This window comes from Desulfobacter postgatei 2ac9, from assembly GCF_000233695.2.
GTDB classification, from domain to species: domain Bacteria; phylum Desulfobacterota; class Desulfobacteria; order Desulfobacterales; family Desulfobacteraceae; genus Desulfobacter; species Desulfobacter postgatei.
In genome coordinates this window covers 1,968,560-2,026,230 of record NZ_CM001488.1, presented here as the reverse complement: position 1 = coordinate 2,026,230, position 57,671 = coordinate 1,968,560, and the positions used below count along the sequence as shown (strand labels likewise).

Below are 57,671 nucleotides of genomic sequence, written 5' to 3'. Positions count from 1 at the left end.
CAATTACCATTGCGGCTGTAGCCGGCGCACAGATCAGTGAAGCCATCATCCCTGCAAAAGAGCTTTTCCAGCATCACCCCTTCAGTTTTTTTACGGGAGATATCCTGGGCAGCATCGGGCTGGCCCTGTTCACCGCGTTGATCTCCGTGATCTTTACATGGACGCTCAGAAAAGTCGGTGCTTTGGCCAAACGAACACCTGTATCTCCCTGGCTTCGGGCCATGATCGGCGGCTGCACAGTGGGTACCATAGGAATTTTCATGCCCATGGTTCTGGGTGAGGGGTATCATCCGATCATGGAAATGGTGAGCGGCACTTTTCCCATGACATTCTGGCTGGTATTCATCGGTCTTTTTCTGAAGATATTTGTCACATCCATGACCCTTGGCTGGGGAGGTTCCGGCGGTATTTTTGCGCCCTGCCTGGTTATTGGCAGCCTTACCGGGGTAGTGTTTCACAAAGCCATGATCTTTGTTTTCCCCAATGCCGCAGTAACCTCAGAAGGCGCTTATGCCCTTTTAGGTATGACCGGTATCATGGCCGGGGTTATGCAGGCGCCATTGACCAGTATCTTTCTGATTGCAGAAATTACCGGCGGCTACGAGGCCGTTTTGCTCTTGCTGCTGGTTTCTTCCATTTCCTCTACATTAAGCTATATTATTGAACCTTCTTCCTTTTATTTTAAAGACCTTATTGAACGCGGAGAATTCATGCGGCCCGGAACGGACGCAAGAATTTTGTCCGATTTAAGTTTAAACGAAATTATAGACACCAACTACACGCCTGTATCGGAAAATATGGTTTTCAGAGCATTTATCGATATAATCCGCAATTCAGACCGCGACCATTACCCGGTTATATCAGATGAGACCGGCAACTACATGGGCATGGTCCGCGTGTCAAGTATCAGGAAATATGCCCTGGATCCGGCCTTTTATGACATGATCTTTCTTAACCAGATCATGGATAGGGATATGGTGACGGCATCCTTTGACGATAATCTCCATGATGTGCTCGAATTCATGGAGACCTTTAACATTGACCACATCCCGGTGGTGGATCACCACAGATTTTCCGGGATGATTTCCAAAGCACGAATCCTTGATCTGTACCGCAGGGAACTGATCATGCAGACCAATATACAATGACTCCCTGTTCATGCGCCCAAGGAGACTTCCAATGAATTATAAACTGCTTCATATTTTCAGGAATACCCCTTTGGCAGGGAACCCTTTTAATTTGTAAGGATATCAAATGAAATATATGTGGTGGACAGTTCAGGTGTTATGCATTTTAATCTCCCTTTTTTTCTTAGTTTTCGGTGTAGACCTTATCCGGGGCGCTTATGGTTTAAATGATCCGTTCAGCTTTATCATGACCTTTTTTGCCGCAAGTTTTATCATCCTGATCAGTCTGACCTTAGCCCTGGTGTTCATGATTAAAATGATCCGGGTGTACCGCCATCTCAGACCATCCCAGGCCCAGGAGGAGTAATTCTGATGACGGTTTTAGTATCTGTAAAAGAACTGTGCAAAGCATATGGTGACGACACCTTATTCACAGGGTTAAGCTTTGATGTAAAACCCGGAGAAAAACTTGGCCTGATCGGGATGAACGGGTCCGGCAAGTCCACCCTTTTAAAAATAATCTGCGGTCTGAGCAACCCGGACGAAGGCGAACTCAGTGTCCAGCCCGGCCAATGCGTGGTCTATCTTGCGCAGGAAGATGAATTTGACCCGGAACTTTCCATTGAGCAGGTTTTGTTCAACACTCTGGCATCCCTGGATCTGCAGGAAAAAGAGCGCCACCGGAGGGTGAACAGGGCCTTGGGGTTAGGTGGTTTTACCGATGCCGCCATAAAAACAAAAGCGCTGTCAGGCGGCTGGCGCAAGCGCCTTGCCATCACCCGGGCCTTTTGCCTGGAACCGAATCTGCTGTTGCTGGATGAGCCCACCAATCACCTGGACATTGCCGGAATTTTATGGCTTGAGCAGATGCTCTTAACCGCGCGGTTTTCTTTTGTGGCAGTCTCCCATGACCGGGCATTTCTTGAAACCGTCTGCTCCCATACCATGGAAATTGCGCGGTACTACCAGGGCGGGGTTTTCAAAATCCAGGGCAACTATCACACATTTGAACAGGAACGCGATAAATACCTGGAAGCCCAGGCAAAAAAGCAGTCCTCCCTGGCATCAAAAATGCGCAGGGAGGACCAGTGGCTGCGCCAGGGAGCCAAAGCCAGAACCACCAAGGCCAAATACAGGATCGACCAGGCAGAGGAACTGCGCAAAGAACTGTCCGAAGTCAAGACCAGAAACCGCCAGACCGCCCGGATGGATATCGATTTTTCCGGAACGGGGCGACAGACCAGAAAACTGCTCAGGGTGCATAACCTTACCAAAAGCTTTGGGGGCAAACTGCTGTTTTCAGGCATCACCTTTGAACTGGGGCCGGGTTTCTGCCTTGGCATTGTCGGGGACAACGGTTCGGGCAAATCCACCTTCCTCTCCCTGATCGAACAAAGCATGGCGCCGGACCAGGGAACTGTAAAATGGGCGGAAAACCTTAAAACAGCCGTCTACCACCAGGAACGCACCTATCTGGACCCGGAAATGACCCTGCGGGATGCCCTGAATCCGGCTGGCGGAGATTCAATAAATTACAAAGGCCGCCCCATTCATGTGGTCTCCTGGGCCAAACGATTTCTTTTCATGCCTGACCAGCTGGACATGCCTGTGGGACGGCTTTCCGGCGGAGAAAAGGCAAGAATCGTCCTGGCTGAAATTATGCGGCAACCCTGTGACCTGCTGCTTTTGGACGAACCCACCAATGATCTTGACATCCTCTCCCTGGAAGTGTTGGAGACCTCCATCAAAGAGTTTGAAGGGGCAGTGATCATCGTCTCCCATGACAGGTATCTCATGGACCGGGTATGTCATCGCATGCTCTACCTTGACAATAGTGAAACGCCCAAGTTTTACAAGGATTTCGGCCAGATTCTCAAGGCCAGGACTGCGCTGGACAAACCCGAGAAGCCTGTGGAGGAAAAAACTAAAAAGGAGATAACCAAACCGGCCCCGGCCAAAAAGTTGTTATTTTCCTTTAAAGACAAATATGAACTGGAACATATAGAAGAAAAGATTCTGGACGCAGAACAGCGGGTTGAGGATCTTTCCGAACAGGTCCAGCATCCTGACGTCATCCAGAGCCCGGCCCTTCTAGCAGAGACCTGCCAGAAACTTGAGCAGGCCCAGGCCCTGGTCCAATCCCTTTATTCACGCTGGGAGGAGTTAGAAGAAAAAAAAGCGGCGGCTGATAAAAATTAGAGAATTCCCTTGTGCTGTAGATACATCACCACCTTTACGAGCAGCGGAATAACCAGAAAAAGGGTGAATATTCTCACCAGATGAAAAAATGCCACAAAAGATCCGTTATGATTTTCGGATTGGGCTAAAATGGCCATGCCCGTCATTCCCCCCGGAGAAAAGCCGAACAGGGCCGTACCAAAATCGACCAGCCCAATCTTGTTGGCTATAAATGCCATGCACACGGCCACCGTCAACAGAACAATGGTGCTCAAAATTGCCATGGGCATTATTTTGACCCCCAGAGTCAGAAGAGACCGGTCAACGGAGACCCCAAGGGTGATGCCCAAAATGATCTGTATGCCGGTGCGCACAGATGACGGCAAAAAAATCCCCTTGGGTAAAAACAGAACCGTAATCCCAGAGAACAGCATGGCCCCGACAACGGCACCGCCAGGCACATTAAAGCGTTGTGCCAAAAGCCCCCCGACAGTCCCCAACACAATAACCAGCAAATATCTTTCCATACCCTTTTATCCTGCTAAAATCGAACATCAAAATTTTTCGTAACTAACGTAACTCACCCGATCATATAAACGCGTGTCTGCACCATGACCATTTTTACGCAATAATTCAATAAACATGTTTACCTCTCTATAATATCATTGCGGATGGTAATCACTTCGGCCTTCCGCAGGATCGTGCCGTCCCGGGTATTGAGATAGCCTTTTTTAACGATCTCAACTAAGGAGCCGTCTTCCCGGCCGGGGTCCGCCCTTGTCTCAAGCACCTTGCATTGCGCCATGACCGCTTTTCCGTCCTGAAAGGCTATGGGGGCGACCCCTGCGGATTGAAACAACCTTAAAAGCTTTTTGTGGATGGCGCAGATATTTTTCCCAAGCATTCTTGCCGGTTTGTCCAGGCTCTCTTTTTTTAATTCAAGATTATCTTCAATTGATTCAAAGGCATCCATGATCTCAAGAAGGCCCGTAAAAAACGCGTTTTCCCGTTTTTGCCGATCCTCGGCCTGCACAGCAAGTTCCAGTTTCAAACCGGCGATTTGCTGCTGGAAATCAATGAGTTTCTTTTTTAGCTGTTCTTTTTCACTGCCCATGGTGGCCGTCAAAGATTCCAAGGCAAGGGGCACCAAATCCATCATCCCCTTCGGTGTTGTCGTAAGCGGTTAAAATTTCATCCAACTCCCGTTCCAACCGTTTTTTGGCGTCCTCAAAATCAAAAAAATGGATAAATGTCCAGCAGGCCCTGGAAACCGGGTCAAGCAATTTTTTCTGGGCCTGGGCAATGGTTTTGGCGTCATGGCGTCTTTGCCGCATCCCCAAGGCAGCCGCCTGGATGATCTCTTTGTTTGAGGCATCTTTGTCAATGCCCAGCACAGCATAGGGGTTCATCTGTTTTCAATCTCCCAGCAGGTGAATTTTCATTTCAAGGGTGTCAATAATGGGATGGAGCGGGTCAACCGCCATGCAGGAATTGCGCAGATCATTCAATTCCGCTATGTGGTAATGTTTTTCCAGTCCACTCTCTTCGATCTGTTCCATCATCTGTTCGATAAACTCAAAAAATTTGTCCCGGAGTTCAGGGAAAGGGGATTTTGTGGCGAGTGCCACAGCCTTACCCATCTTTCTCTTATTCATGGCACTGTAAAGGGCATCCATTTCCAGGACAATCGCGATCTGCTCCTTGAGATGGATGACATATTCATTACCCGGATCTACATCAAGGGCTTTTTCAAGGGCAACAAGGCACTGTTTATTGTTTATTTTTCCCCTGTTAAACTTCTCAAGGGCTGCCTGGCCCATAAAAAAGGAATATGCTTCGGATATCGGCCCGGAGGGCCTCAGCTTATATAAAAAACCCAATAGCGATTCATATTCAAACAGGTGCCGGCCATCATATTGCATCATTTGCTGTGAAAATTTTTTTTCAACACCAGGCACGGTTTCAAATAGACCGGCTGCTGAGTCAAAGTAGTCGAGAAAATTCTTTTCACCATTTTCCAGGACAAATTTTCCATATTCAAAGCGGATAAGCCCCCGGGCATAATTTGTGAACTCATCAGTCGAATCTGCGGCATCCATTGATTCAAGACGGTTAAACGCCTCCTTGGCACTGACGGTTTTCAATGCATAAAAACTTTCCCCGATCCGGGAATAACAGGCACCGGTCGAAAGGTAATGCTCCTCATCCCTGAAATAATCCCTGTTCTCCCGAATCATTGCCAGAACGGCGTCAGAAAGGCCGTAGCGTTTTGAAAAACAGGGGGTGCTGATCCATGGAACAGAATGGCTTTCCTGCAGGTCCCCGGAGATGGCCAAAAGATCGGCCATCAGTGCCTTGTCCATATCAAAATGCGTTGCGACGGCACCGTTTAAATCGTCAGACCCGGCCATGGTGTTGATTCTATTTTCAGCCATACGAATCAAACGTTGCCGAACCTTGTCCAGTTTTCCCGGGTCATCCCCCACAGCCTTGGCCAGGTCGCTTGAATAAACGGCTGTCAGCCAATAATCAGCCATAGGTCGGGTATATTCTGCCTGTGTTTCAGCCAGATGGTAGTATGTGAGGGCACTTAAAACGATTATGGCGGGATCTTGCTTGAAAATCATAGACTCCAAAAGGGTTGCCACCGCGCCATAATCGCCTGTTTCCCACAGGGGCCTGGCCAGGGAGAGCCGGCAGTAATCCGAAAGCACCCCAAGCCCTTTGACCAATCGGTCATTGCCATGGACAGACTTGCCGTTCAAAAGCCTGCCCGCATCTGCCAATATCCCGTTGATATCAGACCCGGCATTCATGGACGCGTTAAGCTGTTCAACGGCAAAATCCAGGACCTGATGCTGTTGCGAAACAAAGGCCGCATCACCGGAATCAATCATCTCCCACTGGCCCAGGGCGTCTATATATCTGCCCTGCTTTGCCAGGGCATAACCAAAATGATAGTGTGCCGCATCATCCAGGCTGTTCAACGACGTGAACAGTTCAATGGCCTGATCAAACATGTTTCCTTTTACAAGGCAGACTGCACTGTCGGACAGGTAGGTTTCCTTCTTGTGAATTTGCCCAAGTGTTGCATAAAGATCGGCTGCGGCCTGATAATCCTTATTCCTGACTGCGGTTTCGGCCCTGGCAACCATTTCACCACCCAAAAGGCTTTGTTCAAGGTCACGAATCTTATCCCTAAGCCAGGCTTCGTGTAACAGCGCTTCGGCCTCCTTGAAACAGGAGAGAGCACCGGATAGATCATTTCTGCTTTCTGCTTTCTGCCCTTTTTTTACCCATTCTTCGCCCTTAAGGCCCTGGGTGTGTTTAAGACATATGGCCAGTTTCTCTTCTATTTCCGGGCTGTTATCTTTATGCTTTGCTTTTTTGAATTCTTTTTCCGCCAACAGGTAATTTCCTGTTTCAAACAGTTTTTCCGCCCGTTTCAAAATAACGTCGATTGAGTTTCGTTTTTTAGCCATGGTTACTCCAGATATATCCCGATGGTCATCCCCGGCTTAAAGGGGATCTCTTTAACAAGGCAGTCGGTTCCATGTGAACAGTATTGCCTGATGACGGAACCGCGGGTATCCCCGGGCCTGATTTTATATTTCCAATACCGTTTTCCATTTACGGTTCCGGTGATCTCCCCGTAAACCTGCAAAACAGCCTTTTTGTCACAAAGGTAGCGCAGGCGATCCCTGCTGCTGATGTCATATATTGCCAGATCCGGATTATGTTCCATCAAAACCGGGTAAAATCTGCCTGAACCGTAAAGGGCACGGGATATTCCCCAAAGGGTGTCTGAATCCTTTGCCTGGTATTGCCTGAAACAGACCGGGGGGGACGGTGGTGGAGAGACCTCCGGCAGAACCGGCCCGGTTTCCGGACAGTCGGCTGTTTGGGAGATCCCGGTGCTTAACATCTCCTGCATTTTTTTAATCGTTTCCAGTGCTCCTGCGGATGCCTGCCGCAATTCCCGGACCGATTGGCCGGTTTCCCGGATCACGGCGCGGTCATCCGCCGCCATTGCCGCCATTTTTGTAATGCTTGACTGCATTTGTTTCACCCTCCCGGCCATAATACCGAACCGGTTGATGGCATATCCGAAACCCAGCACCAGCAAAACCAGAAGCAAGGCGGCCGGCCACATAATACCCGGAATCCGGTATTTTTTCCCACCAGGGGGTTGGGTAGTATTTTGTTCTGAAGCCTGCGGCAGAACCGCAGCCGCCTCGGCCGGGATCTCGGAAAGGGCCTCCAGAAGCCGGAAACAGACCAGGTCCGCATCACATTGGGGGCAGGTGTCACGATCTTCCGGAATGTTGGTAAAATGGCATACCGGACAGGTGACCGTAACAGTCATTTACCTGACAACACCTTTTTGAACGATACCGGTTTTGCTGTCGTATTTGCGGATGATGTCGAAGGCTTCGGGCATAATTTTATCCACAGTCTTGGTTACCAGTTCGATATTTGTGTTGCTCACCGCTTTCATGAGGGTTGCGATTGCATTATAAAAAGACGCAGCCTTTTTGGGATCATGGATTTCACACAGTTCGCCTGCTTTGCTTATATCCATCAGCATATTGATTAAGGGGAATGTTTCAAGAAACTCGTCCAGATCGACAAAAGCGGCAAGGTTCTCTTCATAGGTGCCTATCCGGTTCATTGTTTTCAGGTACGCAATCTTTTTTACCAGTTGTAAACGCTGCTTATCAGTCAAAACCCATGGAAATTCCTCAAGTACACTTTTGGCGTAATAAATCATCGAATAGCAGAGTATATTCTCTTCAAACAGCTTTTTTGCCTTGTCGATCTTCATCTTTGCCAGGGTGTAAACCCTGTCGATAACCTCTCCGGTGGTTGGATCGAGAACATTGTGGATATCCTTTACGATATCCGCACTTCTGACGGTCAACTCCTCCACGGCATAAGTATCGGATTCATCTGCATTGGCTTTATCAATCATGGTTTCAAGTTCCATAAACAGCTTTTCGTCTGCCTTGCCCCTGGACAGGGTTTTACTTAAGCCAACGTCCGGAAGCTGTGTCAAAGCACCTGAAACCTCGACAATATTGTTTTCATCTATTTTCAACTTCACCGAGATACTGAAAGGCGTATCAGATTCCTTGTCATCCGAGTTGGACCGGTACTCCCTGATGTCCTCCTCATCAATGCTCAGCCAGAAGTCGCCAATGGATTCCTCTGCTTCATTGACAATATTGAAAAATTTCATATGAATCAATTGCTGATAGGCGTCCACAAGCCTGAAGACTTCCTCCTGTTCGCAGGGCAAAGGGGTATTTTTTTCGACAAACAGGTATTTGTCTCCATTGTCAAGGGCAACATAGTAGTCATGGGCTGCAGCATGAACAATGTTGAATACACCCTGGTCTATAGTATGCCGTTCAAGGTCAAATCCACAATGGCTGCAAATGGTGTCCGACTGCCCGACAATGCCCCCGCACCCCTGACACTCGTAATTATCGGCAAGGCGGTGGCTTAAAATCGCGGCGCCCTCGGCAACAGCCAGCATGGGCCGGTCATGGAGCATCACTTTTTCCTTGCCGAACATATCTTCCATTGCCTTGATAATGCATGGAATTTTTGAACTGCCGCCCACCATCAACACATTGTCGATAAGATCCGGCGAGAAATAAATATCATCAAGCAGCTTTTTAACCAGGGTCAGGGTGTTTTCCACCTCAGGCCGGATCAACGCTTCGAAGGTTTCCCGGGTCAGCGTAACATCCACATCCAAAAGGTCGCCGTCGGCATCCTTGAGCAGGCCCAAAAGTTCGATATAGACTTCCGGCTCATGGCTAAGCTTGATTTTTGCCTGTTCAACAGCAGCTTTGAGTTCTCCCAGGAAACGGTTTTTCACACCGGGATCCTGCCCAGCTATCATTGCGGCAATATCATCAATTTCATATTCACGGGCGGTTTCCTGTAAAACATACTCTTCCAGTTTCCGGTCAATATCCTCTCCGCCGAGCCACATATTACCGCCTTTGCCCTGCTCTATAAATTGCCCGCCACTGATCGTAAGAACAGAGAGGTCAAAGGTGCCGCCACCAAAATCAAATACCAGAATCGTCCTGGCATCATCCTCATTCACCTGGTCCACCCCAAAGGAAATTGCCGCCGCTGTAGGCTCGGAAAGCAGCCGTTGAACTTTAATGCCGGCCAGGGCCGCCGCCGTTCTTGTGGCATGTTTCTGTTTATCGTTGAAATAGGCAGGCACTGTTATCACGGCATATTCCACCTTATCCCCAAGATTTTTTTCCGCATCCTTTCGAATTTTTTCAAGAATCTTGGATGAAATTTCTTCAGGGGAATATTCCTTATCACCGATACGGATCACCAGGCTGTTATCAGTACCCTTGGACTGGCTGGCGATCATGAAGGCGTGTCTTGGGTCTTTAATAAGCTTTTGAACTTCCGGGTTGGTGATACTTCTGCCCATTAACCGCTTCACCGCCGTTATGGTGCTGGCCGGCTCCTGTTTGATCCATTCCAGGGCATGCTTTCCCACAACAAATTCAGGCTGATTCCGTATTCCTGTAAGCCGGTTCAGTATGCCAATTTTATTTTGTTTTATGCATACACACGATGGGGTTATGGGGTCACCCTCACTGTTGGGTATTATTTCAACATGCACCTTTTTAATACCGGATGCCGAGTTGGTGGTTCCTAAATCTATTCCAATGGATTTTGACATAATATCTTCTGTTTTTAGGGTTTAAAGTAGGTGCTGACTATTAACAAAACAGGATAAAATTTTCAATAATTTTCACGGCCCAGGCCGGGAAGTTTTATCCCGCCCGCATGTCATAAATGAATGATTTCCATATGGGTGTCGGCAATCATGGCAAGTCCCAGTTCGTCAGCCATATTAAACACCTTGTCTATTTTGGCGTTGATTGTGCTTGCATCGTTTCCCACCAGCGCGAATCCGATTTCAGCCCAGTCATGGCTGTCGTTGAGTGCGGTTTCCGCCACGCTGATGTTAAACCGGTTCTGCAATCTTGAAATCATTGATTTAACAATGGAACGTTTGGCTTTAAGAGAGTGGACGTCAAAAAGCCTGAGTTTGATTTGCCCTGTTCCAACAACCATATTTAAAATGCCTTTCGTTTTTCTCTGCGCAATAACTGTTTACAGACGCAAATTTTTGGCCTGCCGGTACAATAAACACGTCTTCGGATACAAAACTATATTTTATCTGCGTAAATTCGTTATATAAAGAAAAATTTTTTTCATTATATGCTACAAAGGGTTCTATGAAAGTTGTGAGTCCTGAGTAGTGAGTAGTGAGATTTAAACCAAGCTGTCTTTCTCACTACTCACATCTTTCATTTATTCAATGCGGCCTGACACCGATAACATCCGAATGGATCTCTTTTTTATGAAAGGTTGAATATGACGTATGACGTAATTATCGTGGGCGGCGGCCCCGCAGGGTTGTTTGCGGCCTATCATCTGGTGGAACATGCCAGCCTCAAGGTCCTGCTCATTGAACGGGGTGAACGGCCGCAAAAACGCAAATGCCCCATCAGCAAAGTCCAGAAATGTGCCCAGTGCGATCCGTGCAATATTCTGTCCGGCATTGGGGGCGCCGGCCTGTACTCGGACGGAAAACTGAATTTCATTCCAAGGCTTGGCAAAACCGATCTCACCCAGTTCATGCCCATGTCCCAGGCCCAGGCCCTGATTAATGAAACCGAAGAGATTTTTACCCGCTTTAAGATGGATGCCAAGGTATTTCCCACCAACATGGATGAGGCCAGTATCATCCGCAAGGAAGCCAAACGATTCGGCATCAATCTTCTGCTTATCCGGCAAAAGCATCTGGGCAGTGACAATCTTCCGGGCTACATCACAGAGATGGCCGATTACATAGAGTCCAAAGGCCTTGAGATACGCACCGGTGAGAATGTAACAGATATCATTGAAAAAGATGGGGTTATCCAGGGGGTGGTAGCTGACAAGGGAGACTATCATGCCCGCAACGTAATTCTGGCACCGGGACGGATCGGGGCCAACTGGATGTCATCCCTGGCGCTTAAACATGGCATTGAATTGAGCCAGCGGGGCATAGAGGTCGGTGTCCGGGTGGAGGTACACAACGATATCATGGATGATCTGTGCAACGTGATCTATGACCCGACTTTTTTTATCCGCACCCACACCTATGATGACCTGACCCGGACATTCTGCACCAACCAGGGCGGATTTGTGGCGTTGGAAAATTACCAGGATTTTGTCTGCGTTAACGGGCATGCCTATTCAAATAAAAAATCGAGCAACACCAATTTTGCTTTTCTGTCAAAGGTGGTACTCACGGAACCGGTCACGGACAACCAGGCCTACGGGGAATCCATCGGGCGTCTGGCGAGCATCATCGGCGGAGGCAAACCCATTCTCCAGCGATTCGGGGATCTGAAACGGGGCAGACGATCCACCTGGAACCGGATCAACAAAAGCTATATTGAACCCACCATGACTAATGTGGTGTGCGGGGACATTGCCATGGCGCTGCCCGAGCGGATACTGTCCAATCTAATCGAGGGACTGGAGACCTTAAACCTGGTGGTCCCCGGGGTATCCAATGATGAAACCCTGCTCTATGCCCCGGAGATCAAATTCTTTGCCACCCAGATTAAAACCACCCCGCACTTGGAAACCAGAATCAAGGGCATGTACGTGGCCGGAGACGGTCCGGGGGTGGCCGGCAACATCGTATCCGCAGCGGCCACCGGACTGATTCCGGCAAAAAAAATCATTTCATCACAATAGGGGCAGGATAATAAATCGCGCAGGCATCATCGGATTCCCAGGCCATGACCCTGGAGACAACGATTTTTTCATCCACATTTTTGTCCAGGTATGTCTGGACCTTGTCTGCAATATAGATGGCAATACGCTCGGATGTGGGCTGTGTATCTGCAAAAGCAGGCAGTTCGTTTAAAAATTTGTGGTCCAGTTCCCCGTCTACAACCGAGCGGACCGCCCGTTTGATATCCCCGAAATCGGCCAACACCCCGGCGTCGTTCAATTGATCGCCCTTGACATATACCTCCACCTGCCAGTTATGTCCGTGCAGATTCTCACATTTCCGGCCCACCATGGCAAGCTGGTGCGCCCCGGCAAACCGGGTTTTAACCTTTAGTTCAAACATAGCCCCCCATCCGGTTGTTTTTCCATCACAAATTTTTAAACAAATTTTTCAGCTTGTTTGATATTTTATTTGCATCAAGTTTGTCAAACTCTTCGAGCAGCGTCTTTTGTTTCTGGTTCAGTTTGGTAGGTGTTTTGACGATCACCTTGATAATCTGGTCTCCTCTCCGGCCGGTTCTCAAAGAGGCAATACCCTCCCCTTTAAACTGGAAAGACTCTCCATACTGGGTTCCGGCGGGGATTGTCAGTTTCTTTTCTCCCACCAGCGTAGGTACGTTAATTTCAGCACCAAGTGCGGCCTGGATAAAAGAGATATCAATGGCGCAGATAATATCGGTTCTGTCCCGCTGAAAAAACTTGTGGGGTTTGACATTAATCACCACATAAAGATCACCTGAAGGACCGTTAGGCGTGCTGGACGCCTCTCCTTCTCCGGTAAGCCGCAACTTTGACCCCACATCCACACCGGCAGGGATTTTGACCTGAACCTTACGGTTGATTTCCATACGGCCGCCGCCCCGGCATTTGGGACAGGGATTGGGGATAATTGTCCCCCTGCCTTTGCAATAGGGACAGGTTGTTTTGACTTTGAAAAAACCCTGGCTCTGAATATACTGCCCCGTGCCCCGGCATTGGGCGCAGGTTTCCGCAGAGGAGCCGGGTGCGGCACCGGACCCGTTGCACTCGTCACAGGTTTCCCGCTTTGGTATGGAAATGGTTTTTTCCGTACCAAAGGCAGCCTCCATAAAATCAATGGTCATGTCATAGCGCAGATCAGATCCCCGCCTGGCCCGGCTGCCGCCACGCCCGCCGCCAAAACCAAAGAAATCTTCAAAAATATCCCCGAAACTTGAAAAAATGTCCTCAAATCCGCTGGGACCTGAATGGCCGGCACCTTGAAGGCCCTGGTGGCCAAACTGGTCATAAATCCGGCGTTTGCCGTCGTCGTTCAAAACTTCATAGGCTTCGGAGGCTTCTTTAAATTTGTCTTCAGCCTCTTTATTATCCGGATTCTTGTCCGGATGATATTTGATCGCAAGCTTTCTGTAGGCTTTTTTCAGCGTGGTTTTATCTGCATCCCGGCTTACCGCAAGGATTTCATAGTAATCTCGTTTTTCGCTCATATCAGTGCCCGATAGTGCTTTAGTTCATTTATAATTGTGTTTAACCCGGTTATATGATAGCTTCCAAACTTGCTTTGACTAAAATAAATGATTTAAAATAACTCAGATTCTAAAGTTGTCAACGATGAACCAAGAACTGGATTTTGTCAAAGAAATGTTTGACAAAATTGCACCCAAATATGATTTTTTAAACCGACTGCTCAGCATGCGCCAGGATGTTTACTGGCGAAGGGAGATGGTCAAGGCTGCACAATTAAAATCAGGTGCTGCAGTGTTGGATGCAGCCTGCGGGACATGTGATGTGGGCCTTGAAGTCAGCCGGTTTCTCAAAGGCCGGACATCTATTACCGGACTGGATTTTTCCTTTGGCATGCTGGCCCTTGGCAAAAGAAAACTGAGCGGCCCCAGGGGGCGAGCCATTTGCCTTGTCAACGGCGATGCGTTGAACCTGCCTGTAAAAAATCAGCAGTTTGACGCAGGTTTCATGGCCTTTGGCATCCGCAATATCATGAACCGCACCGGGGCCATGAAAGAATTTTACCGCACCCTGAAACCGGGAGGCAGAATCATCATCCTGGAATTGACCACACCTCAAAAGGGACTAATGCGAAGGCTTTACCTGTTGTACTTTCAAAAAATATTGCCCATAATCGGCTCTTTTTTTTCAAAACACGGCAATGCTTACGCGTATCTGCCTGAGTCCGTATTGAAATTCCCCGATCCTGTCTCCTTTGCAAATCAGATGAAAGCAGCAGGCTTTAAGGATATCCGGTTCAAGGAGATGACCCTGGGCATTGTCACTCTATTTGTCGGTATCAAACTGTAACCTGCTATTATTACAGTCCGTCTTGACAATAATCCAAGCATACTTTATAAACGGTCTTCAAAAAAAAATTGAAAAAAATTTAGAAATGAAAAAATTTCTTTTAAATACAGTTGAAGGCCGGGTCCTTGTGGCCGGTTTTGTGTTGACCGCCCTGTTCCTTATTTATGTTATCGTTGGCACGGCCCAGGGTTCACCGGGTGCCAAGGTTGCTTTGGTAGTGTTCATTACCCACTGTGTGGGCAGCCGGGCCGGAGCCATCGGCCTTTGCATCCTTAACGGCGTTGACCCTGTTACCACCATTGCCTTAAATTTTTATCTGGAATGTCTGATTGTCTGCTATACCTATGCAAGCTTTGCTTTAAGCACCAACGGTATATTCAGAGCGGCCTGGATCAAAAGAGCCATGCGCATGCTCAAGGAAAAGGCTGAGGACAAAAAAGAAAAAATAGCGCGCTGGGGTTGGATCGGAATATTTACTTTTGTGATGGCCCCCCTGCCCGTCACAGGCCCTGTCGTGGGCACCATCATCGGCTATATGCTCAGGATGCATCTGTTCAGCAACTTCAGTGCGGCGGGCCTGGGCACCCTGACAGCCATCGTGGCCTGGTGCTATGGTTTTGATGTTCTGGAACACCGGTTTGCAATGCTTCAGTATGTTTTTGTCGCCATCTGTGTACTCATCATCATCCCTTACCTGAAGCCATTGAAAAAATTCATTGATTCCCTGCGCCATGAACGTGATGAATAAGGCGCCGGATCCCCAACGGCTTAAACATTGGGACGTTGAAATGGAGAACCTGTTTGAAAATGTTCCTGACAACTTGCCGACTGAACAGTTCACGGATTTGCTTAAAGGGGAAAACATTCGGATCGAACGTATTGTGTCTTTGGGCCACACCTCACCTGAATCCGGGTGGTATAGCCAAGATGAGAACGAATGGGTGCTTGTATTAAAAGGTTCAGGTACAATTTTGTTCGAAAACGAGGGGGAACGCGTGTTAAATAAAGGGGACTATCTTAACATTCCGGCTCACACAAAACATAAGGTCACGCGAACAGACCCAGATAGCATAACAATCTGGTTAGCTGTTTTTTATTAGAACCACAGCGTCTTATCCCGATTAAAAAAGTTCCATAACTCTTCATCCGCATTTTTTTTGAGTCTGCACGCATCACTTCATTTTTTCATTTTTAGCGAATCCCTAATCTGCCATATGTGTTGAATCAGTTTTAAAATGACTGCAAAAATTACAGGCAGCCCTGAACCTGACCAACCACTTCTGCCACCATTTTTTCAAGAACCTGATAAGGTTTTGCTCCCACAAGCCTTCTGTCTTTCATAAAAAAGGTGGGGGCAGCCACAAGTTCAAGTTGCCTGGCCTTTGCCCAGTCACGGTCCACAGCATCGGCATAGGATCTTAACGCAATGATTTTTTCTGCCTGTGCCACATCCAGACCGGCGAAGGCCACTAAATCCAGGATAACCGCTTTGTCAGCCAGGTTCCTGCCATCCACAAAATAGGCCTTGAAAGCGGCATTGTGAAACTGATGAGCCCGACCGCGCGCCTGGGCCCAGAGGCCGACCTCCTGGGCCAGACGGGAATTATAAACCATTTTGCCCTCCCCGAAGGGCAGGTCAAAGCTTTGTGCCGTGGATTTAAGACTGGCGGTCACCTGTTCCGGGGTCACCAGCAGGCCTTTTTTTTCTAACAGGCGCGCCATGGGCAATCCTTGTTCAGGCACATCCGGCTGCAGCGGATAGGCCCGCCACTTTACTTCGATATCGTACGTCTTCCTTAATTTATCAATACTCCCGGTACTGAAGTAGCACCAGGGTCAGATATAGTCTGAAAAGATTTCAAGTTTACATGGATGCTGATTTTGATGATTTTCCGGGATCCCTAAAGAATCACTGTGCGCCATAAGTTTTACCGCATTTTACTTTGATTTTAGTTGTGATGCCCACATTGTGGCCAGATTTGATTTATACCATACTAAAGATAAAGGCAAACATATGCTAACAATTTATCGGGGTAATTTAAAACAAATATATAATAATCCTAAGCAAAAAGAACCAGGCTGGTGGCCATAACAATCATGCCGGCCACCACCCCATACATAGCGATATGATGTTCCCCATAATTTTCTGCTGTAGGCAGCAGTTCATCCAGGGAAATAAAGACCATAATTCCAGCCACCATGGCAAACAGGAATCCGAACACGTAATCATTCATGTACCTGAAAATCAAAAAATATCCGACCAAAGCCCCGACAGGCTCTGAAAGTCCGGAAAGAAATGAAAGACAAAATGCTTTTTTTCTACTGCCTGTGGCATAATAAAGTGGTACGGATACGGCAATCCCCTCAGGGATGTTATGGATGGCGACAGCCACGGCAATGCTCACACCCAGAGTCGGGTCCTGCAGACCGCCAACAAACGTGGCAAGCCCTTCGGGAAAGTTGTGGATGGCTATGGCGATGGCTGAAAAAATCCCCATGCGTTCCAGGTTTCTTCTCTTCGCTTCCTCAGCAGCAGCCCCTGACATTTCTTCAATTTCCCGCACCTCATGAGGATTCTCAAATGAAGGAACCAGCTTATCAATAATTGCGATCAACAATATGCCGCAAAAAAAAGCGAATGTGGTTATCAAATAGCCTTTACTGTCTCCTGCCGCAGTGCTCAAACTATCCCGAGCCTTAACAAAGATCTCGATCATGGAGACATAGATCATTACCCCCGCCGAAAACCCCAGAGAAGCAGTAAGAAAACGAACATTTGTTGTCCGGGTAAAAAAAGCCAGCGCACTTCCGATACCGGTGGAAAGCCCGGCAAAAAGCGTCAGACTTAATGCAAAAAGAATTGAACTGGTGTCATATGTCATTTAAAATCTCCGGATAATAGATTAGGAATCAGATCTGTAAAGCCACACATTGATGCAAAATGCATCAAACTTGGAAAAAACGGTCGTGGGTGTTAATGGACGTCCCAGAATCAAAGGCAATTCTGATATAACCGCCATGGGCTGACCCTGACATATCCACTGATAGGCATAGCCCAAAACAAAGCTTGAAAGATCTAAATAACTTACCCAGACTTTCTTAGAAATTCTAAGAGTTTTATTAATCTTAGCCTGAGAAAGCCAATACCAGATCGGACCTCTTATGAACAACACACAGACATTTCAATCGCAGCTGCGTCCCTTACTTTTTCTGACTGCTATATTTTTTTTGAACTTTAGCATTCGTATTATCATATCCCCACTTTTACCTACTATTCTACAGGACATGTCCCTGACAGGGGACCAAGCAGGCTCACTTTTTTTGGTCTCTGCCTCGGGATATTTTATTACCCTGATCTGCTCAGGATTTATCTCAGAAAGACTGCTGCATAAAAAAACCATTGGTCTGTCTGCAATCGTGACCGGTTTTTTCTTTATCATAACAGGCTTATGTAACAGTCTGACCATGATGCGGGCCGGTATATTTATCACCGGCATGGGCGCGGGTCTGTATCTACCCAGTGGAATTGCCTTGCTCACGGCTTCGACAAGTTCGCAGAACTGGGGCAAAGCCATCGGAGTTCATGAATTGGCACCGAATTTAAGTTTTCTATTGTCACCGATTATCTGCGAAGCACTGTTATTGTTCATGTCTTGGCGCAGTATTCTGATGCTGACCGGAATGGTATCAGTGGTGCTTGGCATAAATTTTTTAAAATTCAGCAAAGCAGTGGATTTTCCGGGCCAAGCCCCTATGTTGAGAGCCATTGTCCCACTGTTATTCATCCGTTCTTTCTGGATTATGATCGTGCTGTTCACGATGGGAGTAATCAGTTCCTTAGGGGTCTATGCCATGCTTCCTTTGTATCTGGTAAACGAGCATGGAATGCCACAGCCCGAAGCCAATACATTGATTGCCTTGTCCAGAATTCTTACCCTGCCCGTACCTTTTGCCGTTGGCTGGATATCTGACCGATATGGAATAAAAAAAACCTTGAGTACAGCTCTTATCTTAAGCGGACTCTCCACCCTGGGTATCGGATTATTGTCCGGGACAGGACTTAAGACCGTGATTTTTCTGCAGCCACTTTTATCAGTCTCTTTTTTCCCTCCGGCATTTTCAGCGCTCTCGAGTATCGGAGCCAAAGAAACCCGGAATATCATAGTTTCGTTCACTGTCCCGGCAGCATTTCTCATGGGTGCCGGCGGTGCCCCGGCTCTGATGGGATTTCTTGCAGATCGTGGATTCTTTTCTATGGGGTTCACAGCTGCCGGTATTGCCATCTTAATGTTTGCATTCCTGCCGATTTTTTTAAAATTTAATGATTTTCAAAACCATAACTCTGTATTTTAAAAAAAACAATGTATTGCCGTCAGCAGAAGCCTTGATGCCGTGGGAGGTCTCCTCAGTGATGAGGAGACCCTATCCCGATTAAAAAAATTATTTTATATTGATAGACCAGATAACCAGATAGGCACATGGCCGCTATTAGATTAAGGCTGAGTAGAAAACGTTGGATACAACACCAGCTAATAACACTAAAGTTGGCGTTATTAAAAACGATTTTTGGGTGGATAATTTGTAAATGTCTTGCATGGAACTATTTATCAAGAAAAATGTTGTACTGAGACAAAAAATCCCTATTGCAGACAGTAACTCAAAGTTGCTTAATCCAAATATTTTTATACAGAAAAATAAAACCGCCAAAGGAAGTGTAGATACTCCAGTTGTATATATACATGTTGAAATTTGTTCTTTTTCTTGGCTTATGAGTTTCATTATCAGAAAAAAACATACAAAAACAGATGCAGATGGAATCAATGAAAAGAACAATAACTTAAAGTAAGATCCTGCCACCCCCCCCATATATTCGCCAACCACTTGCGATTCAGAAACAATACTATGTCCTAATAAAAAACATGATATCGAAAATATGACAACCAATACAATTCCTGCTCGTAAAGCATTTGATTGCCCAAGGTTTTTGATCGCCTCAGATTGACCTCCAATTGGGTCGCGACTCAGTATTTTTAATGCTTTAATTGCCTGACCTGTCGCTTCTTTGGTTTGGGCAAAAACTTTTTGCCCCATTTCTTTCCCTTTAGAAATAATTTCATTTTGCTGTTTTTCGTTTTGCATAATAATCCCCTTTTTTATGTTACCAGTGAATTAGTATAGAATGAGCCAATATAGTTATAGAAGGATTCTGTCTATTGTTTTGGGTGGAACGGTTTAGAGCAAAAATCCAACTGAATTGGAGAATATACTGACCGCTGCTTAGAAGGCAAGAAAGAATTTAAATTCCCGGATTTTGATTTTTACAGGCATTACTTCCGCCTGGCGAACGTGAAAATGAAACGGAGGAGTGGTTTGTCCCTTAGCTTATCAGCATTTATTGCGTTTATTCCCATTGCCCTGGTATTAATCTTTATGGTTGGCTTAAGATGGCCCGCCACCCGTGCCATGCCCCTGGCATGGCTGGTCTGCGCCCTGATCGGGGCAACCCTTTGGAAGATGCCGGCAGGCCTTGTGGCCGCCTCCACCCTGAGCGGGTTCGGTAGCGCCGTCAACGTGCTGATCATCGTGTTCGGTGCCATTCTCATCCTATACACCCTGAGGGAGAGCGGGGCCATGGAGACCATCTCCTACGGTTTTACCACCATCTCACCGGACCGCCGGATCCAAACCATCATCATAGCGTTCCTGTTCGGTGCCTTTATTGAGGGATCTGCCGGTTTCGGTACGCCTGCGGCCATTGCCGCACCGTTGCTGCTGGGATTGCGATTTCCCGCCCTGGCTGCGGTGTGTGCCTGCCTGATGCTCAACTCCATTCCCGTCACCTTCGGGGCCGTGGGCACCCCCATCTGGTTTGGGCTTAAAAATCTCAAGCCGGTGGTGGACGCCGCTGTCGGCCAGGGTGCACCCGTGGCCTCCTTTGACGCCTTCATGCACCAGGTGGGTGTTTATTCCGCCCGGATTCATGCCGTGGCCGCCATCCTGCTCCCCCTGTTTGTGGTCTGTTTTCTCACCCGGTTTTTCGGTAAAAACAAATCCTGGGCCGAGGGGTTAGGTGTCTGGAAATTTGCCGTATTTGCCGGGCTGTGCTATGCAGTTCCCTATCTGTTCACGGCTATCCTTTCTGCCCTTTGAGGGATGGGTTACATCCTTTGTGATCTCCTTTCCCAAAATTCTGGGTTGGGAAACCGTCAACTTTGCCATGAAGCCGTTTTACCTGCCCGGCGTGCTTCCCTTTATGCTGGTGGCGATACTGACCATATTCATACACCGAATCCCCGGACGCAAGGTGGCTCTGGCCTGGAAGGATACCGTAAAGGATTAGCCGGTCGGTACTGATGGATTGTACCGATAGTCAAGCGCCTCAGGCGTTGCCGGAGGCGCTTGACTACCTGCGGCTGTTTTATGCCATCTATAATCTGAATAAATCCTAAGATTCATCCCCCCCTCCAGGGGTGTATCGGGTTGAATATTCCCGAGCACATCATAATTCCAATAGTAAATCAATGCAGGCGTTAAATTTGCCCCCATCTGCCAGCGGCTCGACGAACAATCGGCACGAATGGTTTTAACCACCCTTTTACAAAATGTCTCCAGTGTTTCATCTTCCTGGGTGACCAATGCCCGGGGTGTGTCGCAGACGGTGCTTTTTCCGTCCAAAGCCAGGGTGGTCGGGGCCATGCCCTTAATCTCAATCACATCGCCGGGGTGCACCCCCTGCTTTACCAAAAACCGGTTACTGAATTTCAGCGCTTTCACACTGGTCCCAAAAATGTCAGCAATGCCGGACAGGTCATTGTGGGTCTGGACAACATAATGAATGGTTTTTGGCAGCCCTTTGACTTCTGTGCTGCCGGACGGATCCGGTTTCGGGTTTTTCGCCCAATCAGGATAGGTTCTGATCATTTCAGCCGTCAAAGAGGAATACCCTATTTTTGTCATCAGCACATACCCGTTGCTGCTGGCATACGGATAAATTGAGGCTGCATGTTCAAGGTCCGGATTCAGTTTATACAGGGTTGGAATCATCTTTTTCAGGGATTTAACCGGCGTTTGGGCCTGAAGTGTTTTAGACTCAAACCCAGGAACCGAAAGCATGACCAATCTGTTTTGCTTAAGATAGCGGTATATCAATGACGCAGCCAGACACTGGGGGACATACTCCCTGGAAAAAGGCCCCAAAAGACTGTTTTTGAAAATCGGTCCAAATTGCCTTCCCGGATCGTCACCGCAATTGAGTAAGACATCCGTGACCATTCTGGTACCGTGGTGGTAACTGGCCAGGCTTAATACCGTGCTGCCAAACACCCTGCGGTTGTCCCGCAGGTATTTGGCACAGGCCTCAGCTGATTTTTGATAATCCTTTCGCTCATCCAGTCCATTCTCCCCTATTTTCAAGCCGTAATGAACGGCGGTGGTGTCAAGAAACTGAAACATTCCCAAGGCTCCGGCATTGGACAGTGCACCCGGATTAAAACCGCTTTCGACAAACGGCAGGGCAAAGGCAACATCTTCGGCAATACTGTATTTCTTAAATATTTTCTTTATGTCATACAGGTATTTTTCGCTTCGCCGGATGATATTGTTTGATTTATCCACATTCTGAACTGCGTAATATTTGATAAAATAGCTGACGTGCCGGACCAGCGCATCATCGACGTCAAATGCGGTTTCCCCCCAGTCAGCCATCATTTCCGTCAACTGGTTTTCAACCGTGTTAAGATCAAATGCAACCGGTTTTAAATTCAGATTCACACGATTTTGCGCCATGGCCGCACTGCTCTGGAACATGGTGAAACAGATCAGTATCAAAAAAACACTGCCTGATTTTTTGTTTATCTGTTTAAAAAAAAGAGAGGATGATTTCATAAAAAACTTAAGATATATTTGGATTCACAACTTGCGTTATTGCACATACCACTAAACCAATAAACTATCCTGTCGTTCGCGTTCGCGTAAATGCTTTCTCAAAAAGGGCCATTTTTAATATTCTATATAATTTAAAATACAAAGTCCATATACCTTTTTTTGTAAACAGGCTTTTCTCAATGATTTCAAATTATATCAAAAAAAGTGCCGCGAATTCAGGAGAAATTATGGGCATTTAAAAATTGGTCGTGCCGGATATTTCTTTTTGTTTCAAGGGCAAAATAAAGGGATCTCAGCCCCAGAACGGCAAATACATTGGAGGTGAATACAATGATATGTAAAATCGATATAATGTCTAATTTTGATGAAGAGCAACTGTTGAGTACATATATGTTTATGATATTCGTGTTTAACAGGTCTTTGGCCCAGTGGACTTAAACGTTAAAAATAGATGACAAAATCTGCTTTGTCTCAAGCAAGGCCCTTGAAATATTACTGCGTTTGTGTCCAAGCTGGATGCGGACAGATGTTTTTTTGACAAACTTTGCATCCACTGTTTTTTTGAGAACAGATTCAATATCAGTCAAGGTCCGGTTCATATGATCGGGGGAAAACTCCAGAACCAGTACATCCGGGGTGACATCCAGACGCTTGACCCCGGCCTTGATGGCAAAAATCCTAAGCATAATCTTCAGCAGCATATTTTCAGCAGATTTCGGCAGTTCTCCATACCGGTCCACCAGCTCTTTTTTCATCTCCGCAATGTCTGATACCTGGGTCAACCTTGACAGTCTTCGGTAAATGGTCAGACGCTGCTCCACCGATTCGATGTAATCGTCTGGGAACCCCGAGGACATGGATGCGTTGATTTCAGGTTCCAGGGGCTCGGGGAGATGCTCGCCCTTCATATCTTTGACTGCGTTGTCCAAAAGTTTGAGAAACATATCATAACCCACGGCGGCAATATGACCGGACTGGGAGGCGCCCAGGGCGGTACCGGCCCCGCGAATCTGAAGATCCTTCATGGCAATCTGGAAGCCGGACCCAAGATCCCGGTGTTCCATCAGTGCTGCCAAACGCTTTCTGGCATCCTTGGTGAGCCGGGACTCATCTTCAATAAACAAATATGCGTAGGCCTGCTCGTCCCCCCGGCCGATACGGCCGCGCAGCTGGTAGATCTGGGACAGGCCGAAACGCTCTGCCTTATCAATAATCATGGTGTTGGCACTGGGTATGTCCAGACCCGATTCAATGATGGTGGTGCAGACCAGCACGTTGATCTGCTGACGAATAAACTGTTCCATCACCTTCTCAAGTTCGGTTTCGGACAATCTGCCGTGGGCCACACCGATCTTTGCATCCGGAATCAGTTTTTGTATGTTTTCGGCCGTTTTGAATATGGTTTTTATGTTGTTGTGAACAAAAAAGACCTGACCCTTTCTATCCAACTCTTTGATAACAGCCTCCCGGACCAAGGGCTCTTCATATTTGGTGATGTATGAAATGATGGGCCGGCGGTCTGCGGGCGGGGTGGTAATCACGGAAATATCGCGCATACCGGTCAAGGACATGTGCAGGGTTCTTGGGATGGGCGTTGCAGACAAAGCCAGAACATCCACCGCAGCCCGTTTCTCTTTCAATTTTTCCTTATGCTTGACCCCGAATCGCTGCTCCTCGTCAATGATTAAAAGCCCCAGGGATTTAAAGACCACATCCTTTTGCAAAAGTCTGTGGGTGCCAATAACAATATCCACTGTGCCGCCGGCGGTTCTTTTTAAAATATCGGTCTGTTCCTTTCGTGTTCGGAAACGGGACAGACATTCGATGATGACCGGATAATTATTGAAACGGTCCCGGAACGTATTGAGGTGCTGTTCGGCCAGAATGGTGGTGGGAACCACCAACGCCACCTGTTTGCCGTCGTTCACCGCCTTGAATGCCGCCCGGATGGCCACTTCGGTTTTTCCGTAGCCCACATCCCCGCACACCAGCCGGTCCATGGGCGTATCCTTTTCCATATCCAGGTGGACATCGTCTATGGCACGCAGTTGATCCCTTGTCTCTTCATAGGGGAAGCCTGCTTCAAAATCATTGTAGTAGTTATCCGGACGGCTGAATGAAAATCCTTTGGCCACCTTACGCCGGGCATACAGATCAAGCAGATCCGCCGCCATTTTTTCAACTTCGGCCCTTGCCTTTGCCTTGGAATTTGTCCAGGATTTGGATCCTATTTTATCAAGCACAGGGGTGTATCCGTCCACCCCGATATATTTGCCGATGACCTCCATTCTGTCCACGGGAACGTAGAGCTTATCATCATCCTGATAAACCACCAGAATAAAATCCTGGGTGATGCCGGATACGGTAAGGCTGAAAAGGCCCTCGTACCGACCTACCCCGTGTTCTAAATGAACCACAAAATCACCGTTTTTAAGCTCTTCCGGGGCAATGAACTCCGCTTTTAAATCGCGTTTTCCCGACACTCTGCGCCGAATGCGTTTTCTGCCGAAAATCTCATCTTCGGTCACAATACTAAAATTTTCCAGATCCGGGACAAAGCCGCAACTCAAAGCGCCCACGGTAAAATAAATGCCGGGCTTCGTGTCAAAAAGAGAGCTAAAATCCCTGCAAAATTGCGGCTCTATACCGTAAGGCGTAAGAAGTGCAGTCAACCGTCTCGCCTGGGCATCCTGGCTGAGTACAAACAAAATATATTTAACATCCCGCTGCTGTTGCTCAATCCATTCCACCAGAGGGGTTAAAGGCGTGGCATCCTTTGTCCTGTTGCGCAAGGATTCCGACAGCGCCCGGTTATCTGAACACTTCAGGGAAAGAATGTCTGCCTTGCTTTTGTCCTGTTCAAGCACGAGCGCTTTAAAACAAAGGGTTTTGGATGCAAAGATTTTTTCTTCTACACTCTGCCAGTCCGGGCAAATTGATTCCGGTGGCAGGCTTAATCGTTTTTCATCAGCCAGGGCATTAAAATTAAGCCTTAACCCGTCATGGAAATCCTTTGCCTTTTCGGGCAACACATCGGCATCATCCAGGATAAAAAAAGTATTTTCCGGCAGATAGTCGAACAAGGTAGCCAGGGAATCATATACAATGGGAAGCATGGATTCGATGCCGTCAAAGCGCCCTTTGTCCCGGATCTGGTTGACGTACTCCCGGATTCTGTCCTGGGTAAGTCCGGCCTTGTTTCCGGCCCCGCGCAAGCGGGCCTGGACATGGGGCAGACTTTGTTTTGTGATCACGGCCTCCGTGGCCGGGATAATAATGGTTTCGACAAGTTCCTTTGTGCCGCGCTGGGTATAAGGAGAAAAATGGCGTATGGATTCCACAAAATCCCCAAAAAATTCCAGGCGCACCGGCTGTTTCAGCCCCGGGGAAAATATATCGACAATACCGCCCCTGACCGCATATTCCCCGGGATCCTCAACAAGGGTGGCCCGGGTATATCCGCTTGCTTCAAGATTTTCCAGCAACCCGTTCCTGTCAATCTCTTCATTGGCCATGACCAGTTCAAAACTGTTTGTCATAACCTCCGGGGGCATCAGAAAAGATAAAAGCGGCTCAAGATACGTCACCAGGAGAAATCTGTCCCGGAATCTCTCGCTGATGCTGAACAGGGCGGCAACTCTTGAGGCGGATGTATCTTTATGAAATGAAATGTTTTTGGCTCCCGGATAATGGCTGCCGGGGAAAAAAATGATACGCTGCCGGTCGGTCGACATAAAGAATTGAAGATCTGAAATAAATGCCGCCGCTTTTTTTGCATCCGGCAAAACAACAACCAAAGGCTGGTTCAAACGGGGAAAGAGCTGGGCAATCATCCATGCTTTCGGAGCATAGCTATCATTCATGGCAAGCATGGTATGCTTGCTTTTTTTCAACGAATTTAAAATGGCATCAATCATTTAAAGTACCTGGGAATTTTTTAAAACAAAGCTGAGAATCTATCATCCAGATACCAAGTGTGCAAGTTCTAAACTTTTTTCCCCTCATTATTTTCTGGGATGAAATTCATGATGCATTTTAATCAGGTACTCCCGTGAAATATGGGTATAAATCTGGGTGGTTGAGATATCTGAATGGCCAAGCATGGTCTGAACAGACCGCAGGTCCGCCCCGCCTTCTATCAGGTGGGTGGCAAAGGAGTGGCGCAGGGTATGGGGGGAAATGGGCCGGACAATGCCGGCAACAAGCGCATATTTTTTTATAATTTTCCAGAATGCCTGGCGGGTCATGGGCTGCCCTGCCCTTGCAACAAACAGAAAGTCACTTGACAGTTGCTTTAATGCCATGGGACGTCCCTGGTCCAGCCAAAGCCTTGCAGCATCTTTAGCCTTTGAACCAATGGGTACAATTCTCTCTTTAGCGCCTTTGCCCATGACCCTGACAAGACCTGCGTCCAGATTTACGTCAACCACCTTCAAAAATACAAGTTCTGAGACCCGAAGCCCGGCCCCGTACATGATCTCCATCATGGCAAGATTTCTTTGTTCTTTGGGTGTTGTGGGCTCACAGGCGTTCAAAAGCGCCTCCACCTCATTGACCGAGATGACACCGGGCAGATGCCGGCCGGTTTTGGGAATATCAATATCTTTTAAGGGATTGGCAGTTATCAGTTTCTCTGCTGCCAGGTATTTATAAAACCCCCTGATGGAAACCAGGTACCTGGCCCGGGATTTGGCTGACAGGCCCTGGCGGGTCAAGTAAACCAGCCATCCAAGAATGGCTGTGGTGTCGGCATCTCTAATCTCCTCTATCCCGTTGTCAGACAGGTAATTGATATACGAAGCCAAATCTGTGCCATAGGCTGTGATACTATTGACGGAGAGCCCTTTTTCTATTGTCAGATAATCCATATATGCATCTGCTAACTCATGCATGACCTTACCTTATTTTTTGATATGAAAATCCCAATAAATTATAAATTCAGACCCAAAAATTAGATACCGCATTTTTCCAAATTATTCACTTTTTAAAACAACAATTCTAATTTTATTCTCGCAGTAGAGTAGATGAAGGGATGCATGTGCATCCGCTTTCTCCCTCTTCAAACCGGACATGCAGATTTCCCGGATCCGGCTTTCCCTTATCTAAGGTAAGGCCCCTTCACTCCACAGGCATTCCCCTGCGTTATCACTACTATGGGCCTCTCTGACTCCCATTCAGACTGAAAACCGCTCCGCTTCCCACTTTAGGTTGCCCTCCAGTAGGGGAGCGCCATTATATAGCGAACGAACAATTACTATAGCCGGCTCCTTTCATCCGGCAAGATGTACCAAGCTTACCCTGGCACACCAAAGGCTCTGCCGGCAACTTTTATATTAATGATAAACCCACAGACGCCGTGGTCGGCCAGCAGCCCTTTGGCGGGGCCCGCAAGAGCGGCACCAACGATAAAGCAGGGTCCTGTCTGAACCTGATCCCCTGGGCATCGCCCCGGGCCATCAAGGAGACCTTTGTACCGCCCCAAAATTACGGCTATCCCTCCATTAATTGAATTTAAAATAACTTGACGAAGCTTGTTTTTAAATATAGTAACCTCGGAAAGGAGAACAAAACATTTTTCGAGCAGATCGCCAGAATGCCCAAAAGTCTTTTGCAGGCGTGCTTTCAAAATTCCAAAAGAGGAGATTCCAGATGATTAATAAAACACTTATCGTCAATGGTATTAAACGAACCGTCATTGTGAATAAAGATGACATGTTGTCCTCTATATTGCGAAATGGCCTTCATCTGACGGGCGTAAAGGTCGGGTGTTCAGAAGGGCAGTGCGGCGCCTGTTCGGTTATTTTAAATGACAAACTGGTTCGATCCTGTATCACCAAGATGAAACGGGTACCGGATGAATCAACGATCACCACGGTGGAAGGCATTGGTACGCCGGAAAAACTGCATCCCATCCAGGCGGCATGGATGGCCCATGGCGGTGCCCAGTGCGGTTTTTGCACCCCGGGTTTCATTGTCTCCACCAAAGCATTGCTGGAGACCATTCCCAATCCCACCAGGGAAGATGTCAGGGAGTGGTTCCAGAAATATAAAAATGCCTGCCGCTGCACCGGTTACAAGCAGCTGGTGGATTCGGTCATGGCGGCTGCCAAGGTCATCAACGGCGAAATGTCTATGGATGAACTGATGTTTAAGATTCCCGAAGACGGCCGGATTTGGGGAACAAAATACCCGCGGCCTTCTGCTGTGGCCAAAGTTACGGGCACCTGTGATTTCGGTGCGGACTTAGGTATTAAAATGCCTGAAGAGACGCTGCGTCTTGCACTGGTACAGGCTGAAATTTCCCATGCCAACATCAGGGGCATTGACGTTTCCGAAGCCGAAGTCATGCCGGGTGTTTATAAAGTTGTCACCCACAGGGACGTTCCCGGCAAAAACCGGATCTCCGGTCTGATCACATTCCCGAGCAACAAAGGCGACGGCTGGGACCGGCCCATCCTCTGTGACGAGAAAGTATTTCAGTTCGGCGATGCCATTGCCATTGTGTGCGCAGATACGGAAAAAAATGCCAAGGCCGCTGCGGCCAAGGTAAAAGTGGACCTGGAACCCTTGCCTGAATACATGAGTGCGCCGGCGGCCATGGCCGAAGACGCCATTGAGATTCATCCGGGCACCCCCAATGTCTACTATATTCAGAATTTGAAAAAAGGTGAGGAGACCGCCCCCATCTTTGACGGGGCAGACGTGATTGCCGAAGATGATTTTTACGTGAGCCGCCAGCCCCACATGCCCATTGAACCGGATGTGGGATTTGCCTATCCCGGTGAAGACGGCACGCTTACAATCCACTCCAAATCCATTGGCATCCATCTCCACCTGGCCATGATTGCACCGGGTATCGGTATTGAACCTGAAAAATTGACCCTGGTTCAGAATCCGGCCGGCGGCACCTTTGGCTATAAATTTTCCCCCACCATGGAAGCGCTGGTGGGCGTGGCAGCACTTGTCACAGGCAAACCCGTATTTCTTAATTACTCCTGGTTCCAGCAGCAGACCTATACGGGCAAACGCTCCCCGTTTTTTACCAATGTCCGGATGGCCGCATCCAAAGATGGGGAGATCAAGGCGATGGAAGCCGACTGGACTGTGGATCACGGACCCTATTCCGAGTTTGGTGATCTGCTGACCCTGCGCGGGGCCCAGTTTATCGGTGCCGGTTATGATATTCCCAACATCCGGGGCCAGGGCCGTACGGTCTGCACCAACCATGCCTGGGGCTCTGCTTTTCGTGGTTACGGGGCGCCTGAAATCGAGTTCTCTTCGGAATGTCTCATGGATATCCTGGCGGAAAAACTGGGTATGGACCCCTTTGATCTGCGGTACAAAAATGTCTACAAAAAAGGGGCCACCACCCCCACGGGCCAGACCCCTGATGCCTGGAGCCTGCCCGGGATGCTGGACCTTCTTAAGCCCAAATACGAGGCGGCCAGGAAGGCGGCTGCCGACAAATCCACAGATGCTGAAAAATGCGGTGTGGGCATTTCAATCGGCGTTTACGGCTGCGGTCTGGACGGCCCGGACAGTTCCGAGGTCCGGGTCCAGCTCAACGAGGACAACACCATTACCCTGTTCAACTCCTGGGAAGACCACGGCCAGGGCGCGGACATGGGGTCCCTGGGAACGGCCCATGAAGCGCTTCGTCCCATGGGAATTACCCCCGATCAAATCAAACTTGTGATGAACAATACCGCCATCACCCCTAACTCCGGTCCGGCCGGTGGTTCCCGATCCCAGGTGGTGACGGGACAAGCTGTGAAAGCGGCCTGTGAACTGCTCATGGGCGGCATGAGAAAGAAAGACGGGACCTTCCGTACTTACGAAGAGATGAAGGCTGAAAATATTCCTGTGGAATATGACGGAAAATGGACAGCCCCTGCCAGGGTGTGTGACGAAAACGGCCAGGGCAGTCCCTTTGCCGTTTATATGTATGGGGTATTTATGGCGGAAACTTGTGTGGATACTGCCACAGGCAAGGCCAAAGTTACCAAGATGACCGCGGTGGCGGATGTGGGCAAGATCAACAATCGCCTGGTGGTTGACGGCCAGATGTACGGCGGCTTGGCCCAGGGTATCGGGCTTGCCCTGACCGAGGACTACGAAGACATTAAAAAGCATTCTAATATGCGCGGTGCAGGATTCCCCTATATTAATGATATTCCTGACGACATGGAACTGCACTATGTTGAGACTCCCAGGGAGCACGGCCCCTTTGGCGCGGCCGGGGTGGGCGAGCTGCCCCTGACCGCCCCCCATGCAGCGGTGATCAACAGTATCTACAATGCCTGCGGTGTCCGGGTTAAGGCCCTGCCCGCCACCCCGGATAAAGTATTGGCCGGCCTTAAAGCACTTTAGGTTTATTTAATCCTTTCACATCAGCAGGCCGTTTGCGGGAAATGAAGGTTCCCGGGCTGATACGATGCAAAGTCCTGTGATGCAGGCCTTCCAGGGCAGAAAGGCAGGCACCTCCATTGACCGGATTTTATCGGGGGTCTCCCTTGACGCAGGAAGGCACAGGGAGGGGGTGTTCACCACCGGGCTGAACACAGACCTTTCCAGGATCATGCCAAAGCCCGGGACTGATTTTGAAAAGGCCATGGCCGGGGCAGGCTTTGTGCCGGATCCAAACCTTGCCGCGGCCGAGGCAGCCCGGTGCCACCAGTGCGACTGTTCCCGCTGCATCAAAGCCTGTAACAGTTTTATTGAATCCTTTGAGGGATTTACCGGCCGGTATGCCAGGGAAATTTACAACAACCTGTCCATTGTCATGGGCGAGCGCACGGCCAATCTGATGATCAATTCCTGCACACTTTGCGATCTTTGCGCCACGGTATGTCCCAATGATTTCTCCATGGCGGACTTGTGTTTGCAGGCAAGAGAGCAAATGCTTGAAGACAAACGAATGCCGGTTTCAGCCCATGCCTTTGCCTTAGAGGAGATGGCTCATGCCATGGGAGACGCCTGTTTTTTTGAAAAACACGCCCTGTGTCTGCGGCAGTCCGTTTTCCCGGCTTGACCGGGTGAAAAGCCGCTTTGCCCAAGGCCTCAGCCTTGAAAGCGGTGCCATCCTGTCGATGGCAGACCTGGATGATGCGTTGTTTGCCCTGCCTGGTGTTGTGGATTTTACCGCCCGCAGGAAAGGGAATCATCCCCAGGTGCTTGATATGGATGTGGCGGCGTTGGATCAAAATTTGTCCCGGCAGGCGGTGGAAGGGGCTGTTGAACAGATTGGCGGAATAAAAACCGCTATTGACTCAGGCCGGATTTGTTTTGGACATATTGAAATCCATGCCTTTGATAAATCGGATAGGTTGAATTTTAGTCGGGCCAAACGAATGATTATGGCCGAAGAATCATGTTCGGGGGAAAAATTGTCCGGAGGCGAGGCGCAGATGGATGATTTTTTCTCTAAAAATAAAATAAGAGGTGATGCATGAAATATTATGAAAAGGACAAGGCGACATCCGTACCGGTTCAGGAAGCTGTGGGAAAGGTCCTGCTTCACGATATCACGAGAATTGTTCCAGACCTGTTTAAAGGCCCCCAGTTTAAAAAAGGGCATGTTATCACCATGCCGGATGTCAAAGTCCTGCTTGATATGGGCAAGGAACATATTTATGTCACAGGACTTGATAACGAAGTCCATGAAAATGAGGCTGCCCTTTGCATAGCCAGAGCTGCTACAGGACGAAATATCCGGCTGAGTGAGCCTCAGGAGGGCAAAGTGAGTCTGTCATCTCAAATTTTTGGACTTCTAAAGGTCAATGTGGATGCCTTGTTTGAGCTGAACAGCATCCAGGATGTGATTTTTGCCACGCTGCATAACCGGCGGACCGTACAGCCGGAAGAGGAACTTGCCGGGACCCGTGTGGTGCCCCTGACCGTGCCCAAGGAGAGGCTTGAAACCGCAGAGGCGGTGTGTCGAAAATATTATCCCGTTATTGAAGTGACGCCCTTTAAACGCTGTGATGTAGGGGTCGTGGTCACCGGATCAGAGGTGTTCCACCAGCGCATACGGGACGGATTCGGTCCGGTGGTTTCAAAAAAGTTTGAACGCCTTGGGTCCAGGATTCTGAAAAAAAAAGTGGTGTCCGATGATATGGAAATGACCGTCACGGCCATCCGGGATCTTCTGGACAACGGCGCCGATTTCATTGCCGTGACAGGCGGGATGTCGGTGGATCCGGACGATCTGACCCCGGCGGCCATCCGGGCCGCCGGCGGCCGTGTGGTAACCTACGGCGCCCCGGTGCTGCCCGGGGCCATGTTCATGCTGGCTTATATCGGTGATGTCCCGGTGGTGGGACTGCCCGGCTGCGTCATGTACTACAGGACTTCCATTTTTGACCTGGTGGTGCCCCCGATTTTAGCCGGTGAAACCCTTGAACGCGAGGATATCGTTCGTATGGGCCACGGCGGGTTCTGTGCCAATTGCAGCCAGTGCCGGTTTCCTGCCTGTAGTTTCGGCAAGTAACCGTCCATAACAACAGATTAGGAAAAAAATAATCTATGGGAAGTTTATTTACGGAAACAAAAAACGCATTCTCAAAAGGCCACTCCTTTGCCCTGGCCATGATTATCAGCCATAAGGGGTCCACCCCAAGGAGATCGGGCTCATGGATGCTGATATGGCCGGATATCCGACGGCACGGCCATTAAGGCGGAAACCCCGGCAGAACCGGATGAAAAAAATATCAAAGAACAACGAGCCTATGCAAAAAACTAACCGGACACCACTGTGACATCGCAGGACGGCTTGCCTGTCAAGTCACCTATTCTCAACTTATTCTTCCCCGTCTTCATTTACTGAGCAGTGCCTTTTATTTTGTTGATTTTTCAACGAAGAGAGATGTATCATAAAAATACAGGGCAGACATCTGCCGAAATGGCGAATTCATTCAGGTGGTAATCCCATGAAATTGACTATTTATTTGGCTTACGACGGTTCAATAAATGCCGACTGGGTTGCTCGCTATGCCTTAAATATGGCAGCTAACGGCCGGGATCTCCAGATCATTTTGATCCATATCCTGGATGATATTTATTCTCCCGATAGGATAGCTAAAAAAATCGAAGCCATTGAAGCCGAATCTGCGGTCCGGGGGATAAGGATGACCAGCCGTATTTTGCCCCTCCAAAAAAACGTATTTTATTCCCTGCTCCAGGCTATTCCGGCCGGGGGGGAGAGTCTCTGTGTGTGCGGGGCCAGAATTTGCTCACGGAACAAGGGATTCCTGGCCGGCACTATTTCTGAAAAGCTCCTGCGTCATAAACAGTTCAATGTCATGGCTATCCGGGTGGTCAAACCCGGCATCCTTGGAAGTCCCAGTGATTTGCTTTTCCCCCTTTCCGGACATCCCAGGGGGTTTGAGGCTGCCATGTCTTTTTTCATGCTTCTGGCACCGGAAGTGGAACGGCTCTATCTTTTACGAATCATGCTGGTTAGCTCCCTGTGGTTTCAATATATGCCGGCAACTATTGTCCAGAGCCTCAAAACAAAGGGTTATTCCTATGTGAACGGGGTACTGAAGGAGATTCGTCAGCAGTTGGGAGAGAACAAGATTTATTTGGATGCCAAGGTGGTTCTCTCTGATGACTGGGCCAAGGAAATTCTTATCCACGCCAGCAAGAGTCGTGCTCAGATGATCTTAATGGGTGCCTCTGACCGAAATCTGCCGTCTCGTTATTTCTACGGTAACAAAATTGAACAGATCCTCAGGCGTTCTCCTTGTGATGTGGGGATTTATCGTAAGATATGAGCAGCCAGGGCAAACAAATCCAAAATTTGACGCCGGATCGGGTCTATACTTTTCTGGAAACGAATCCCGAAGGCCTGCATGGCGAAGAGGTGGAGGAGCGGTTGCTCAATGTGGGCAGAAACTCATTTGACATCCCTGACCGCTGGAAAATGCTGCGCAATTTTGGTAAGCAGTTCACCAATTTTTTTACCATACTCCTCATTGTTTCGGCAATTATCTGTTTTTTCGCTCATGGTCTCAATCCAGGGGAGAGTATGAATTTCCTGGGCTGGGCCCTATTTGTTGTGGCTCTGCTCAACGCTTTTTTCAGTTTTATTCAGGAATATCGGGCTGAACGGGCCATGGAGGCCTTGAAGAAATTCCTGCCCCAGATGGTCGAGGTCCAGCGTCAGGGTCAGGTCATCAAGGTTTCTGCTGAAGAGATCGTACCCGGTGATCTCCTCATCCTGGCCGAGGGTGACAAAATCACGGCAGATGCCAGGGTTGTTGAGGCTGAGGGGTTGCTGGTCGACAACGCACCTCTGACCGGTGAGGCCAATCCCTGTGTTCTTGTTCATGGGGCAAGTTCGAGTCGCCTGGTTGAAAGTAACAACATTGCCTTTGCCGGCTGTACGGTGATCCGGGGCAGCGGTAAGGCCGTGGTCTTTGCTACCGGTCTTCGTACCGAATTCGGTAAACTGGCTCACCTCTCCCAGGAAATCAAGCGGGCCTCTTCGCCTCTGGAGCAGGAGACGGCCCATATGGTTCGAGTTCTTACCGTCATCGCCGTGAGCATGGGATTTGCTTTTTTTATGTATGGGATGGTGACCGGCAGGCCGCTGTGGGTGAATCTTGTCTTCATGATGGGGATCATCGTGGCCAATGTTCCGGAAGGGCTTTTACCCACCTTTACCCTCTCTCTGGCCATGGGTAGTCTGCGCATGGCCAAAAAAAACGTTCTGGTTAAAAGTCTCAATGCGGTGGAAGCGCTTGGTGCAGTCCATGTTATCTGTTCGGATAAGACAGGAACGCTTACTGAGAACAGACTCACCATCACCGAGCTACTGAGCCCCCTGCATGGCAGGTCTTTAGCCGAGCAGGAGCAACTGGATCTTCTGGCCTTAGCCCTGGCTGCATCTGATGTCAGGGGTACTGATCACCTGAGTGGGGATCCTTTGGATGTGGCGGTGGCCGAACGGTTAACTATCCTGGGTGCTGATCTGGAGGCGCTTAGGGAACAGATTGAGCATTACTTCACCTTTGACGTGGAGAAGAGACGATCGGCAGGTATCATGACTGTTGCCGGGAAAAGGTTTTTTGTAGTTAAAGGGGCCTTTGAGGCCGTGTCTCCGATGCTTGTCTCTGTTCGCAGTGCAAAGGACTCTAAGGTTGTGGATACAGAGGTTTTGGGTCAGGCAGAGGATGTGCTCCGGGGAATGGCCGCTCAGGGCTTGCGGGTTATTGCTTTAGCCTGCCGGGAACTGGATCACGGGGAGGAAGAGGACTTCGCATCTCTCCAGGATGCTCTAGAAAAAGAGCTGGTTCTTGTCGGTTTTATCGGCATCGAGGATCCTCTTCGCAAAGAGGTTCCGGCGGCTGTTACTAAATGTCATACCGCCGGGATTGAGGTCCTGCTCATTACCGGTGATCATCCGGATACGGCTCAGGCCATCGCCCGTAAGGCAGGGATTCTTCCCCGGGAAAATGACCCGGCCCTGTTGATGACCGGTGCCGATCTGGAGCATCTGACCGAGGCGGGGCTTATAGAGCGTCTCGATCAGGGAACCAGGGTCTTTGCTCGAACGACTCCGGAACAGAAGATGAAAATTGTCACGGCCCTCAAGGCTATGGAAAAAGTGGTGGCCATGACCGGGGACGGGGTCAACGATGCCCCGGCCCTTAAGGCCGCTGATGTGGGTATTGCCATGGGCAGCCAGGGAACAGATGTGGCCAGAGAGTCGGCTCAGATCATTCTTCTTGATGATAATTTTGCTTCTATTGTTGCGGGCATTGAAGAAGGGCGGACCGTGTTTGGGAATATCAAGAAGTTCACCAATTATGTCCTGGTAAGCAACGGCCCGGAAATCCTTCCTTACCTTCTCTATATCCTTCTACCAGTACCCCTGGCTCTGAATGTGATTCAGATTCTCTCTATTGATCTCGGCACTGACATTATCCCTTCCATGGCCCTGGGTCAGGAACCGCCGGATCCCGAAACCATGAACCAACCACCCCGGCTTCGAGAACAGGGCCTGCTTACCCTTCCCCTGATTATGCACAGTTATCTCTTTCTTGGTCTCTTGGAAGGTATCTGGTCTCTGGGGCTTTTTTTCTATGTCCTGACGAGTGGCGGATGGCGGTTCGGGGAGGCCCTGGCGACAACGGATCCCCTCTACCAATCGGCCATGGGTATTGCCCTGTCCACCATTCTCCTGATGCAGATCGGCAATCTCTTAGGACGTCGTTTTGCCAGGCGCTCCGGGCTTGATGGGGGAATTTTTAAAAACAGGCTGATGCTTTTGGGTATTGTTATCCAGGTGGTCTTTTCCTGGGCCACCCTATACTTTCCGCCTCTACAGAAAATCCTTAATACCGGGCCGGTTCCGTTGACCATCTATTTTCTGGCCTGGTTCGGGATTATCCTCATCTTTGGCAGTGATTATCTCAGAAAACGATATTGTAAATTCCGGCTCATCGCGGATTAGTGTGACAAACACCTAACCCTGCCAGTCTTGACCTTTTTTAATTCCCAAAGTGAATAATTTTTGCATTCTCATTTATCCGTTTCAAGTGCGTACCGTGAGAATTGAACTCTTTTCAGGAAATTATCCGGCCCATATATTGTGCCTGCTCTCAAAAGCCAAGAATCAATTATATTGGAGATTAACCTTACCCTTCCCAAATTTAAAATGGCTGCCGTATCACTGGAATAGTTCGGAAATACACCGAAAGCCGATGATGTTGGCAGTGGTTTCAAAAGGAAACAGGCCCCGGGAACTGATGGTGACTGTGTCCTTGGCATTCCATGCCCCGCCTTTGGCCACATTAAAAAACTTAGCCTTGCTGCTAGCAAACGGAGGCGGCTGGTTGTCGGCGGTCCATTCCATTACATTGCCCAGCATATCTGCCATGCCGAACACATTGGCAGCATGGTCATAGTTATCCACGGGGCTTGTGTCTGCAAGCCCTGAAGATTCAATGTTCAATGCGTCCGGATCAAACTGATTGCCCCAGGGGTATTTTAAAGCCATGTCCGTGCGGGCAGCAGCCTCCCACTCGGCTTCTGTGGGCAGCCGCCTGCCGATCCAGGAGGCATAGGCAAAGGCATCATCCACACTGATTTGAACCACGGGATGGTTTCTTTTGCCGTAAAGGGTTGAGCCGGGGCCCAGGGGTTGGTGCCAGCAGGCCCCTTTAACAATGGAAGATCCGGCCTGTTTGCTCCAAATCACTTTTTCGCCCTGTTTTTTATACCGGGAATGGTAAACGGTTCCAATCCCTTTTCTTTCAGCTGTGGTGACATATCCGGTCTGTTCAATAAAAATTTCAAATAAAGCATTGGTCACCGGATATTTGCCGATATACACCCTGGGCATGTCAAAGGGCTGTAATGCCAGGCTGGATTTCAATGTTTTTTCCGTGCCAATGGTATAGGTCCCTGCGGGAATAGTGATATACGCATTGAATTTTTTTTCACGCTCTCCCAAAAAATCGTCAAACTGTTCAGCACGCTCCCGGGCATTTCTATATTCCTCAAGGACTTTAATCTCTTCTTCATCAAGTTCGTCAAGCTCTTCTAAGTCCTCATCCTCATCTAAATCAACTTCTTCCAACTCCTGATCTTCGTCAAGCTCAATGTCTTCTATTTCTTCAAGGGATTCATCATCATCCAGCTCAACATCTTCTATTTGGGTATCCTCGTCAATCTCTTCCAACTCTTCAAGGTCTTCATCGTCATCAAGTTCGATATCTTCGATCTGCTGGTCTTCATCTATCTCCTCGACTTCTTCAAGTTCGTCGTCATCGAGCGCTTCTATTTCAACATCTTCATCAATTTCCTCAATTTCAACGTTATCTTCGAGGACGACATCACCATCACCGCCTGCCCCATCACCGCTTGCCCCATCCTGGTCATCAAAGATTTCGGATCCAAGCCGCGTCAACAGCTTTTTAATCTCTTCTATGATGTCCGTTGTCTCATTGTCGGCATCAGGAAACTCAATTTTATTCAAAAACTCAGCCACGACCTTAAGCACATCGGCGGTTTTGGTAAGATCAAAACCATCTGTTTTTACAGCATCACTCAAAGACTGCAGAAGACTGTTTTTAGCATCCTCTGTCATATCAAAGACATTTGACTCGGTCAGCCTTATGTCTTCAGGGTTAAGACCGTTTTGGAACAATTTTTTCAAGTCGGCATTGATGGAGGATTTAAGACTGGAAAAATTTCTTCTTTTGAATTTTATCTTTGCATAATCATCCCCGACCTCCCAGATCTGACGGATAATACTGTCTCCGTCGATAGACGAAAGCGCCTGGATACTATCTTCGGAAACATAATAGGCAAAGATGCCCCGAACAGCCTTATCCTTGACAGATCCCGGGCGGTAGTTAAGATTTTCTATGACCTCGGCAATGCCGGACAGGGTGATGGATAGATTGGCCAAAGCTTAAAAGGCTCCTTTTTAAACGATCTTGAAAACTTTAATTCGATAATGGATTAAAGGCATCCGAATCCGGAATGATATATTTTTTTGCATAACTACAGGGTTTCACGTGCTTTTAGTACAGATATTATGATATAAGATTTTATATATTTCAACTGTACAAAATCTTGATCTTGAGGCAAAAATAAAAAAACAAGTCTCCTGTTGAACGCAGATGAACGCCCTGATATTATAACATTTGGCGTTGATATTTTTTTTATGAGCGTGCTAAAGAGATAAAAAAGATGAAAAATGTATTAACTATTTCAGGGCTGAAGGGCGGCACAGGAAAGAGCGTAACTGCCCTTAATCTATCCGCATCTCTGGCACTTTATGGAAAAAAAGTACTGCTGGTTGATTGCGACCCCCAGGCACGTGCGTCCCAGTGGCGCAAGATTGATTCAAAAAAAAATGATCATAACCTTGCACAGGTGCTGGCCGGCAGAATAGGTGTTGCTGATGCCGTATCCGGAACCGATATTGAGGGATTGGATATCCTGCCGGGGGGTTTCGGACTTTTTTCCATTTCCCGTAAACTTACCAGGCGTATAGACAACGAAAAGCTTCTTCGCCTGATTATTGATGAAATCAAGCACGATTACGACATAGTTATTCTTGATGCCCCCTCATCCTGCGGATATCTGAGTATCGCCGCGTTGACGGCGGCAGACTGGCTTGCCGCAGTGGTCATCCCGGATGAAGACTGGGTCAGTGATTTTTACTCACTGATCAGAATTGTCCGGTACATACGCCAATCCCACAATACGCCGTTAGGCATTGCAGGTATACTGTTCAACAGATGCAATAGTGAAAAACAGATGGAAAATCGAGCAGCTCCCGAAGTGTTTGAGAAAATTCGTCCCCTGATATATAAAACCATGATCCCTGACGATGAAATGCTTGACAAGAAACCGCCCTCTTTTGGACCTTTGTCTCTGTACGACATTAAAGCACAGGCTTCCCAGGCTTATCTTGGGATAGCCCGTGAGATTATCTGTGCATTCAATTTAAAATGAGGAGACCCCCATTGAAATTGACCAATCCAGAATCCATCCAGAAAAGTGAAAAAGAATTTATTGACACCATAAATGCCGAACTTGACTGGGATGTCATCGAGCAGCTGCTGCTTGACAAACATAATTTTGAAGTTCACGATGACATCGCGTACAAGGATGGAACTCTTATCGTTTACAACAACGAAATCGCTTACAAATTTGATTTTGAAATCAAGGTTCCCCTTTCGGTAATTTTTAACCGTGGTGGAGAGTGCTTATCCATGTCAACCGCCAGGGAAGATGAAATGTTTGGAAATAACCACGATATGGAAATTCAAAATTCGTCAACGGAACAACCGCATAGTGGCGAGGCGGAGAGAAAAAAAGAACGGGGGATGGCTGTTGAAATCGCTGATTTAATCTCTGAAATTAATAATAAAGCGTAAGGGAGTATGAATATGCCGCAGGGCAGCAGCACCACGCGGGAGTCTGTCAGGAAACAGTTGGATGAAATTATAGCCAAGGAGATCACCGCTTTTATTGATGTAGATTCCAATATGGCGCTGATGTCTTTCAATCTTGCCACTATATCCTGTATCGTCATCTGCGTGGATCGGGAACGTGAGATTAAGGAGTATGCAGACGCGCCTCCCGAACGTTTCAACCGCAAAACCTTTACATCTGAACTGGTGGATATCGGACTTGACCAGGACGATTACCTTGACAATGCCATATCAACTGTCCTGGGATCCGGCTACATCACAACACTTCCCAATGGTGAACTGAAATCAGAAATGCCTGCGTTTATGATGGTCGGTTTTTTAGACTCCATGTTTCCAGGCATGCAGGGCCTTAACCTGATTGCTTTTATCCTTCAAATGAATGAGGAGGTCAATGCCGGCCGGAAAAGCCTTGAGCTTGCAAAACAAAGTTTTGAAAAAACGCTTAAAACCCGTGGCGTTTCCGTCACAAAGGACCGCGCACAGGAACGGGCAACAGAAATGGTCAAAGGGATTCACAAGGCAGTCACTGTACAGTCGAAACAAATTTCAGCCCGGTTAAAGAGAGAAAAGCTCAACAAGTTGTCCCAACTCATGAAGACCAGGAAACAACGTACCGACGGGTACCATGAAAAGGTCAAAATTAAAAATCTTTTTGACAAAGAGCCGAGCCCTGAAGAGATTGAGGCTGAAAAACAAAAAGCCAGGGAAAATGACAAGGCAGCCTTAAAAGCGGCAGAACTGGCAAAAGAGTTAGCGGGAAAAGAGGAAAAAATAAAACAAGCCGAGCTTACAGCACAAAAGCTTGCAGAACAGCTTAAAATTATTGAAGAAAAGCAAAAAGCTGCGGAAGAAGCCATAGCCCTTGAAGCCCAGGAAAAAGCCGAAGCCCTTGTGGCAAAGGAACAGGAAATGGCCGAAAGGGAAGCCAGACTTATAACACTTGAAGAAAAATTAAAACGCAGGGAGGAAGAGGCAAAAAAGAAAGCCGAAGCAAAAAAACTGGCGGCTGTGCAATCAGAAAAGGAAAAAAAACAAGATGATATTGAATCCAGGATCGCCGCATTTGAGCAAACGCTCTCCATGCCTTGCCCTTTATGCCGTAACGGCAGCGTTCAAGAAAAGACCACGGACAAAGGAAAGGTTTTTTACTCCTGCAATCAGAAGGATTGCCGGTTTGTATCCTGGGATAAACCCTATCATTTTGAATGTCCATTGTGCAAAAATCCTTATTTAACCGAATTCATCACACCGTCCGACACCCCCGGACTTAAATGTCCCAGGGCTTCATGCACCTATTCCCAGAACAACCTGCTGCCCCCCGCTCAGCATATGGCCGCAAATGCAGCACCCACAGAGCCTGCCCCAAAAAAGAAAAAGCTGGTCAGACGAGTCAAACGACGGCGATGAATATTCCCTTACAAAAAATGAAGCCAATATTTTCTGCAGTTTTAATAGGGTTAACCATCCTGGTAGCATTTCAGGTATATGCCCTGATCGGTCCGATTACTGATACACCAGGGGTACAAACATCCTCAAGTAATCCAAAGAGTGACCATACCCGGCCACAATCCAAATCTAATCGCTTCGAACCTGTCAAATTAAATAACGTCATAGAAAAGGTTACCCAGCGAAATCTTTTCAAGGTAGAGGTAGACGGTCAAAAAAATAAGGCATCTGAACCCATGAACCTTCATCTTGAAAAGACCAGCCTGGAACTGACGCTTTGGGGTACGGTAACAGGTCATAAAAAACAAGAAGGCTGGGCTGTAATACAGGATATTGAAACAAAACAGCAGGATCTATACCGGGTGAATGATAAAATCCAGGGTGCCACCATTAAATCGATATTACGCAACAAGGTTATTTTAACCGTAAACGGCAAGGATCAGATTCTTGAAGTGAATGCGGATCCGTCACCTCTTCTTGACCGAAACCGCAGTCCTGCCGACAGACCCTCCAGACCCAGGCCCCCGCAGGATCACAGGCCGGCCCAGAAAGAAGTGGAGGATATGTTAAATGCGGCATCAAACTCAAATCCATTGTTCAAAACCCGACCCTATATCAAAAACGGCGAAGCGTCAGGTGTTATGATTTACAGCATCAAGAAAGACTCCTTGGCCCAACGTTTAGGTCTCCGAAACGGGGACATTATCCTGGCCGTGGACAACATTGAGATACAAGATCCCCAGGATCTTGAAGATTTTGATGAGAGCATTGACGACAGCTCAGATATTAACATTTCCATCCTCAGACGCGGAAAATCCAAAAAACTGGTTTTTAGCGGACAAGATAACGCGCATACCATCAATGATGTTCAACGATAATGCACCTTGTATCACTTGCAATATCCAATTGAGAATATTCATAATTCGATTGTTTCTCTGCATTTTTATTTTCAGTTCACTACCTAAGGTGCTTTGGGCCCAGGACCCAACCAAAAACAACGACACAACAACCAATCCCGTAATTAAATTTTATCAAACGCACATATCCGGCATTGACGGAAATCGTTGCGCCATGTATCCGCACTGCTCCCGGTATTGTGCCCAGGTCATCCGGAAACACGGGATCGGCCTGGGCGTGATCATGGCCTGCGACCGTCTCCTCAGATGCGGTGGGGACGAGCGCCAACTGTCTGCCCATGTCAGGATCAATGGGCGCGAATTAATATTTGACCCGGTCAGTGCCAATGATTTCTGGTGGTTTTCACCTAAACCGTTGGCAATTGAAACCAGCCAACCTGGGAAAAAATTGTATCATTCAGGTTCCGAACGGATGTCGAATTTGAATCCGGATCACCAAAAATGAAGCATCTGCTGATATTCCTGGTCGTCCTTGAATTTTTTGGTATACTTGATCTACCGTATGCCTATGCAATACCAAATAATCAACCCGGCCTTTTTATTACGGCAAATATGCAGTTTGACTACGCCCTGAATCTTTTTGAACAAAAAGATTTTAATGCAGCCCAGGTGGAGTTCAAACGGTTTATCCATTTTTTTCCCCAAGACCCCAGGCATGACCGCGCCGATTATACCATAGGCGTCGCCCTGTTTTACTCGGGGCAGTATTACGAGGCAGCCAAACGATTTGATACAATAATTCGGCAGTCCAAAGATAAAGACAGCCCATGGGTCGAGCAATCCTGCTTTATGCAGAGCCAAGCCTTTGAGGCCATGGGCAACACAGGTTATGCCCAGATTGTTCTGCAAAATTATTTAAAACTGACCCGGGATACCGATACAAAAGACCGAATTTATCTGGAACTTGCCCGTATGCATATCCGGAACACCGTTACCCCGGGAAAAAATGAACTTGCCTATGCGCGTAAAAATTTGATGCTGATCAGTCCTGAAAAACAGCGAAAATACGACGTAGCAACGCAACTTGAAACCATTGACAATGCCGTACATGCACCGACAAAAAGTCCTGTTCTTGCAGGAATTTTGGCCATTATCCCGGGAGGTGGCATGCTCTATTGTGAACGGTATAAAGACGCCTTTATCAGTTTTTGCTTTAACACAGGCTTAATATGGGCGGCATACACGGCCTTCGACCATGACAACCCCGCCCTTGGCGGTGTGATTACCTTTGTGGAGAGCGGCTTTTATTCAGGCAATATTTATGGCTCCATAACCGCAGCCCACAAATACAACAAAGCAGCCCAGATAAAAATCTTGAACAAAACCTTTGACTTTGAACCGGGGTTGGACCCGGTAAATAAATCTTTTTTCCTGAGATTAACTCACGGATTCTGATTTACGCATTAAAAGCACAGAACATTCAAAAAACAGTCCATGGACCCAGGATTCTTGTAAAGTATCGTGATATCATCCGTGCAGGGTATTGGGGATTGACATGACCCCCCTACCGGAGTAGTATCCTCAACGTTCTCAGGGCGGGGTGAAATTCCCCACCGGCGGTAACCTGGAAATTTGAGGTCAAATTCCGGGAAAGCCCGCGAGCGCTTTGCAGCTTTTTGCGCAAAGGTCAGCAGATCTGGTGAAACTCCAGAGCCGACGGTTACAGTCCGGATGGAAGAGAATAAGCAAAAGACACCAGACCATTGTGCTTACAGCTTACTGACACTTTTTGTCGGCAAGAACCGGTATGGCAATGGATGATCTTATTTTGCCTTTTTATTCCCACGCCCTGATTCATGTATTAATTTATAACGATTACCAAGGAGTTGAATCATGAATCAGAATCCCTTAAAACAATTTGGAAATTCCCGGCAGCGGTTACAGGCCGCTCTTGAATCCCTTCGCCGGGGTTCAGGCGTATTGGTGGCTGACGATGAAAATCGGGAAAATGAAGTGGATCTCATTTTTGGGGCACATACCCTTAAAGTAGAGCAGATGGCTATGCTGATCAGGGAATGCAGCGGCATAGTCTGCCTGTGTCTTCCCCGGGCAAAGGTTGCGCACCTGAACCTTTTTCCAATGGTAAAAAACAACACAAGTCCTTACCAGACTGCATTCACAGTCTCTATTGAAGCGGCCAAAGGTGTCACCACAGGGGTTTCTGCCCGGGACCGGGTAGCAACCATACAGGCAGCCATTGCCGATGATGCAGTGCCGGAAGATCTTAATTGCCCCGGCCATATTTTTCCGTTACAGGCAAAACCTGGCGGAGTACTTGAACGTGCGGGCCATACCGAGGCCACAGTTGATCTTATGACCCTGGCTGGTTTACCCCCATACGGGGTTTTGTGTGAACTTACAAACCCCGACGGAACCATGATCCGGCTCCCTAAAGCAGCACAATTTGCCATAGACAACAGTTTTACAATGCTCACAGTTGAAGATATTATAAATTACAGGCTTGGGGCACAACGCGCTAAAGCATCATAATCTTTCTCCGGCATCTGCATACTTTCGTGCCGGATGCCGGACAAACAATTGCTGGTTCGCCCGTCACACATCCTTTTTCGTCAATTCATTAAAAAGTTTTGACTTTATTCATAAACATGTGTTAAAAAATTTAATATTGTGCTGTTTTGCTCTTAAATAGGTAATGTTCGATAATCCGGCTGAAGTTCATTCATTTAACATTCAGGAGCGTTACTCAAGTCTCTCAGTATTATTGAACTGTATTCTTACGTTAAGTTCTATTTCCCGACACATAGCAAGATACTTAGCAATTTCTATTGCGAATTTTTGCGGGATCTTAACCATACGGAGGAAACATCATTGAACGATTTTTTAAAAAATCTGAGAAATTCCGGTAAAAAGGAAATCTCGTCCGTTAGAAAAAACATGGACAGTAATTACTTTACACCTGGAGAACGGCGTACGCCAAAAGACAGGAGAGCCTCCGCCTTTAACCGGTCAAGTGCCATTCCGGAAAAAAAAGCAAGGAGAGAGGATATTGAGGACCTAATCCCGGTTATTGCCGAAAGCACCATCCAACTGGTCAAAGAAATGGGCCGTATAGCAGCGGTAAGTGAGATGCTCATGGAATCACAGATACGCCAGCAAAATGCCATGGCTGATTTTTTTGAATCCTTGAAAACGCTTATGAAAAACAGCCAAGGCCCGGATGAGATGCCAATAGCAACAACCAGCTATGCCTCGGGCACCCATTACACCAAGGATGACATCATCTCCACCATAAACAGAATGCGAGATCAAGGCGCCACATTTGCCACGATTGCTGAATACTTAAGAGATAAAGGGATTCCGACATTTTCCGGCAGGGGGCATTGGCATGCCCAGACCATCCACAGGCTGTGCAAACAAATTTAGCCGTTATTCAGTCCTTATTTAAATGGGCTTTAAGCTTAGTTTAATATTCACAATCGTATAATTATTATATATGATATTCCCCGTCTTTACATTTTTTTGTAAAACCATAGTTGCCTTTAAATACGAAAGATAAAAGCCGTCTTCAAGCAGGCAATAAATATTGGAGGGGGGGGGCGAGCATGAAAAAAGCCACTTACTGGGCGGATTCCTACATCTATAAACGCTGCAGCGCCCAGGAGGCCCTGAAACATATCCGGCCTGGTCAACGCGTATTTATAGGCTCATCCTGTGCTGAACCCCAGCACCTTGTCAAAGAGTTATCCGCTATTTCCGCAAGATTGACCGATCTTGAAATCGTGCGCCTGCTCAGCATTGAAAACGGCCCACTGACGCTTATCGCTAATGAGCCCCACTCCCAGCAGTTCAATATCAGATCCTTTTATTTAGGATCCTGCGGACCAAAGATTATCAAAAAAAATCAAAAATTTATTACGCCTGCGAACCTGTCCCAGATTCCGTACCTGTTCAAATCCGGGCTCATGCCGTTGAATACGGCGCTGATCCAGGCCTCTCCGCCCGATGACTTTGGATGGATGAGTCTTGGAATTTCCGTGGACATTAATCTTTCGGCCTGCGAAACTGCTGATATTGTGATATGCCAGATCAACCCCCAAATGCCCCGGGTCCTGGGCAGAAGTTTTATCCATGTTAATGATGTTGACTATATTGTGGAACATGAGGATCCGCTTTTAACCATCCAGCCGCGTCCTGAACATGAGTCGAACAATATTATTGCCAAACATATTTCACGTCTCATTGAAGACGGTTCAACCATCCAAACAAGTCTTAGTTTAACCACTGAGGCAGTTATGTTGGCATTATCAAATAAAAACGATATTGGAATTCATTCACAATACCTGTCAGATGCAATCATGCATCTTTTTTCCATCAGGGTCATCACGAATAAGAAGAAAGGGTTTAATAACGGCAAACTTGTGGCCAGCGCAGCCGTAGGCTCCAGACTGCTCTATGACTTCCTTGACGACAACCCTTCCATTGAATTTTACCCGTCGGATTATACCAACAACCCGGGTATCATCGGTCGCCATAATAAAATGGTTACCCTGAACACGGCCATGGCCATTGATTTAACCGGCCAGGTGGCTGCCGATGCCCTGCCGTTTAACAACTACACAGGAATAAATGGGCTGCTTGACTTCACCCGGGGAGCAGCTATGTCAGAGGGTGGAAAATCCATCCTTATGATGACCTCTACCATGGATCACGGGCAAAAAAGCCGGATCGTTCCCCGTTTAGCAGAACACGCTGTGGTGGTCCCAAGAGGAGATGTCCAGTTTGTGGCAACAGAATACGGGGTGGTGAATCTTTTTGGCAAAACACTTCAGGAACGGGTACTGGCGCTGGTATCCATTGCCCATCCGGATTTCAGGGATGAACTGTTTGCCGCAGGCAAGGAGATGGGCCTGATTGACAGTGACCGCAAATTTAAAGAGGCCATTAAGGGCGTCTACCCGCTTAAATATGAGGAAACCATTGTTATAAAAGATATCCCCATTACATTCAGAGCGGCAAAACCGACGGATGAACGGTTTATCCAGGAACACTATTACACCATGAATCGCGGGGATATTGTTTCTAGATTTTTTCATGAGAAAAAAAGTTTTGCCTATGACCAAATTGAAACCACCTATGAAATTGATTATATCAATGACCTGACCATTGTCGCGACCATAGGTGAACTGGGATTTGAAAAAATTATTGCTGTGGGCGAGTATTTTAGAAACACCATCATTAACATGGCCGAAGTTGCTTATTCCGTATCAAAAGAATACCAGGGCATGGGAATTGCCAACGTCTTACAGAAAAAACTCAATCAAGGGGCCATTGACAACGGTATTAAAGGATTGATCGCCTATACTTCTCCACATAACAAAGGCATGATCCGCCTTTTTCACAAACAGCCATATAAAATCACAACTGAAAGAAATGATGACATGCTTATTCTAACCTGCTTGTTCAATGAGCCGAAAGAAGATGGCAACGACGACGGCGGCAAAGCCCTGGGAGAGGCCATTCTATCCATGGGCGCAGGGACCTAAGTCCTTAACTTGTTCCTGAACGGAAACCCGTGTTTGGCCGAAAAGTTGCCCAGATGCAAGGCGCATAAAAATTTACAACCGGAGCATACTAAAGTATGTGAGGATTGGAAATTTTTATGCAACGCCGCAGATGGGTCACTTTTCGTTCAAACACTAACTTTTTCTCACAAGCAACGCCACGGATTCAATATGATAGGTATGGGGGAACATATCCACAGGTGTCACTTCTACTACGGCGTAACGTGAGGCGAGCATTTCAAGGTCCCTGGCAAGGGTTGCAGGATTGCAGGAGACATAGACGATTTTGCCCGGAGAATTGGCCAGCACATGTCCCACCACATCCTTGTGCATACCCACCCTGGGCGGATCAATGATGATCACATCCGGCTTTTCGGGGACCTGTCCAAAAACATCCTTGATGTCCCCTTCCAGAAAGGTGCAGTTATTGATGCCGTTCAAACTTACATTTTCCCGTGCGTCAACCACAGCAGAGTGGACAATTTCAATACCGTATATTTTTTTTGCCTGGCCGGAAAGCCAGATGGGAATGGTCCCGGTACCTGAATACAGATCCAGGACTGTTTGGGATCCGTCAAGACCCGCATATTCACTGACTTTTGTATACAATTTTTCACAGGCCCGGGTATTTGTCTGGAAAAAAGAGTTTGCCGAAATTTTGAACTGATACTCACCAAGCTGTTCGATCAGATGATCTTCTCCATGCATAAGGATCTCTTCCTTACCCGTGGAGACCCCTGATCGGGAATCTGTAATATTATTGACAATGGAGCGTATCTGACTGAATTTTTCCACAAGTTGCCTGCTTAAGGCTTCAATGATATCAGGCTTTTTTTCACTGGTCACAAGATTGACCATCCACTGGTCCCGGGCCACGGAATGCCTTAGCATGACAAAACGCCAAAAGCCCTCGTGGTTGCGCAGATGATATGCGTCAAGACCGGATTCGGCCACAAAGCCACGGATGGTTTCTAAGATTTCATTACCAAGAGCCGGCATAATATGACAGGTATGAATGTCAATCACTTTGTCAAAGGTGCCGGGCACATGCAATCCAATGCCAAAGCCCTTTTTGACGGTGTCATCAGAGAGTTCGTCCGGCAGAAGCCAACGCATGGAAGAGCAGGAAAACTCCATTTTATTCCGGTATTCATAGATATAATCCGAGGGCACAACATCCATCACCCGCACATCTTTCAAGCGTCCGATGTGCGCCAGAGACTCAAGCACATGGCGCTTCTTGTATTCAAGCTGGCGCTCGTAAGGCAGTTGCTGCCATTTGCACCCCCCGCAAAACCGGTTATACTCGCATCTTGCTTCCTGGCGCAGGGGCGAAGGATTGACAATATTGATGAGCCGTCCTTCGGCCCAGGATTTCTTTTTTTTGAAAATCTTTACAAAAACCCGGTCTCCTGGAATACACCGGTCCACAAACACGGGAAATCCATCGGGTTTAGCCAGACCCTTTCCCCCGAAGGCAAGGTCAATAATGTCAAGTTCGTAGGTTTTGCTTTTTTTAACAGGCATTTTATACTATATTTTGTGATTATATTAATTGTTGAAAAAGGCGATAAATATACAAGGATATGAATATAAAGACAAGATGAAAATCGTAGAAATAAATTTTATAGTTGATGGATTCAACTTGAAAGGCACCCTTCACCTTCCCAAAAGGCCCATCCCCCCCCTTGTTGTCGGTTCCCATGGTCTTGAAGGCAGCAGAAACTCTGCAAAACAGGTGCTTTTATCAAAGGTTCTGCCTGCAAATAAGATAGCCTTTTTGCGTTTTGACCACAGGGGATGCGGCGACAGCCAGGGCAATTTCCTTAAGGAGACCTCTCTTGAAAACCGCACAAGGGATTTTTGTGCGGCAGTGGATCATGTTCTTAAAATGGGGGTTACATCAAATCGGGTTGCCCTGTTTGGCTCCAGTATGGGTGGTGCCACCTGTATCAGCGCCTGGCAGGATCTTGAACGTTCAGGCGTCAGTATTCAGGGCGCTGTTTTGTGTGCGTCCCCCGTGAATACCCGGACCATAACAAGGATTCCCCTGGCAGGGAATAACAAGCGCCCTGCCCTTTCTTTGGATTTTTTCAAGGAAAACCTTTTGTATGACCTTTCAGACCAGGTAAAGGCCTTGCACCATGTCATGATTTTCCATGGCACTGCCGACGAGGTGGTCCCCGTGGAAAATGCAGAACGCATTTACGCCGCCATGCAGCCCCCCAAAGAGATGGTACTTCATGACGGCGGAAATCATCAGATGACAATCCGGGCACACCAGCAGGATTTTGAAAAAAAAATGACTGCCTGGTATAAATCTGTATTTAAAAAATAGGCTTGATCATAACATCAGCCACAAAGTGTCCATCTGAAATATTTTTTATGTAGTTAAAAAGAGCCTTCCACTACCGGCTTAATAATGATTTCTACGCGACGATTCATTGCGTCATTGGAAGAAATTGGCCGGGACTCCCCATAACCCACGGCCATGATTCTTTGGGCTGAAACGCCGTTGTCAATTAATTGGTTTGCGACAACTTGCGCTCTTCGTTCTGATAATCTTTGGTTATACTCTTCCGAACCTTTGGTGTCAGTATGCCCGGCTACTTCAATGCGGGAATGGGGATACTTGATTAAAATGTCCGCAATCCTTGTCAGTTCTGAATATGCCCCTGGTTTCAAACGAGTTGAGTCATAATCAAAATAAGCTTCTTCTTTAAAGGTTGCCCTTAAAATATCCTGCTCACGCTCTATACTTGCCGATTCGGAAGCGCCAACTGCATGTCGCAACTCTTGCTCCTGCAGGTCCATATATTTACCGACCTGATTACCTGTAAGCCCGCCGATGGCAGCACCGATACCAGCACCGATAAGTGTGGATTGCGTGTCTCTGCCAATGACCTGGCCTAGAATGGCGCCGACGGCTGCGCCGGTACCTGCCCCCACAGCCGTTCCTCTCTCCTGATTCGTCTGCATGGTTGCGCATGAAAAAAGAGCGGCCGATAAAACAATAACAACACCCGTGACAATCAATTTTTTCATAAAACCCCCCTTAAGGTGTGGAAAACCAAGCCTTCGGGCTTGGAAAAAAAACAGTGCTTCAGCACGTTGTGTTTGTAAAAAGGTATAATATTTAGTCTTCAATAGTTTTTCACAAGTTCCCTGCGCAGCATCTCAAGGGACATGGCGGCAAACAGTTGTTTGTTGCGCTCACGGTCTCCGCGATCCAGCAGAAACCTTTGGGAATTCGACCCCGACGGACCTGCCACCCCAATGCATACGGTTCCCACAGGTTTGGCTTCGGTTCCACCGGAAGGGCCGGCAATGCCCGTGGTAGACACGGCCCAGTCTGACCCGCCGGCTGTTCTGACGCCAATCGCCATTTCAAGGGCAGTGGTTTCATCCACCGCCCCATTTTTTTCCAGGGTTTCCCGGGAGACGTTAAGAATTGTTTCTTTGGCGGAGTTGGCATAGGTGGTGGCTGAAAACAAAAAATAGTCAGAGGCGCCCGGCACATCCGTGATCAGGTGAGCCACAAGTCCGCCGGTGCAGGATTCAGCCACACTGAGCGTCTGCCCGCACTTTTTCAAAAGCCGCCCCACTTCCTGGGCCAGGGTCAGCCCCTGGTCTGAAATGACTATAGATCCAAGCTGTTCCATCACCCATAGTTTGGCCTGCTTCATCTGCCTGGCGCCATCCATGCCCTCTTCGGAATCGGACACGACCTCTTTAAGCAGGGACAACTTCACCTCAATCATGGGGAATCTGACCCTGAAACCCAAATGAATTTCGGGAAACTGCAGCCCAAAACCTGAAAGGATCTGTCCAACCCTTGATTCAGGCATGCCAAACAGCATCAGGCGGATGATTTGGATTTCACCGGCATGACCGGTCATTTCATACAATTTGGGTCTCACTTTCAAATCAAACATCCGCTCCATTTCCCGGGAGACACCGGGCATACAAAAAAAACGGCACTTGTTGATGGTCATGGAAATCCCGGGAGCCGTACCATGAAGATTTTCCAGAAACTTTGCGCCTTTGGGCAGCATGGCCTGTTTTTCATTGGCGGGGGTAAGATCGAACCCGCGTTTATCAAAATACTTTTTCATGGACTCCAGGGCTGCGGTATCCAACTCAATTTTCACCCCCGCAGCTTCAGCCAAGGCCGCAGCCGTTAAATCATCGGGTGTCGGTCCGAGGCCACCTGTCATCACACAGATATCTGCGGCAGATGCGATGCTTTGAATCTCCCGTACAATGGCTGCCATATCATCACGCACAGCCGTTGTTTTTATAACGGTTATTCCTGAACTTTTAAGCTGCCGGCATAAAAATGCGCTGTTGGTATCCACAATATCACCAAGCAGAACCTCGTTTCCGGTGGATAGAACATGGCCATTAATCATGACAAATTCCTTTAAAATTCTTCTATATGATTAAAAAACATGGCATGGTTTGATGAAAAAAAAGCCGGATTTTTTCTAAACCTGGATCCCACTCCCAGCTGCTTTTTAAACTCTTTATCAATAAACGATTTCACATTACGGCGGGTCCAGCCCAATGGGTGTTCAAAATTAAGATATAAAGAGAGATCTCCATGGTAAAATTCTTGGGTAACAAGCCCCTGGGCATCTTCGCTGAACTTAGGTAAATTAAACACGGACAGATTCAAATAGTCAATATCGGATTTATGGGTCTTGATATAATCCAGAGTGCGGTAAGCTGCAGCCTCATCTTCATAATGGGTGCCGAAGAGCAGGTAAACAAAAGTAAGAATGCCTGCAGCTTTAAGATTGGCAAGGGTGGCTGACACAAGCTCAAGATCCGTCCCCTTTCCCATATCCTCCAAAACCTTCTGATCACCGGATTCAAGCCCGAGTTTAAGCATTTCACATCCGCTTTGCTTAAGCGCCCGGCAAAATAGAGGATCTGCAAAATCCTTTTCAAACCGGACAAAGCCGTACCACTTAAACGCACACGTCCGTCTGGAAAGTGTACGCAGAAACGCAGGCGTTATGGCATTGTCTATAAAATGCACAACATCCGGATGGTGGTTTTGAGCCATTAGGTCAAGGTCTCCAAGCACCCGATCGGGCCGCTGGGTTGAATAGGGACGTGTTTCAGCCTTTTCAGGGCAGAACCGGCACTTGCGCCAGTAACACCCGATGGAACCCCGAAAAGGCAAAATTTTTGCCGGCGCAATGTAATCATGGTTATCGGCAAACCCGTAATCCGGCACATAATGTTTTTTCTCAATGCCGGGCTTACCAAGTAATGCGAGCAAAGCAGATTCTCCCTCCCCTTTAACCAGGTGATCAACCAGGCTTGAAAACGGGTTGTTAAAATGAGGACGACTCATCCAGGAAGAGATCAATCCTCCTCCCATGACAAGTATTTTACCCGGGAAGTTATCTCTGATCCACCCGGCCAGGGCAAAGCTGACCAAGGCCTGATTGAGATAGCAAAGGGAGATACCGATCCAGGGATGATCCCAGCCTTCTATCACGGGGCGAAGTTTTTCTTCAAAATATGGGAAAAAGGGGTTTTCCTGGTATAATGCGGCACTGTCAAGCAGGGCCTTTGAGTCCACCGAAGAGAGCTGATTATCTGAATAATCACTTAAGCTGATTCTAAATCTTGACCGGTCCACGGATACCGCCACCAGCCGGTTCAGGTCATAGACCCGCTGGTGGTATCGGTCAAAATTGGTGTAAAGATCAGAGCTGCGAAGATCATTTAAAACGGCTGCCCTGTTTTTCAAAGCCCTACGGGTCCAGGAATCGGTTGCCTTGTCTTTGCCAACAGAATTGATCAGCCACAAAAGGCCGTCCACATTGGCATCAACACATTTGCAGTCAATACCATTTTCCTTTAATGCGGAAGACAAAAGAGCAATGCCGGCCGGGGGTTCACAAGGTTTTGCCACAGGGGGGAAAATCAAAAGCATTTAAATCAGTCCTGAACCAATATCATAAATCATGAAACTTAAGATGCATCCAAATTAAAACATTCAATATATAAATGCCGGTGTCCAATAGTGCCAGCTTTTTTTCATCTTTGTCCGGTCTTAATTTATAGGTTTTAAATTTTGTTTCTACCAATAGAAACATTTTTATTGACACCGTTATTAAAACCATTTAATTTGGCCTTTAAAAAACGTATATAGAGTAAGGGCACCTATGAAAACTTTTGCAACCCATCAGAAACTAAATTTGTGGCGCTGGCATTCCTGGCCAATATGGCAATGGCTGTTGCACCGGTTATCAAAGATGTTTTAGATTCTTGTGACATATCGCTGCAGCAGCTTTCACTAACTTTCATGGCTGTTGCGGACCCAAGGCTGACAACACCCATGTCAGCCTTTTTTTTATTTTAAATATTTTGTGAGGATTTTTTAATGATATTAGACAGACTGCCGGATAAAGACCAATTCATCAAACTTGCTCAATCCGCCAATGTCATACCTGTGGCCACGAGGGTACTTGCAGACAGTGATACACCCGTATCCATTCTACAGAAATGCTATGAAAAGGACAAAGCGTGCTTCCTTTTAGAGAGTGTGGAAGGCGGTGAACGGTGGGGGCGTTACAGTTTTCTTGGTGTGTCTGCATTTGGGCACATTAAAATTTTTCAAACCCATGTGCTTGTGACAACCCGCCACGACACCCAAAAAATCGCACATGACAATGATCCTTTAAACGTGATGCGGGACGTTATCAAAGGATTCACCCCTGCCGATATCCCTGATTTACCGCGATTCTGGAGCGGTATTACCGGCTATTTTGCCTATGAGATGGTCTCTTTTTTTGAAAATATTGATGTTTCCCTGCCCGATGGCACCCCGTACGGCCATTTTATTATTCCCGAACAGATGATCATCTTTGACAATATCAAACAGACCCTGACCTGCCTGAATATCTGTTACCTGTCCAAAACAGATGATCCGGCCACGGTCTATGATAATGCCAGGAATAACGTTGACACGCTTGTGAGGGATTTAGGAAAACCGCTTGTTCCCAGGACGGCGGCCCACGTTGTCGATACACAGCTTGCACCGGAAACACCGGCCGAAGAGTATATGGAAGGGGTTAAAACCATCAAGGCGCATATTGTAGAGGGAGATATTTTCCAGGCGGTATATTCCCAGCCCTTTTCATGCAAAACAACGGTCGATCCCGTACTGATCTACAGGGCCCAGCGCTACATCAACCCGTCACCATACATGTTTTTCATGAACTTCACGGACCGGGTCATTGCAGGATCTTCCCCTGAAACCATGGTTCGCCTTGAAAACCGGGTGGCAACCCTTCGACCCATTGCAGGCACAAGGCCCAGGGGCAACAGTGAACAAAAAGACCGGGCCCTGGCCGATGATCTGCTCAATGATGAAAAGGAAAAGGCAGAACATGTGATGCTCATCGATCTGGGCCGAAATGATCTTGGCCGGGTCGCCCAGGCCGGCACGGTCCAGGTCACGGACACCATGGTCATTGAACGCTATTCCCATGTCATGCACCTGGTCTCTAATATCACCTGTGATTTAAAAGAGGATTGTGACGCCTTTGATCTTTTCAAGGCCACCTTTCCGGCAGGCACCTTGTCCGGTGCGCCCAAAATCAGGGCCATGGAGATCATAGCAAAGCTTGAAAAACGACAAAGGGGTGTTTATGGCGGTGCTGCCGGGTATATCTCCTTTACCGGCAACATGGATTTTGCCATTACCATCCGCACCGCTGTCATGGAAAACGACACGTTAACCGTCCAGGCAGGGGCAGGCATTGTCTACGACTCAGACCCTGAAACCGAATTGAACGAATGTATCAACAAGGCCAAAAGTGTTGAGATGGCATTGAAACTTGCTCTGTCACAAAGCCCAAAAGGATAGTAAGATATGAAAACCGCAATAATAGACAACTATGATTCCTTTACCTTTAACCTGGTGCATTATGTGCTGCATACAGGGGCACAGGCAGAGGTTTTCAGAAATGATAAAATCAGTGTGGAAGCGCTTGCCGGCTTAGGGTTTGATGCAATCATCCTCTCACCGGGGCCGGGCAGGCCTGAGGATGCAGGCATCTGTCTTGAACTTGTTCAAAAACTGTCCGGGACACTCCCCATACTGGGGGTGTGTTTAGGCCATCAGGCCATTGCCCAGAGTTTTGGCGGCACCATTATCCATGCCAAGTCCATTATGCACGGCAAAACATCCGTGGTGCAAGCCGACGGCAAACACATCTTTTCGGGCATCAACAAGCCCTTTAATGTGATGCGTTACCACTCCCTGGCGGTTCAGGAATCGGACCTGCCAGACTGTCTGGAAGTGACGGCCAGAACTCTGGACGGTGAAATCATGGGTATAAGACATAGAGAGCACCCCACCCAGGGAGTTCAATTCCATCCGGAATCTTTCATGACCACCGTGGGAAAACGGCTGATCAGAAACTTTATCAAAGGAGCATGATGTGGATTTTACAACGTACCTGAATACCATAGTACGCGGACAGGATCTCAGCCAAGATCAGATGGCGAACATGATGAACATCATTTTTTCAGGACAGGCCACCGAAGCCCAGATCGGGGCATTCATGGGAGCCCTTGCCACAAAGAGGGAGACATTTGAGGAACTGGCAGGTGCAGCCCGGGCCATGAGGACCAAGGCGGTTCGTGTTCAAACGCTTGCCAAAAAGGTCATTGACACCTGCGGCACAGGCGGTGACGCCTCCGGGTCATTTAATATCTCCACCACAACGGCCTTTGTCATTGCAGGCGCGGGCATAACCGTGGCAAAACACGGCAACCGGTCAATCACCAGCAAATGCGGATCTGCGGATGTACTTGAAGAACTTGGAATTAATTTAAGTGTGCACCCTGAAATTGTGGAAGAGGCCATCAACGAAATCGGCATTGGTTTCATGTTTGCGCCCCTGTACCACGGATCCATGAAGTACGCCATGAAAGCCCGTATGGAGTGTAAGATCAGAAGCATTTTCAACATGCTCGGACCATTAACCAACCCGGCAGCCGCCTCATGTCAAATCCTTGGGGTATATGCACCGGAACTAACTGAAATGTTTGGAAAGGCATTAAATCTGCTGGGTGTGGAAAAGGCCTTTGTGGTTCACGGCCATGACGGTATGGATGAAATGACCACCACAACCCTGACCCGGGTGACGGAACTCAATGACGGCATGATTAAAACCTATGATGTGGATCCCTTGACCTATTTTGACGAATACGCCGACCCCAAGGATCTTTTGGGTGGCGATGCAAAACACAATGCCGCCATCACCCGGGCCATTCTGTCCGGGGCAAAGGGCCCGAAACAGAATATCGTCCTACTCAATGCAGGCGCCGGCCTTGTAGCCGCAGATGCCGCACCGACCATTGAAAAAGGGATTGAAATGGCATTAAAATCGATTGAAACAGGGGCTGCCATGGAAAAACTTGAGCTGCTGGCGGATTATACCAAGGAAAACGCTTAAACGGAAAGGCAGATAAATG

At 47.8% G+C, this 57,671-nt stretch carries 52 protein-coding genes and 1 riboswitch (2 of these 53 running past the window's edge); of the genes, 32 read left to right on the top strand and 20 right to left on the bottom strand.

Annotated elements, in window-relative coordinates; genetic code table 11:
- The 3 genes from DESPODRAFT_RS09260 to DESPODRAFT_RS09250 all read left to right on the top strand — a co-directional run.
- On the top strand, positions 1-1,148 hold the 3' portion of the coding sequence (locus DESPODRAFT_RS09260; protein ID WP_004073055.1) for a chloride channel protein. 580 nt of this gene lie to the left of the window's left edge; only the last 1,148 of its 1,728 coding nucleotides appear in the window; its start codon lies off the left edge, out of view; the stop codon is at positions 1,146-1,148.
- Between the two features lie 106 nt (positions 1,149-1,254).
- Positions 1,255-1,494, top strand: coding sequence for a hypothetical protein (locus DESPODRAFT_RS09255; protein WP_004073053.1), 240 nt, complete (start codon positions 1,255-1,257; stop codon positions 1,492-1,494).
- A gap of 5 nt (positions 1,495-1,499) precedes the next feature.
- The gene (locus tag DESPODRAFT_RS09250) at positions 1,500-3,326 is read left to right on the top strand and encodes an ABC-F family ATP-binding cassette domain-containing protein (protein WP_004073052.1); all 1,827 of its coding nucleotides are present in this window, start codon (positions 1,500-1,502) and stop codon (positions 3,324-3,326) included.
- Here the strand turns inward: DESPODRAFT_RS09250 and DESPODRAFT_RS09245 are convergent.
- The 7 genes from DESPODRAFT_RS09245 to DESPODRAFT_RS09215 all read right to left on the bottom strand — a co-directional run bounded on the left by DESPODRAFT_RS09245 (position 3,323) and on the right by DESPODRAFT_RS09215 (position 10,427).
- Positions 3,323-3,832 (bottom strand): AbrB family transcriptional regulator, encoded by a 510-nt coding sequence (locus DESPODRAFT_RS09245; RefSeq protein WP_004073051.1) that lies wholly within the window; start codon positions 3,830-3,832, stop codon positions 3,323-3,325. The two genes, DESPODRAFT_RS09250 and DESPODRAFT_RS09245, sit on opposite strands and share 4 nt — an antisense overlap.
- Positions 3,833-3,951: 119 nt before the next feature.
- Positions 3,952-4,452 carry a nucleotide exchange factor GrpE gene (gene grpE, locus DESPODRAFT_RS09240; RefSeq protein ID WP_245532069.1) on the bottom strand — a complete coding sequence of 167 codons (501 nt, stop codon included), beginning with the start codon at positions 4,450-4,452 and terminating at the stop codon, positions 3,952-3,954.
- Positions 4,409-4,714: a J domain-containing protein gene (locus DESPODRAFT_RS09235; RefSeq protein WP_004073045.1), complete on the bottom strand. Its 306-nt coding sequence runs from the start codon at positions 4,712-4,714 to the stop codon at positions 4,409-4,411. Before DESPODRAFT_RS09235 ends, grpE begins: the two co-directional genes overlap by 44 nt.
- Before the next feature lie 6 nt (positions 4,715-4,720).
- Positions 4,721-6,787 (bottom strand): tetratricopeptide repeat protein, encoded by a 2,067-nt coding sequence (locus tag DESPODRAFT_RS09230; RefSeq protein WP_004073042.1) that lies wholly within the window; start codon positions 6,785-6,787, stop codon positions 4,721-4,723.
- Between the two features lie 2 nt (positions 6,788-6,789).
- Positions 6,790-7,671 (bottom strand): LysM peptidoglycan-binding domain-containing protein, encoded by an 882-nt coding sequence (locus tag DESPODRAFT_RS09225; protein ID WP_004073040.1) that lies wholly within the window; start codon positions 7,669-7,671, stop codon positions 6,790-6,792.
- A complete protein-coding gene (locus tag DESPODRAFT_RS18655; protein WP_004073038.1) occupies positions 7,672-10,029 on the bottom strand; it encodes an Hsp70 family protein in 2,358 nt (785 codons plus the stop codon). It abuts the gene before it with no gap.
- Positions 10,030-10,139: 110 nt separating this feature from the next.
- The gene (locus DESPODRAFT_RS09215) at positions 10,140-10,427 is read right to left on the bottom strand and encodes a DUF503 domain-containing protein (RefSeq protein ID WP_004073036.1); all 288 of its coding nucleotides are present in this window, start codon (positions 10,425-10,427) and stop codon (positions 10,140-10,142) included.
- Between the two features lie 303 nt (positions 10,428-10,730).
- On the opposite strand from DESPODRAFT_RS09215, the gene DESPODRAFT_RS09210 reads away from it, so the two are divergent.
- On the top strand, positions 10,731-12,107 hold the full coding sequence (locus DESPODRAFT_RS09210; RefSeq protein ID WP_004073034.1) for an NAD(P)/FAD-dependent oxidoreductase: 1,377 nt from the start codon (positions 10,731-10,733) through the stop codon (positions 12,105-12,107).
- Here the strand turns inward: DESPODRAFT_RS09210 and queD are convergent.
- Both queD and dnaJ read right to left on the bottom strand, forming a co-directional pair.
- A complete protein-coding gene (queD, locus tag DESPODRAFT_RS09205) occupies positions 12,091-12,489 on the bottom strand; it encodes a 6-carboxytetrahydropterin synthase QueD (RefSeq protein WP_004073032.1) in 399 nt (132 codons plus the stop codon). The genes DESPODRAFT_RS09210 and queD overlap by 17 nt on opposite strands.
- Positions 12,490-12,514: 25 nt before the next feature.
- The gene (dnaJ, locus tag DESPODRAFT_RS09200) at positions 12,515-13,612 is read right to left on the bottom strand and encodes a molecular chaperone DnaJ (RefSeq protein WP_004073030.1); all 1,098 of its coding nucleotides are present in this window, start codon (positions 13,610-13,612) and stop codon (positions 12,515-12,517) included.
- A 124-nt stretch (positions 13,613-13,736) separates the two neighbouring features.
- Here dnaJ and ubiE point away from each other — a divergent pair, with 124 nt between their 5' ends.
- The 3 genes from ubiE to DESPODRAFT_RS09185 all read left to right on the top strand — a co-directional run bounded on the left by ubiE (position 13,737) and on the right by DESPODRAFT_RS09185 (position 15,538).
- Positions 13,737-14,438, top strand: coding sequence for a bifunctional demethylmenaquinone methyltransferase/2-methoxy-6-polyprenyl-1,4-benzoquinol methylase UbiE (gene ubiE, locus DESPODRAFT_RS09195; RefSeq protein ID WP_004073028.1), 702 nt, complete (start codon positions 13,737-13,739; stop codon positions 14,436-14,438).
- A gap of 85 nt (positions 14,439-14,523) precedes the next feature.
- Positions 14,524-15,186 carry a small multi-drug export protein gene (locus DESPODRAFT_RS09190; RefSeq protein WP_004073027.1) on the top strand — a complete coding sequence of 221 codons (663 nt, stop codon included), beginning with the start codon at positions 14,524-14,526 and terminating at the stop codon, positions 15,184-15,186.
- 40 nt (positions 15,187-15,226) lie between these two features.
- Positions 15,227-15,538 (top strand): cupin domain-containing protein, encoded by a 312-nt coding sequence (locus tag DESPODRAFT_RS09185; protein ID WP_040016285.1) that lies wholly within the window; start codon positions 15,227-15,229, stop codon positions 15,536-15,538.
- Between the two features lie 148 nt (positions 15,539-15,686).
- Here DESPODRAFT_RS09185 and DESPODRAFT_RS09180 read toward each other — a convergent pair whose 3' ends face one another.
- Together DESPODRAFT_RS09180 and zupT are read right to left on the bottom strand one after the other, a co-directional pair.
- Positions 15,687-16,361: a DsbA family oxidoreductase gene (locus tag DESPODRAFT_RS09180; protein WP_004073025.1), complete on the bottom strand. Its 675-nt coding sequence runs from the start codon at positions 16,359-16,361 to the stop codon at positions 15,687-15,689.
- A gap of 137 nt (positions 16,362-16,498) precedes the next feature.
- The gene (gene zupT / locus DESPODRAFT_RS09175) at positions 16,499-17,320 is read right to left on the bottom strand and encodes a zinc transporter ZupT (RefSeq protein ID WP_004073023.1); all 822 of its coding nucleotides are present in this window, start codon (positions 17,318-17,320) and stop codon (positions 16,499-16,501) included.
- A 280-nt stretch (positions 17,321-17,600) separates the two neighbouring features.
- On the opposite strand from zupT, the gene DESPODRAFT_RS09170 reads away from it, so the two are divergent.
- Positions 17,601-18,791 carry an MFS transporter gene (locus DESPODRAFT_RS09170; RefSeq protein WP_004073021.1) on the top strand — a complete coding sequence of 397 codons (1,191 nt, stop codon included), beginning with the start codon at positions 17,601-17,603 and terminating at the stop codon, positions 18,789-18,791.
- 135 nt (positions 18,792-18,926) lie between these two features.
- Here the strand turns inward: DESPODRAFT_RS09170 and DESPODRAFT_RS09165 are convergent, their stop codons facing one another.
- Entirely contained in the window at positions 18,927-19,577 is a 651-nt protein-coding gene (locus tag DESPODRAFT_RS09165) for a hypothetical protein (RefSeq protein ID WP_004073019.1), read from the bottom strand.
- 231 nt (positions 19,578-19,808) lie between these two features.
- Between DESPODRAFT_RS09165 and DESPODRAFT_RS09160 the strand changes: the two genes are divergently transcribed.
- On the top strand, positions 19,809-20,588 hold the full coding sequence (locus tag DESPODRAFT_RS09160; RefSeq protein WP_052314682.1) for an L-lactate permease: 780 nt from the start codon (positions 19,809-19,811) through the stop codon (positions 20,586-20,588).
- Positions 20,545-20,778, top strand: coding sequence for a hypothetical protein (locus DESPODRAFT_RS19980; protein ID WP_157488456.1), 234 nt, complete (start codon positions 20,545-20,547; stop codon positions 20,776-20,778). The genes DESPODRAFT_RS09160 and DESPODRAFT_RS19980 overlap by 44 nt, the downstream gene beginning before the upstream one ends.
- Here the strand turns inward: DESPODRAFT_RS19980 and DESPODRAFT_RS09155 are convergent.
- From DESPODRAFT_RS09155 to xerD, 3 genes are all read right to left on the bottom strand, one after another.
- A complete protein-coding gene (locus DESPODRAFT_RS09155) occupies positions 20,775-22,265 on the bottom strand; it encodes a transglycosylase SLT domain-containing protein (protein WP_245531880.1) in 1,491 nt (496 codons plus the stop codon). The genes DESPODRAFT_RS19980 and DESPODRAFT_RS09155 overlap by 4 nt on opposite strands.
- Before the next feature lie 491 nt (positions 22,266-22,756).
- On the bottom strand, positions 22,757-26,239 hold the full coding sequence (gene mfd / locus DESPODRAFT_RS09150; protein ID WP_004073014.1) for a transcription-repair coupling factor: 3,483 nt from the start codon (positions 26,237-26,239) through the stop codon (positions 22,757-22,759).
- An 87-nt stretch (positions 26,240-26,326) separates the two neighbouring features.
- Positions 26,327-27,214: a site-specific tyrosine recombinase XerD gene (xerD, locus tag DESPODRAFT_RS09145; RefSeq protein WP_004073012.1), complete on the bottom strand. Its 888-nt coding sequence runs from the start codon at positions 27,212-27,214 to the stop codon at positions 26,327-26,329.
- Positions 27,215-27,678: 464 nt separating this feature from the next.
- Here xerD and DESPODRAFT_RS19425 point away from each other — a divergent pair, with 464 nt between their 5' ends.
- From DESPODRAFT_RS19425 to DESPODRAFT_RS09110, 8 genes are all read left to right on the top strand, one after another.
- On the top strand, positions 27,679-27,831 hold the full coding sequence (locus tag DESPODRAFT_RS19425) for a hypothetical protein (protein WP_245531879.1): 153 nt from the start codon (positions 27,679-27,681) through the stop codon (positions 27,829-27,831).
- A gap of 140 nt (positions 27,832-27,971) precedes the next feature.
- Positions 27,972-30,692: a molybdopterin-dependent aldehyde oxidoreductase gene (locus DESPODRAFT_RS09135; RefSeq protein WP_004073010.1), complete on the top strand. Its 2,721-nt coding sequence runs from the start codon at positions 27,972-27,974 to the stop codon at positions 30,690-30,692.
- Between the two features lie 64 nt (positions 30,693-30,756).
- A complete protein-coding gene (locus DESPODRAFT_RS09130; RefSeq protein WP_040015918.1) occupies positions 30,757-31,353 on the top strand; it encodes a 4Fe-4S dicluster domain-containing protein in 597 nt (198 codons plus the stop codon).
- Entirely contained in the window at positions 31,283-31,774 is a 492-nt protein-coding gene (locus DESPODRAFT_RS09125) for a hypothetical protein (RefSeq protein ID WP_157488455.1), read from the top strand. The genes DESPODRAFT_RS09130 and DESPODRAFT_RS09125 overlap by 71 nt, the downstream gene beginning before the upstream one ends.
- Positions 31,771-32,811, top strand: coding sequence for a molybdopterin-binding protein (locus DESPODRAFT_RS09120; protein ID WP_004073009.1), 1,041 nt, complete (start codon positions 31,771-31,773; stop codon positions 32,809-32,811). Before DESPODRAFT_RS09125 ends, DESPODRAFT_RS09120 begins: the two co-directional genes overlap by 4 nt.
- Before the next feature lie 35 nt (positions 32,812-32,846).
- Positions 32,847-32,996: an XdhC family protein gene (locus DESPODRAFT_RS19420; protein ID WP_083843559.1), complete on the top strand. Its 150-nt coding sequence runs from the start codon at positions 32,847-32,849 to the stop codon at positions 32,994-32,996.
- 254 nt (positions 32,997-33,250) lie between these two features.
- Positions 33,251-34,096: a universal stress protein gene (locus tag DESPODRAFT_RS09115; RefSeq protein ID WP_004073004.1), complete on the top strand. Its 846-nt coding sequence runs from the start codon at positions 33,251-33,253 to the stop codon at positions 34,094-34,096.
- Complete coding sequence (locus DESPODRAFT_RS09110) at positions 34,093-36,780, top strand: cation-translocating P-type ATPase (protein WP_004073002.1); 2,688 nt, start codon at positions 34,093-34,095, stop codon at positions 36,778-36,780. The genes DESPODRAFT_RS09115 and DESPODRAFT_RS09110 overlap by 4 nt, the downstream gene beginning before the upstream one ends.
- Positions 36,781-36,996: 216 nt before the next feature.
- Here the strand turns inward: DESPODRAFT_RS09110 and DESPODRAFT_RS18650 are convergent, their stop codons facing one another.
- Positions 36,997-38,742 carry an SUMF1/EgtB/PvdO family nonheme iron enzyme gene (locus DESPODRAFT_RS18650; RefSeq protein WP_004073000.1) on the bottom strand — a complete coding sequence of 582 codons (1,746 nt, stop codon included), beginning with the start codon at positions 38,740-38,742 and terminating at the stop codon, positions 36,997-36,999.
- Between the two features lie 284 nt (positions 38,743-39,026).
- Here DESPODRAFT_RS18650 and DESPODRAFT_RS09100 point away from each other — a divergent pair, with 284 nt between their 5' ends.
- From DESPODRAFT_RS09100 to DESPODRAFT_RS09060, 9 genes are all read left to right on the top strand, one after another.
- Positions 39,027-39,797: a ParA family protein gene (locus DESPODRAFT_RS09100; RefSeq protein WP_004072997.1), complete on the top strand. Its 771-nt coding sequence runs from the start codon at positions 39,027-39,029 to the stop codon at positions 39,795-39,797.
- Between the two features lie 11 nt (positions 39,798-39,808).
- Entirely contained in the window at positions 39,809-40,222 is a 414-nt protein-coding gene (locus DESPODRAFT_RS09095) for a hypothetical protein (protein WP_004072995.1), read from the top strand.
- Between the two features lie 12 nt (positions 40,223-40,234).
- Positions 40,235-41,686, top strand: coding sequence for a hypothetical protein (locus tag DESPODRAFT_RS09090; protein WP_004072992.1), 1,452 nt, complete (start codon positions 40,235-40,237; stop codon positions 41,684-41,686).
- Complete coding sequence (locus DESPODRAFT_RS09085; RefSeq protein WP_004072991.1) at positions 41,683-42,603, top strand: type II secretion system protein N; 921 nt, start codon at positions 41,683-41,685, stop codon at positions 42,601-42,603. The genes DESPODRAFT_RS09090 and DESPODRAFT_RS09085 overlap by 4 nt, the downstream gene beginning before the upstream one ends.
- The gene (gene yidD, locus DESPODRAFT_RS21860) at positions 42,485-43,087 is read left to right on the top strand and encodes a membrane protein insertion efficiency factor YidD (RefSeq protein WP_371905012.1); all 603 of its coding nucleotides are present in this window, start codon (positions 42,485-42,487) and stop codon (positions 43,085-43,087) included. Before DESPODRAFT_RS09085 ends, yidD begins: the two co-directional genes overlap by 119 nt.
- Positions 43,084-44,037, top strand: a complete 954-nt coding sequence (locus DESPODRAFT_RS09075) for a tetratricopeptide repeat protein (RefSeq protein WP_004072989.1) — start codon at positions 43,084-43,086, stop codon at positions 44,035-44,037. The genes yidD and DESPODRAFT_RS09075 overlap by 4 nt, the downstream gene beginning before the upstream one ends.
- 127 nt (positions 44,038-44,164) lie before the next feature.
- Positions 44,165-44,329: riboswitch (FMN riboswitch) on the top strand.
- Positions 44,330-44,475: 146 nt separating this feature from the next.
- Positions 44,476-45,132, top strand: coding sequence for a 3,4-dihydroxy-2-butanone-4-phosphate synthase (gene ribB, locus DESPODRAFT_RS09070; protein ID WP_004072987.1), 657 nt, complete (start codon positions 44,476-44,478; stop codon positions 45,130-45,132).
- Positions 45,133-45,471: 339 nt separating this feature from the next.
- Positions 45,472-46,026, top strand: a complete 555-nt coding sequence (locus DESPODRAFT_RS09065; RefSeq protein WP_004072985.1) for a recombinase family protein — start codon at positions 45,472-45,474, stop codon at positions 46,024-46,026.
- 179 nt (positions 46,027-46,205) lie between these two features.
- Entirely contained in the window at positions 46,206-48,146 is a 1,941-nt protein-coding gene (locus DESPODRAFT_RS09060; protein WP_004072983.1) for a bifunctional acetyl-CoA hydrolase/transferase family protein/GNAT family N-acetyltransferase, read from the top strand.
- A gap of 153 nt (positions 48,147-48,299) precedes the next feature.
- On the opposite strand, the gene rlmD is transcribed toward DESPODRAFT_RS09060, so the two are convergent.
- Positions 48,300-49,691 (bottom strand): 23S rRNA (uracil(1939)-C(5))-methyltransferase RlmD, encoded by a 1,392-nt coding sequence (rlmD, locus tag DESPODRAFT_RS09055; RefSeq protein ID WP_004072981.1) that lies wholly within the window; start codon positions 49,689-49,691, stop codon positions 48,300-48,302.
- 76 nt (positions 49,692-49,767) lie between these two features.
- Here rlmD and DESPODRAFT_RS09050 point away from each other — a divergent pair, with 76 nt between their 5' ends.
- Positions 49,768-50,502 (top strand): alpha/beta hydrolase, encoded by a 735-nt coding sequence (locus tag DESPODRAFT_RS09050; protein WP_004072979.1) that lies wholly within the window; start codon positions 49,768-49,770, stop codon positions 50,500-50,502.
- 53 nt (positions 50,503-50,555) lie between these two features.
- On the opposite strand, the gene DESPODRAFT_RS09045 is transcribed toward DESPODRAFT_RS09050, so the two are convergent.
- The 3 genes from DESPODRAFT_RS09045 to DESPODRAFT_RS09035 all read right to left on the bottom strand — a co-directional run bounded on the left by DESPODRAFT_RS09045 (position 50,556) and on the right by DESPODRAFT_RS09035 (position 54,117).
- Positions 50,556-51,209: a YiaD family glycine zipper/OmpA-like lipoprotein gene (locus tag DESPODRAFT_RS09045; protein WP_004072978.1), complete on the bottom strand. Its 654-nt coding sequence runs from the start codon at positions 51,207-51,209 to the stop codon at positions 50,556-50,558.
- Between the two features lie 98 nt (positions 51,210-51,307).
- Complete coding sequence (locus DESPODRAFT_RS09040; protein WP_004072977.1) at positions 51,308-52,576, bottom strand: CinA family nicotinamide mononucleotide deamidase-related protein; 1,269 nt, start codon at positions 52,574-52,576, stop codon at positions 51,308-51,310.
- 11 nt (positions 52,577-52,587) lie between these two features.
- Positions 52,588-54,117, bottom strand: a complete 1,530-nt coding sequence (locus DESPODRAFT_RS09035) for a B12-binding domain-containing radical SAM protein (protein ID WP_004072976.1) — start codon at positions 54,115-54,117, stop codon at positions 52,588-52,590.
- Between the two features lie 450 nt (positions 54,118-54,567).
- Here DESPODRAFT_RS09035 and DESPODRAFT_RS09030 point away from each other — a divergent pair, with 450 nt between their 5' ends.
- The 4 genes in view from DESPODRAFT_RS09030 to DESPODRAFT_RS09015 are tightly spaced (at most 16 nt apart) and all read left to right on the top strand, a layout consistent with a single transcriptional unit that may run on beyond the window.
- A complete protein-coding gene (locus tag DESPODRAFT_RS09030) occupies positions 54,568-56,055 on the top strand; it encodes an anthranilate synthase component I (RefSeq protein WP_004072970.1) in 1,488 nt (495 codons plus the stop codon).
- Positions 56,056-56,061: 6 nt separating this feature from the next.
- Positions 56,062-56,631, top strand: coding sequence for an anthranilate synthase component II (locus DESPODRAFT_RS09025; protein ID WP_004072969.1), 570 nt, complete (start codon positions 56,062-56,064; stop codon positions 56,629-56,631).
- A 1-nt stretch (position 56,632) separates the two neighbouring features.
- Positions 56,633-57,652 carry an anthranilate phosphoribosyltransferase gene (trpD, locus tag DESPODRAFT_RS09020; RefSeq protein ID WP_004072968.1) on the top strand — a complete coding sequence of 340 codons (1,020 nt, stop codon included), beginning with the start codon at positions 56,633-56,635 and terminating at the stop codon, positions 57,650-57,652.
- Between the two features lie 16 nt (positions 57,653-57,668).
- Positions 57,669-57,671: the beginning of an indole-3-glycerol phosphate synthase TrpC gene (locus tag DESPODRAFT_RS09015; RefSeq protein ID WP_004072967.1), read on the top strand. It continues 801 nt past the right edge of the window; 3 of the gene's 804 nt are visible here — the first part of the coding sequence; it begins with the start codon at positions 57,669-57,671; the stop codon falls past the right edge of the window.

Coding starts and splice junctions, on each gene's coding strand:
- DESPODRAFT_RS09130 (WP_040015918.1), top strand. CDS start 30,757: ATGCAAAGTCCTGTGATGCAGGCCTTCCAGGGCAGAAAGGCAGGCACC.
- DESPODRAFT_RS19420 (WP_083843559.1), top strand. CDS start 32,847: ATGGGAAGTTTATTTACGGAAACAAAAAACGCATTCTCAAAAGGCCAC.
- DESPODRAFT_RS09100 (WP_004072997.1), top strand. CDS start 39,027: ATGAAAAATGTATTAACTATTTCAGGGCTGAAGGGCGGCACAGGAAAG.
- DESPODRAFT_RS09050 (WP_004072979.1), top strand. CDS start 49,768: ATGAAAATCGTAGAAATAAATTTTATAGTTGATGGATTCAACTTGAAA.
- DESPODRAFT_RS09040 (WP_004072977.1), bottom strand. CDS start 52,576: ATGATTAATGGCCATGTTCTATCCACCGGAAACGAGGTTCTGCTTGGT.
- DESPODRAFT_RS09185 (WP_040016285.1), top strand. CDS start 15,227: ATGGAGAACCTGTTTGAAAATGTTCCTGACAACTTGCCGACTGAACAG.
- rlmD (WP_004072981.1), bottom strand. CDS start 49,691: ATGCCTGTTAAAAAAAGCAAAACCTACGAACTTGACATTATTGACCTT.
- dnaJ (WP_004073030.1), bottom strand. CDS start 13,612: ATGAGCGAAAAACGAGATTACTATGAAATCCTTGCGGTAAGCCGGGAT.
- DESPODRAFT_RS19980 (WP_157488456.1), top strand. CDS start 20,545: ATGCAGTTCCCTATCTGTTCACGGCTATCCTTTCTGCCCTTTGAGGGA.
- DESPODRAFT_RS09035 (WP_004072976.1), bottom strand. CDS start 54,117: ATGCTTTTGATTTTCCCCCCTGTGGCAAAACCTTGTGAACCCCCGGCC.
- DESPODRAFT_RS09120 (WP_004073009.1), top strand. CDS start 31,771: ATGAAATATTATGAAAAGGACAAGGCGACATCCGTACCGGTTCAGGAA.
- DESPODRAFT_RS09085 (WP_004072991.1), top strand. CDS start 41,683: ATGAATATTCCCTTACAAAAAATGAAGCCAATATTTTCTGCAGTTTTA.
- DESPODRAFT_RS09235 (WP_004073045.1), bottom strand. CDS start 4,714: ATGAACCCCTATGCTGTGCTGGGCATTGACAAAGATGCCTCAAACAAA.
- DESPODRAFT_RS09245 (WP_004073051.1), bottom strand. CDS start 3,832: ATGGAAAGATATTTGCTGGTTATTGTGTTGGGGACTGTCGGGGGGCTT.
- DESPODRAFT_RS09255 (WP_004073053.1), top strand. CDS start 1,255: ATGAAATATATGTGGTGGACAGTTCAGGTGTTATGCATTTTAATCTCC.
- DESPODRAFT_RS09215 (WP_004073036.1), bottom strand. CDS start 10,427: ATGGTTGTTGGAACAGGGCAAATCAAACTCAGGCTTTTTGACGTCCAC.
- DESPODRAFT_RS09190 (WP_004073027.1), top strand. CDS start 14,524: ATGAAAAAATTTCTTTTAAATACAGTTGAAGGCCGGGTCCTTGTGGCC.
- zupT (WP_004073023.1), bottom strand. CDS start 17,320: ATGACATATGACACCAGTTCAATTCTTTTTGCATTAAGTCTGACGCTT.
- DESPODRAFT_RS09250 (WP_004073052.1), top strand. CDS start 1,500: ATGACGGTTTTAGTATCTGTAAAAGAACTGTGCAAAGCATATGGTGAC.
- yidD (WP_371905012.1), top strand. CDS start 42,485: ATGAGAGCATTGACGACAGCTCAGATATTAACATTTCCATCCTCAGAC.
- DESPODRAFT_RS09060 (WP_004072983.1), top strand. CDS start 46,206: ATGAAAAAAGCCACTTACTGGGCGGATTCCTACATCTATAAACGCTGC.
- DESPODRAFT_RS18655 (WP_004073038.1), bottom strand. CDS start 10,029: ATGTCAAAATCCATTGGAATAGATTTAGGAACCACCAACTCGGCATCC.
- DESPODRAFT_RS09170 (WP_004073021.1), top strand. CDS start 17,601: ATGAACAACACACAGACATTTCAATCGCAGCTGCGTCCCTTACTTTTT.
- ribB (WP_004072987.1), top strand. CDS start 44,476: ATGAATCAGAATCCCTTAAAACAATTTGGAAATTCCCGGCAGCGGTTA.
- xerD (WP_004073012.1), bottom strand. CDS start 27,214: ATGCATGAGTTAGCAGATGCATATATGGATTATCTGACAATAGAAAAA.
- DESPODRAFT_RS09135 (WP_004073010.1), top strand. CDS start 27,972: ATGATTAATAAAACACTTATCGTCAATGGTATTAAACGAACCGTCATT.
- DESPODRAFT_RS09090 (WP_004072992.1), top strand. CDS start 40,235: ATGCCGCAGGGCAGCAGCACCACGCGGGAGTCTGTCAGGAAACAGTTG.
- DESPODRAFT_RS09110 (WP_004073002.1), top strand. CDS start 34,093: ATGAGCAGCCAGGGCAAACAAATCCAAAATTTGACGCCGGATCGGGTC.
- DESPODRAFT_RS09045 (WP_004072978.1), bottom strand. CDS start 51,209: ATGAAAAAATTGATTGTCACGGGTGTTGTTATTGTTTTATCGGCCGCT.
- mfd (WP_004073014.1), bottom strand. CDS start 26,239: ATGATTGATGCCATTTTAAATTCGTTGAAAAAAAGCAAGCATACCATG.
- queD (WP_004073032.1), bottom strand. CDS start 12,489: ATGTTTGAACTAAAGGTTAAAACCCGGTTTGCCGGGGCGCACCAGCTT.
- DESPODRAFT_RS09075 (WP_004072989.1), top strand. CDS start 43,084: ATGAAGCATCTGCTGATATTCCTGGTCGTCCTTGAATTTTTTGGTATA.
- DESPODRAFT_RS09225 (WP_004073040.1), bottom strand. CDS start 7,671: ATGACTGTTACGGTCACCTGTCCGGTATGCCATTTTACCAACATTCCG.
- DESPODRAFT_RS09165 (WP_004073019.1), bottom strand. CDS start 19,577: ATGCAAAACGAAAAACAGCAAAATGAAATTATTTCTAAAGGGAAAGAA.
- DESPODRAFT_RS09025 (WP_004072969.1), top strand. CDS start 56,062: ATGAAAACCGCAATAATAGACAACTATGATTCCTTTACCTTTAACCTG.
- DESPODRAFT_RS09030 (WP_004072970.1), top strand. CDS start 54,568: ATGATATTAGACAGACTGCCGGATAAAGACCAATTCATCAAACTTGCT.
- DESPODRAFT_RS09210 (WP_004073034.1), top strand. CDS start 10,731: ATGACGTATGACGTAATTATCGTGGGCGGCGGCCCCGCAGGGTTGTTT.
- DESPODRAFT_RS09125 (WP_157488455.1), top strand. CDS start 31,283: ATGCCATGGGAGACGCCTGTTTTTTTGAAAAACACGCCCTGTGTCTGC.
- DESPODRAFT_RS09230 (WP_004073042.1), bottom strand. CDS start 6,787: ATGGCTAAAAAACGAAACTCAATCGACGTTATTTTGAAACGGGCGGAA.
- ubiE (WP_004073028.1), top strand. CDS start 13,737: ATGAACCAAGAACTGGATTTTGTCAAAGAAATGTTTGACAAAATTGCA.
- DESPODRAFT_RS09115 (WP_004073004.1), top strand. CDS start 33,251: ATGAAATTGACTATTTATTTGGCTTACGACGGTTCAATAAATGCCGAC.